Genomic DNA, 57,671 nt, shown 5'->3' with positions numbered 1-57,671 from the left:
AAACCGGCCTCTTTTGACATGATTTCCGCCTTGTGGTTCCAGGCGAACAGCAACGCATAATCTGGATGGTGCGTCTTGAATTCGTCGTAGGGCTTCACCGGAATATGGCTGCCCGGCGTGTATTTGCCCTGCTTGATCGGCGTCGTGTCGGAAATGAACTCGATATGCTGCGGGCCAATGCCGCAATAGTTCATCACCGTGGTGCTCTTGGACGTCGCACCATACCCTACAACCCGCTTTCCTTCCGCCTTCAGCCTGTTGAGCAGGTCAAGAAGCTGATCACGCGAATGCTCGCAACGCGTCCGGAAATCCTGGTAGGTCGCGGCCCTCCCAAGTCCTTGGGCATCTTCGCCGCTGGCTAGCTGGCTCACCGCCGGGCTGACCGGCCGGGCGCCCCGCCGCGCGAGCACATAGCGCATCGAGCCGCCATGCGTCGCCTGCGGCAGAACATCGATCACCTCGAAGCCGTATGGCCCGAAGATGCTCTGTACCGACTTCAGCGAAAAGATGAAGACATGCTCGTCGTATATCTGGTCATACGACGTCTTCTCGATCATTGCGCCAAGGTAAGGGTCTTCAAAAACGAGAATCCCCTTCGGCTTCAGCAGAAGCTCCGCCCCTTTGGCGACGCCGTGTAGGTCGGGTATATGGCACATCACATTCGCGGCCAGAATGGCATCGGCCTCGCCATACTGGTCGCGGATCCGTTCGCCAGCCCCGGCGTCGAAGAAGCTGACCAGACTCTCGACACCATGCCGGCGGGCTTCGGCCGCCACATTGGCCGACGGCTCGACACCGAGATGGCGAATGCCGGCGTTGGCGAAATTCTCCAGCAGCGCCCCGTCATTGCTGCCGATTTCAACCACGAAGGGATCGACATCGGACAGGTAATGCGCCTTCACCCATTCCGCGTATTCGCGGAAATGCGTCACCATATGCGCCGATGTGCGGGTGAAGAAGGCATAATTCTCGTGGAACATCTTCTCGGGATCGGGTTGCTCCACGATCTGGAAGGTTCCGCAGGCTTCACAAAATGCCGTCGCCAGTTCGAAGAAATATTCCTGCTTGAACTGCTCCGGCCGCAAAAAGCCATTCGCAATCGGCATGCGGCCAAAGCTCATGAAGGGCTTTATCGAAGCGGCACATGTGCGGCACGTGGCCATGATCTTCCTTTCCTTGCTACCGCCCGGATCGGCGGCAATTTACTTGCGGATGCGCTGCAGAACGCCAAGGACGCCAGCCGGCAAATTGTCGTGCAGGAACTGCAACACCAGGCTGATCCAGCGTTTCATGATCATCTCGCGAATAAAGGCAGCGCCAATCGGCAATACATAAAACTTATGGCGGAGCGGCACCAGACGTGACCGCAAAATCGCCACCGTCATCGACACGAGATACTCAAGATGCGGATAGCGGACTGTCTGCTTCTTTTTCACCAGCGGATCATGCGGGCGGCGCTCGACCAGGCTTTGCCGCGAGACTTCCTTGGTGAACAGTATCTCATCCACATAGACAAGCGTGCCAGCTAGCGCCATCTGACACACCAGCTGCCGCTCACCGACAAAAATTCCCGGAAAGGAAGTCAGCAGATCCCTAAACATGTCCATTCGAACCAGACCATGAATGAACATGTTGGTCTTGACTGTGCCTAGATTGCGCCCCCGCTTGGTGACGACGGAAATCGCCGTATCGAGCGGCGCCTGTTCTTGCGGCCAGTCCGCCTTCGCAAGCCGCGTTTCTCCGGCAAACTCGCCATCGGGACATATCGCGCTCACCGCGCTCATGGCGACCACGGACCGCGGATATGCCTGCATAGCCTCAAGCATTCTGCGAATGAATGATGACTCCCAGATGTCGTCCTGACTGGCATACAGAAAATAGTCGCCGCGACCGAGCTTCACGACCACGTGCAGATTGCCGATTGAACCGACGTTGCTGGCATTGGCATGCACGGTGATCCGGCTATCCGCCGCAGCATATTCCCTGCATATGGCAACCGTTTCATCACTGGAGCAATCGTCTGCAATGACGATTTCCATATTGCGGTGATCCTGGGCCAGAAGACTGTCCAAGGCGCGCCGCAGCGTGCGTGCGCCGTTGTATACGGGCAGTCCGATTGTTACGAGAGGTTCGAGTTGCATGTGGCGAGGTTCCTGACGGTTCCCGCTATCCTGCGATTGGAAAATATGCAATAAAACAGCGCTAGATAATCCAATTCAAAGCCCATTTCAATGGCCCGGCCGAGTTCCAGGTTTCACTCCATTCGCGCCGGTTTACCTTGCATAACAGCAGCAAAGCCTGAGTAGGACTCAACCATGAAGGTCGAAACCGGTCCGATCGAAGGGATGCGCCTGATTCATCCCCGGGTGTTTGAAGATGCTAGGGGCAGTTTTTTTGAAACCTTCCATCCCAACCGTTACCGTGAAGCCGGACTTTCCCTTCCGTTCGTGCAGGACAACCGCTCCATATCTGGGCGGGCAGTCCTGCGCGGCCTGCACTATCAGGTGCTGCGGCCCCAGGGCCACCTGATCACACTGACCCGCGGCTCGGTTTTCGATGTGGGCGTCGATTTGCGCCCGGATTCACCCACGTTCGGACAATCGGTCTCTGCAATACTCAGTGCCGATCAGCCCTGCCAGCTGTATCTGCCGCCCGGTGTGGCGCATGGCTTCTGCGTGCTGAGCGACCACGCGGAAATCTGGTACAAATGCACCGACCTGTATCAGCCCGGCGACGAAGGAGGGCTGCTGTGGTCGGATCCAGATATCGGCATTTCTTGGCCAATCAGCAATCCCGTCATTAGTCCCCGCGACGCTGCCTATCCCCGCCTCCGGGACATCCCCACTGACCGGCTGCCACAAATCCGTCAGGCGTGCGGCGATACAAGCAGGTAGACATCCTTCAGGCTGGAATAGACATCCAGCGCTTCAGTGCCTGGCTCGCGGCTGCCGTTTCCTGACTGCTTGCTGCCACCGAAGGGCATATGCGGTTCCGAGCCGTAAGTGCCGCCATTCACTGTCACAACACCTGTGTCCATGGCAGCGACAAACCGCATCGCCCGGTCAAAATCCCGCGTGTGGATCGCGGCGGTCAGGCCGTATGGCGAACTGTTAGCAAGCGCGATCGCCTCGGCATAGCCCGGAACCCGATAAAGTGCCGCAATCGGACCGAACAATTCGCAGATCGACATCTCGGCATCTGCGGCCAGGCCCTCGACAATGGTCGGCTGCATGTAGAAACCGGCTGCCCGCTCCTCATCGGTAAACCGGTCGCCGCCACAAAGCACCGTTGCGCCCGCAGCCTTGGCGCGACCGACTGCCGCAAGCATGTTCGAGAGCTGGCGGCCGTTGATAACAGGACCACAGTCGTCGCTATCGGTGGCACCCACATTCAGTTTTGCGGTCCGTGCGATAAGCTTGGCACGGAATTCATCGTATACCGCATCAAACACAATGAGCCTGCTGCCGGCGGCACAGCGCTGGCCAGCATTGGAAAAGGCCGACAGCACCGCCCATTCAACCGCCTTGTCGAGATCGGCATCCTCGCAGACGACAAAGGCATTCTTGCCGCCCAGTTCCAGGGACAGGCGGGCCAGACGATCGCCCGCGACGCCAGCGATTCGCCGGCCGACCGCGGTCGACCCGGTAAAGCTGATCACCGCGACATCGGGATGGGCAACCAACGCCCCGCCGGCCTCGGGGCCGAACCCCTGAACAACATTCAGCACACCGCGCGGCAGCCCGGCCTCAGCAGCAATCTTGCCGAATATCCATGCGGTAGCAGGGGCATCTTCCGGCGCTTTCAGGATCGCCGTGTTGCCGCAGATCAGTGCAGGGAACACCTTCCACGCCACATTCGCGATCGGCGTGTTGGCCGCAATGATCAGTCCGGCGACACCGATCGGACAGCGCACAGTCATCGCGTGCTTGTTGGCGACGGCGCTTGTCGTCGTTCGGCCATACAGACGCATGCCTTCGCCGGCCATGAACAGGCCCTGCTGCACCGCGCCTATCGTCTCACCCAGCGCTTCTTTCGGTGACTTCCCGGTTTCCGCCGCAACGATACACGCCACCAGTTCGGCATTCGCCCGCAGGGCAAGGGCAACATCGAGCAAGATATTTCCGCGTTTGACGGCCGGAATCGCGGCCCAGTCCGCCTGTGCCTCCTTCGCGGCAGCAACTGCAGTTGCCACATCATCAGCCGTCGAGCTGGCGAATTCAGATATCCGTCGGCCATGGTGCGGCGAAAGTTTTGCACCCCATTGCCCGGCTGCGGCAGGAACCTGCCTGCCCGCGATCCAGTTTGGAATCTGCTCGGGGAAATCGCGCGTCATGGTCTCACCAGGCTGTCCAGCCGCCATCGATAACAAGTTCAGCACCCGTCATGTAAGACGATGCACCAGATAACAGAAATATAACGGCGCCTTCATATTCTTCCGCTTTCGCCATACGCCCCATCGGCACATGGGGCGTATATGCCGCCAGGAACTCTTCCGGCTGATTATTAAAAACTCCGGCCAGAGTGAGAGTGTTCACCCGCACACCCTGTCGCGCCCAATAGGTCGCGAGATAGCGGGTCAGATTGTAGATCGCCGACTTCGAGGCCGAGTAGGCGACGGGTTTGAAAAACACTTCGCCCTTCTGGCGGCGAAAGTCATAGATGCTCTGATTAGGCGACACCTTGCCATAGATCGATGCGACATTGACGATCGAGCCCCGTCCGGTCGCCGCCATGGCGCCGCCAAAGACCTGGCAAGCTAGGAAAACGCCTTTGACATTCACATCCATAACCTTATCCCAGGAGGTTTCGGGATAGGTTTCGAACGCACCAACTTCACTCGCCGGCGCATCGGGCGGCGAGTCGATAGCTGCATTGTTTACCAAACCGCTGGGCACTTCCCAGCGCTGCCGGATTGCACCCAGGGCCGCCTCCAAGGTCACCCGCCGCGTCACATCGGCATTCACCAGCATGATCTGTGCAGGATTGGCCTCTGGATATGCAGCGCGCAATTCGGCATCGCCACCGCGATTCTCGATGATCGCCAGTCTGGCGCCGCGCGCCAGCAGCGCATGGCCATACTGCCGTCCGAGCTGTCCCAGACCACCGGTCACAGCAACCACCCGACCATCCAGACCAAAAAGGGCATCATTCGTCATTACGCCAGCACCCCGTCGACGAGATCGCAGAATTCCCGAACCGCGCCGCGGCCGCCCGGCTGGCTGGTGCGTAAACGCGCCAGCGCCAGCACATCTGGATGGGCATCGTCAGGAACCACCGGCAAGCCGGCCCAACGCAGGCATTCGGAATCATTGATGTCGTTTCCCATATAAGCAACCTGTCCGGCAGACAGCCCGCGTGCCTCGGCTAGCCGCTTCAGGGCGGTCAGTTTGTCATCACAGCCTTGCTGGCAGTCGAGCTGCAGCTTTCGGCAACGCACTGCCACAACCGGATTTACTTCGGTGGAGAGCACTCGCATCTCCAGTCCGCGCTGGCGCAATTTTGCCAATCCCAAGCCATCGCTACGCCAGCACACCACTGATTCCCGACCATCCTCGCTGACAATCACTGTGTTATCGGTAAACACGCCATCGAAATCAAACACGATCAGACGGATAGTACGGATTGCCGCGGTCAGTCCGGCATCCAGTCCGTCAGTCCGCAGCATGCCCGTCACTTAGGTGCACTTCCGGCCACACAGTCCCAGCTGAACGTTGCGTCTTCCTCCAGCGCGGTTGCCAGAGTGCGGCCGATCAGCCGGTCCAGATCATAAGGCGGCAGGCCATCGCCTGGAGACTTGAGTGCGATATCATCGACCTGCAGCACATGACCAGCGGCAAGCGGGCGGGCGGCAACCAGCTTCTTACTCATCTTCTTGATCGGAGCCTCCTCCTCGGGCAGGACGCGTTTCACGCCATCGCCGAGGGCCGCCCGCGTCCGTTGCAGATCACGTACCATCTTCCGCATCCCGTCTGGAGCGAGCGAGAAAGCATGGTCCGTTCCGCGCCACGATCGGTTGAGTGTGAAATGCTTCTCCACCACACGTGCGCCCAGCATGTAAGCGACGACGGGCATGGCAATCCCGTTGTCATGCGCCGAAAGCCCGACCACCACACCAGGGAACTCACGCCGCAGGGTTTCGATGACCCGCAAATTCAGCTTCTCGACTTCACAGGGATAGCTTGCCGTGCACTGTAGGATGCTCAGCTGTCTATTGATCGGCATGACGGCATCGTACATGCGCCGGATATCGGTCATTGACCCACCACCCGTGCTGACGATGACCGGCTTGCCAAATGCCGCCACATGTTTCAGCAGCGGAATGTTCGTCAGGTCGGCCGACGCGATCTTATAAAAGGGCATCTCGAGTTCTTCCAGGAAGTCAGCGCTCGAAATGTCGAATGCCGTGGCGAAGAACGTAATGTTCAATTCCTTAGCCAGCTTCCTGAGCTCGACATACTCGTCACGGCCAAATTCGAGAAAATCTCGATGCGCGCCATAAGTGGGGGCGAAAGCATTCTCGCTGTTATACGCCTGGTCATACATGGCCTTTGTAAACAGCGTACGGTTATCGCGCTTCTGTAACTTTACCGCGTTGGCGCCAGCCTCCCTGGCCGCAACGAACAACTGCCGACACTTGTCCAGATCGCCCTGATGGTTGTTACCGATCTCGGCGATCACATAGCAATCGGATGCGTCGTTAACCACGACATTGTCAAATGTAAGTTCGGCGGACATGCTGTCGATTACCTCGTTCTCAGATTAAGCGGCCAAGCCTGATGGCCAGGCCGATTCCCTTGGCATAAATATCCATTTTCATTTTCTGCAGGCGCATCCGGGCATCATACAGGCCCGAAGGTTCCAGTGCGGCATGCATGTGGCGTACAGCCTCATCCATCTCCGACTTTCGGCGGCCAAAAACCGCAGCGACGATATCCTCGCCACATATACGCCTCAGCAAGGGCCGCAACAGCAGCAACAGCCGGAGCATTGCGGGTTCCCTCAGGAGTTCGGCGACATCCGGTTCGGCAAACAGATGCCGGATGGCTGCAGACGGATTGATCGGCTCCCTGCGAGTCATCCGATCATCACTCGAACCAACCCGGGCGACTACGATAACCTGCAGGGCAGCCATTGCCGGCAGCAGCGCAGCGAGACGCATCTCAAACTCTACCCACTTTTCGATATCGCTCAATGCCGCGATCTGCGCCTCAAGGACATTGCGCATCGCAAAGACCATCACCGGACGGATCGGCGTGCCCGGCGCAGCCCATTGCACCAGCAGCATGCTAGGAACCAGCAGCGGCGTAGCCAGTACGGACGTAACCTGCAGTCCCATGCCACGCATCTCATCATCAAGATCGGCAGACCGGAAGAAACCGCTGTCCGGTTCTAGTCCGCCCCAGGCGATGATGCTGTCCAGCGAGCGATTATTGAAAACCGCCACGCCATTCGGCTTCAGCACCGACGCGACGGGACGCAGCAGCGGGCGCCAATCACGGAACCGGTTTAGCACGCCGAAACTGTAGGCCCCATCGAAACTCTGGCTAGCGAATGGCAGACTGTCCATTGACATCCCGACCACGGCTCGAACCGGACAGGTCGCACCACGTCGGTCGATCTGTTCGAGCATCGACGCGGAAGGGTCGAGCGCGATCAGTTCTCCTGCATGACCACGCGCCATGAGCGATGCAATCCGCCCCGTTCCTGCACCCAGGTCCAGCAATCGCCCCGCGCGCGGCAGCGCCTGACGTGCAGCAGTCAGTTCGATTCGGCTGATATAGTCAACATGCCGCGGGTACTGGGCGAGTTGCCGCGTGTAAATCCAGCCCCGCCCCCTAACCGCCCAGGCGGTTTCCGGCGGGGGGCTGTTTTTGCCTACCGACTGCGGCAGGCTTTTCACTGAAGATTTAAATAGCACGCTTCAAACTCGCGGTCGGTCAGTCCGGGTGCAGTTTCAATGGCCTGCTGCAGCTCATCCCAGGCAATCTGGCAGCGGTTGTCGCGATCTAGCCAGCCGCGAACAGTTGCACAACGCCGCGACAACATCGCATCTGCCTGGTTGGTGAGAAATCCCAAGCCAAAATCAATATGCACGATCGGCAGGTCGAACTGGAGTGCCGCCGCCAGCGTCGTTGTCCGCGACCAATCAAAAATTACCGCGTCGGCCTGGCTGGCTAGGTTCTCGAACCGCCCCTGCAGCGGCGGCTGGCCAGTGATGGCCGAGAAAGCATCGGGGAACGGCTGATCGCTTTCTGGATGTCCCTTGAGCAGAACTTCATAGCCGAGCGCTTTCAGCCGGCCGAGCAGCCGGGCATGCCAGTCGACAAGAACCGGGACCGGCAACAGCGGCAGGCCGCGCTCCATCTCCGTCGTGTACTCGCTGGTCACCAGCATCACGCGGCGAATCTTGTCTGGGCGCGCGGTGCGGGCACGCGTGATCACCTGCTCATGGCCGACGATGACGGGGGGGTGCGGTTGCACCAGCAGATCCAGACGCAGTGTCCAGCGGGGATAGGCCTCGGCCTGTCCCGGACTGATCGTGCGGAACTCGTTGCAAGCCTCGAAATCCACAACCGTCTTCTGGATCGACGTGGTGTAGCTCGACCCCGGCGTATGGTCAAACCCGGTGATCCAGCCTCCGGCCCGGCGAACGGCATGTCGCAGCAGCCGTGGCCAGATCGGACTGCCGGCCCCGGTCCACAACTCGCGGGGCAGTCGCTCCGGCCTTTCCAGCAGACTCTTCAGACGGGCGCATATTCCGGCTAGCGCGTCGAGGAAATAGTCGGCGAGATACTCACGCGCCGCACCTTCCAACGCCACACCACCAGCGGCGAAAGCCTCGGCCGCGATACGCACCAACACTTCAGCCAAGCCGGATTCGGAAACTGCCGCGGTTGCCGCCTTGAGATCACTCTCGGCGAGCGGGCCGAACCACACATGCGGCCCGATATAGGTAACCGGACGATTGTTGCGACGCGCATGCGCTGAAATCCGACCTGATGTGGTGATGACGACGGGGCCCGGCTGCGCGCCAGGTTCGCCGAAATAGAGACGACGCAGACCATCCCGGACCAGGAGGGAGCGCGCGATGCGTAGCGGCAGGCGCAGGCCCGATGGTTTTGGCATTCCCTGCCGCAACCGATCAGCCAGAAGCGAACCCTGCGGGCATTGATCGCGTAAGAAGCTGCTCAACAGGCGGTTCTGCGGCACCGTATGACAGGCCTGGCCGCTGTTGCGGCAATGCTGACGCAATGCCCAGGCGGAATAAACTGTCATGACTTCCGCCATTGCATGCGGGCTCAACACGGACAGCCAGTCGCGCCAGTCGGCATTCGTCTGCTGCCGGGCCAAACCGATACAGGCGGTAATAAAGGCGTCACGGGTCGCCAGAAGGCCTGCACGGCTGACGGGCCACGTGAATTCACGCACGCCTTCACTACTGACGTCTAACTTTGCGGCGTCGAGCTGTAGATCAGACATGACCACGCGCTAGACCAATCCCATCCGAGGCTTCGATCACAACGCCATCTTTCAGGTGGTAAACAGTATCCGCCAGTGCGGCGAGCGCCGGCTGATGCGATATAGCAAGAATCGTCACCTTCCCTTTCAGCGCCGCAAGCGTCGCGCAGATTTCCGCTTCGGTACGGCTGTCCAACGCGGAAGTCGCTTCGTCCAGAATCAGCAGCGCCGGCCGGCGGGCAAGCGCGCGGGCAATGGCGATACGCTGTCGCTGCCCGCCAGAGAGCCAGCCACCGCGCTCCCCGATCGGGGTCTCCATGCCATGCGAGAGTTTCTCGACGAAGGCCCATGCATCTGCCGCTCGCAATGCATTCTCTGCTGCCTCGGGTGTGATCATAGGGTCGTCCAGGCTGACATTGGCATAGATGCTGTCGTTGAACAGATACACTTCCTGCGGCACATACCCGATACTGCGGCGCCAGGCCTGTAGATCGATATCCGTCAGATCCACGCCATCCAGCCGCACGGTTCCGCTCTGCGGTACCTGCAGGCCCAGAATGAGATCGATGATCGTGGTTTTACCGGAACCGGAGGGGCCGACAATCGTCGTCAGCTGACCAGCCGGCACCGACAAACTCAGATCATGCAATACCGCGGCTTCTCCATAGGCGAAGGTCACATGATCCAGGACGATCTGGCGTCGAAAGTCGGGAGACTTGCGTCCGGTGTTGATCTCGGGCGCGCGGCTGGCGGCAGTAATCGACTGCTGCTGAGCCAGCCAGGCCGGCAGCATGCGCACCAGCCCCTGATAGGAATTCTGGGTCGCCCCGATGGCAGCCAGAATCCTCTGCAGCACGACGGCCATGAACAGAAGCTGGCTGAACGGGGTATCGGCATGGTTCACCGCGCCATAGACGCCGAAGGCCAGGATCACGGCGATGAGCGGCTCGTTGGCATTGGCCATCAAGGCAATGGCAACCATCTCCTTGCGCTGAGAGCGGTTGACCTCCTGCGTATCCGCCTCCAACAGCGGCGCAAGCCGGTCCTCCCGGCCCATGGCTTTGATCGCCTTGAACGACATCAGACCGTCGGCCAGCCGCTGCGTCAGCGAACGTAGGGCCTGGTTCTGCCGAACGCTGGCATCGCGGGCAACGCGGATCGGGCCACGCATGATGATCAGCATGACTAATCCGGCCGCAACAGCGGCAATGGTGACCGGCCAAGAGACAAACAGCGCGAGGACAACATAGACGGCAGTTCGGACCAGCTCGCTAATCAGCCTGCAGGCGGCAACAAAGATACCCGATGCCCGCATCGCTTCACCACTGACCGCATTGGCGAGAATGCCGACTGGCTGGCGGATAAAATATGACCACTGCGCCTTCATCAGGGTGCGCATCAGTGCAATGCGCAGATCCGTGGCAATCTGGGCTGCGGCAAAACCCGACGCCACAGCAGCACTGAGTGTCAGCACAGCCTTGAGCAGGATGCCTGCCACCATCACCACCAGCAACAGCGGGAGGGTCGGCTCTAGGCCAAGGGCCCGGATGGGCTCCAGCAGCATGTTGGCGGCGCCCTCCCCTGCAGTCGCGCCGCTGACCACCTGCAGCACCGGCAACAGAGTGAACACGCCGATACTTTCAGCCATCGCTGCGGCAAACAGCAGTACCAAGCTGGTTACCATCGCCACCGGATAATGGGTGGCAAGATAAGCCAGCGATTCGCGCAACTCGGAAAACTGTCCGGTCATCAGACCTGGCATTCCCGCATCAACTCGAAGGCTTCAGCAGCCATCATGCCTGCAGAGGCACCGCGCCACCGGGCCAGAGCTTCGATTGCTTCCAGCGATCGTGCATGTGGAAAGGCACGCATTTCGGCAGCGTAAGCCTGCAGAGCGCGCATCTTGGCCGGCAGATAAGCGGCGATATCGACATACACCGTCGGGCGGAATACCCCAGAGGCTGACCATTCGGTGCTTGACTGCGTTTCGTAAGCCAGAATACGGCGTACTGTCGCACCCGGCTGCGGGCGGCAGGCCGTCAGCACTGCCTGCGACACCCTCTGATGATCGATATTCAAATCCACGCCGCAATGCGTATAAACGATCTCAGGCCCGACTTCGGCCACCACTTTTTCCACCAGCTTGACCACATCCAGCAACGGCAGGCTGTCCAGGCGGTTATCGGGCAATCCGCCAAATCGCGGAGCCTGGATGCTCAGTGCATGGGCGGCGGCGGCGGCGGCGGCGCGCAGGGCCCGCATTTCATCACCCCGGCCGGTGGGGTCACGCATATCATCACGCGATGTCGCTCCTTCGGTGACAATCAGGACATGAACATCGTCGCCGGCCGTCGCATGACGGGCCAGAGTGCCGCCGCAGCCCAGCACTTCATCATCAGGATGGGCCGCCACCACAAGTATCCGGCTCATTTTTCTGCCTCGAACAGATCCCACGACAACGGCTGGTCGGTTGCCACCGGCTGCGCCAGCCTGCGACCAATCACGGCTGTCTGCTGTCCTGGCAGCAGGCCGTCCTCGGGCCGGGTCACTTTCAGGTCTGCGGCCGTGATTTCCTCGCCGGCCTGCATCGAACGGGCAAAATGCAGCGAGCGCCGCATCGTATGGATGGATTCCACATCGGGAGCGAAATTCGCGACCAGCGCCGCTTCGGTTTCCCGGATCGCCTGCACCATGCGTGAAAACTCGTCCGGCAGAATCGAAACGTGGTGGTCAGGACTATAGCCCTGCTTGTTGTTGGTTAGATGCTTTTCAACGATCCGCGCACCCAGGGCGACCGCCGCCACAGCAAGATGCATGCCCCAGGAATGATCCGACAACCCTACCTTGCAAGGAAGGATTTCCTTCAGCACGGTAATATTGCGCAACCGCATCTCGGTCGCCGGTACCGGATACCGGCTCACGCAATGCAGGAAGGCATAGTCCCGCATACCAGCATCGCCCAGGCGGCGGGACAGGGCAAGAATTTCTTCCAGCGTCGCCATGCCAGTGGAAATGATGATCGGCTTGTTGATGCGGATCAGATATTCCAGCAGCGGTTCATACGTGATGTTACACGAGGCTACCTTGTAGCCCCAGGCGCCGTATTCCTCCATCCAGGCCAAGGAGGTGAAATTTGTGGCCGTCGAAAGGAAACGGACCCCGCGACTGGCACAACGCTCCATCAGCTTAGGATACCAAGCGCGCGGCATTTCCAGCTTTTTGAGCATCGGATAGTTGGGGTGACTCGGCGCCAGCATTTCCTCCGCAAGAAAACTCTGAAATTTGGCGACATCGGCACCACAATCAGCCGCGACATCGATTAGATCGAGTGCGTGCCCGAGGTCGCCGTCGTGATTCGAGCCGATTTCAGCAATGACAAGAACCTTGTCGGACATCCGTGTTGCCCCCTTACTCAAACTCGGCAATCCAGCGACCAAGACGGCCGGCAACGCGGTGTGCCGCGTCGCCTCGCGCCACCTCACCCCGCACCTCGGGAATGATGGCGGACAGTCCTTCATCGAGATGCGGATGGAAATAGCCGCACTCCGCCTTGAGTTGCTCCTCGCCACCACCGGTCAGGTTCAGTTGCACCGTCTCGGTGCGCCCGATCCGGCCGCTCTCGACAAGCTGCTTAAGTCCCGCGAGTGCCGCCGCCGCCGGAAGCAGCAATTGCAGCCTCTCAGTGCGCCATGCCAAATGCTGCGCCGAATAGATTTCACTGTTGGTAACGGCTGCGCCTCCGATCGACCAGCCGTCGTCCAGGCGCTCTTTCAGCCCGCCTGGATAGGCATAGGCAGGATCGGCACTGGTCAACATGGGAGAACATGCCGAATCGATGTAGTCGAGATAGGGTGTTGCATCGACCTTGACGCGGCGGGCCTCAAGGGCATCCACCAGCAGCGTATAAGGCGCATTCTGGATCAGATGCAGCGACATCGGCCGGGCAGATGCGCCCATCAGCAGTTCGTAGGTTCGCAACGCCGCAACCGCGCCCGAAGCCGAACCGACGGCCTGGACGTAATGATCGGGAACACGCCCAACGGCATCTACAAAACTAGCGGCGCACAAGCCCAGACCGGTGGTCCGCCCGATATTGGTAAAACCGCCCTCATTGATCACTGCGCTTCCGAGCGCAGCCTGTACGGCCGCACAGAGCCGGCTGGCATCAAGATAATTGCCCGGCTCACGCACCGACACGAACCGGACAAAACGTTCAACGCGTTCCGCCAGGCCATCCTCGTCGGGCAGCCACAGCGACGCGCGTGCATTGCCGGGCACCGCGATGACCGTGGGATAGCCGATCTTTGCCCCGAAATAAGCAAAGGCACGTGCCGTATTGCCCGCGCTGGCCAACAAGACTGGACGCCGGCAGTCATGCGTGCGCAACCGGCTGAAGACCGCCACCGCCTCCAGTTCCTTGAAGGAGCAGGTCGGGGACGTCTGACCCAGCTTAGGGAAATGGCCTGTCAGGGTCAGGTAAAGATTGTCGAAACCAAGCGTCTCTGCCAGGCGTGTGGCTCGGAAAGTGGATACCGGGAATGGCGTGTCCAGCACCTCACTGCACGGCAGCAGAGCGGCATAGCGCCTGAAGCCCGTTGCATTGCGGTCGATGGCAACCGGTCCGCGAGGCTGGAAAACCGGAACTGTCTTGCCGCTGCAGCCACTGGAACAGCTGTTCATCACGCCATTGTCGTCGGTCATGGCGCCGCAACCGGGGCAGCGGACTTGATAATGCAACATCACTCTTCCACCTTTAGATCGAAACCATGACAGAACGCACGCAGATCATCGATGTGGATGGCCATGTCATCGACGAACTTGACCGTCATCGTACCCTCCCGAAAGCGGGATGGATCTGGAGCGGAGACTGGCAGGCCCTGCGCCATGTCGATCAGCATCTCTGGGAAATTAACGCCCGAGGCAATGATGTTGAAATCTTGGGCGGCGTGCCGGCCGCCATTGACATCTATCACCATGGGCTCGCCACCACGGCGGCGCAGGAATTCGACATTGTTCATACCTGGGAACAACTTCATCTCCCGCGCTACAGCAACAGCATGGCCTTCCATGACCGCGTCGCGCCGGATGATCCCGCAGAAAGTGTTGGCACGGGTCCGCGGCGGATCGATCTTCTGGCGCGCGACAGAAAACAGCGGATTGCCATTTGCATCCATCATCAGCGAAACGTTGAATTCTTCGCCATCGACCTGTTCCTGGTACAGGAAGTCCAGCCCAGCACTTTCGAGGGCCGCCACCTGGATCTTCAACTCGTCGAGCGAGTGGGCACGATAGTTATGCCTGTTGCCGCGCGTACGGCAGGCCTTGACCACCATCGGCGCGCCCAGCTGCGTCCAGGCATCCTCAAGCGCAACTTCCGAGGACAGCAGGGTGCGCGGCATCGGTACCTTGCCGCTCAGCATACGGGTGGTCACCCCCTTGTCGAAGGAGGCCTCCAGCGCCTCCGGGGGCGGCAACAGCATTCCACAGCCGGCTTCGGCCAGGCGCGCTGCATTGGCGGCGATGATCGGCAGTTCCTCATCGACCGCACTGTACCAGAAGGTCACACCTTCGCGGCGGATTACATCCAAGATGCAGTCGAAATAGTCCGACGCAAGAGTGGGGGGAACTTGATAGGCAGCATCAACCCAGTCGGACCGATAAAGATTTCCAGCCAGCGGATTCAGTTCTGCGCCGATGATACGATAGCTGAACCGCGTCGAGCTGTGCAGGGCCTTGTATATGGCCGGATAGCCCGGCCCGCCCGCGCCCGTGACCAAGACAGTCCTCATCGGCTTAGCGCTCATTACGATCCTCTGCTTTTTCGCCGGCCGCCGGATGCGAAAACTGGCGCAACACCCGTGCCGGCGTGCCGGCAATGATTGCGTGATTCACTTCAAACGGCCCCAGCACGGTACTGTTGGCCCCGACTTCGGTGCGGTCACCGAGGATGCAGTCACCCACCACCACCGCACCGGCCCATACGATCACCCGCCCGCCCAGACGAGGCACTGCGCCGCGCCGGTTAGCTCCTAGGGTGGTTCCTTGGTACAGGGTGCAGAAGCTGCCTAGCGTGACCCGGCGGTGAACGACGATGGCGCCGCAATGGGCAAATACCAGGCCAGGACCAGCGCTGACTTCCGCCGGAATATCGATGCCGAAATAGGCGCAGTTGGAAGCATGCCATAGCCGTGACAATGTCGCCGCAATCCGGCCCGGCAGCGACCGCGATCGCAGCAAGCTATGGCTGACGCGATACGACAGATTGACCAATATCTGCGGTCGCCGGATCAATGTTTCCACCAGACTGCCGTGCCAGTTCGCCAACAGGTCCGCAGCCAGCAGATCCTTCATCGAAGCAGGATCGACTACTTCGACCAGCAGCCCATAGAAATCCATGCGCACGCAGACGACGCCGTTCTCATCCATCCAGCTGCCGATCTCCTTGTCGGCGATCGAGGCGATCATCACCAGGGTATCGGGATGTTCTTCCCGCAGCCGCTCGGGCCGCTCGACCGGCTTGCCATCCAGATCACGCGCGGAACTGAAACTATCGACCGCATATATAATCCGGTCCCGCGGCAGCAGCCCCAAGGCCAGCAGTCCGGCACTACCGGCTCCCCAGATGACAATCCGATTGTACTGCGCCAAGCGCTCCGCGATACGCCGCTTCAGCATGGCCTTCATCATGGCGTAGTCCTAGCATCGCCGCTTCCTGCCGCAATAGGATCGCTGCGATACCAGCCGTTGCCGCCATCCTGCCGGTAACCCGCTTTGGCAAAAATGCTCGCCGAGGCCAGATTTCCCGGACGAATCTCGGCATGAAGCGGTAGTTCCGGCAGCAGCCTGCGCAATGCACGCAACGCTGCGGTCCCCACGCCCCGTCCTGCATGATCAGGATCGATCATGATGGAAACTTCGTGCCGTCCATCCGCCATCCCATCCACCCGGACATAGCCAACCGGCTTGGGAGCCTCGACGATATAAAGGTCCAGATCGATCATCTGCAACCGGCGCTGCCACCAGGCCATGTGCTCGGCATAGCTCGGCGCGGCCGAATTGCGCATCCACTTCCGTGCTCCTGGCGTCGTCTGCCAGCGGAACATAAGCTCGGCATCGTTGAAACTTGCCGGACGCAGTCCGATGCCGTTCCCGGCATTATCGCGTGGCGGGCTGATCGCAAGTGCCGCCCGGCTTGCGCCACGGCCGTTACAGAGACGCATGCCGTTTTCACTCATGCACTGCAGCGTCGACGGATCCCGCAGTAGCCCCAGCGCCATGTCGGCGAGAGCGGGTAGGTCGAGACTATTCCAGTCGCCCGCCAACCGGATCGCACCAGCCTCATGGATCGCTGCCCCCTGCCTTTGCTGGTTGTCGGCCGTCACCACGGCGACCACCGGCAAGCCCAAGCTGGCCGCCTCGAGCAGAGAGGAGCCTGCCGCCATTATTGCAATGTCGGCCGCAGTCATCTGCGCCGCCATGTCATCGACATCATGCAGTACTGATATGGGATAGGGCAGGCGCGGCGCCATCTCGGTGAGCACCGAAGCACTCTCGGCACTGGCCCCGACAATCACGGTTACTGGAGCCCGGTATCCCGCATCGGCCAACGCCGACAGCACGCGCGGGGTCATCCGCCTGCCGTCCGCCGCACCGAAACTGACCAGAATCCTGCCGGCGTCGTGCCTGTCAGAACGCCGGCTGCGGGCGGTCTGCCGCGCGCGGGCGAATTGCGGTCGCAAGAGCGCGTATTCAGCACCGGTAAGATACCGGCACTCGTCCGGCACTCTGCCCCTGTAATCTTCCGGCCGGCACCCTGGAACCGGCGCCAGCAGCATGTCGCAATCATGCTCTCGGTCTGCCAACTCATCGATCACCAGGATTTCTTTCGCCCAGGATCTGCCGGCATGCTCGAACCCGGCCGACAGTCCATAATGGTCTGCCACCAGAAGAGCGATGCCATCTGGATACCACGCCGCGATTTCATCCGCCTGCGCAGCTTGGGATGCCGCGACATTAACAACCCGTATTTCATGACCGGACTGGCTGATAGCCGGCAATACGCCTGTGCTGCTGGCACAGGTGGCGAAAGTCGATTGCCAGCCGGCCTCTGCCAATGCGTTCGCCAGAGCAAGACAGCGCATGACATGCCCGCCGCCGATGGCAGGCGAGGCATCGCAGCGGAATACGGCTTGGTGCGTCACAGGTGCTTTCGGAATACCGGCCGCATTGGCGGGCCGATCAGCAGGCCATCGGTAGTGTTCTGCGCCAAGGCCTGGGCCAGAACCGGACAGGCCGCATCAAAAGCCTGCTCGGTAGCGGCAATCTCGGCCTCGCCATGACTTGGGGTCGGCACGAAGATGCCCTGCAGCAGAACGCCATGCGCGATGACCTCCTGCAGGAACAGCGTCTGGAAGGCCGCATTGGGCCTGCCGTCCGGGCCACGCACTTCAAGGGCCATCAGCGCCGGATAGCCGTAGATTCGCAGATGTGCATCGAGCCCATGGCGACGGATCACCGACTGCAGGCGGTCGCGCAGCAGTTCACCCGTCTGCGCAGTCTGGCGCACGATCATGCCGTCGGCGAACCGTTGTAGAGTGGCGATGGTGGCGGCTAGGCCGACCGACTCCCCGCCATGCGTCGTCGACAGCAGGAACAACTTGGGCGCACCCGCCGGTTCCAGACCGCCAATGCTCATGACGTCGCCCCGACCGGTCAGGGCAGCATTGGCATACCCATTGGCGATGCCCTTGCCGTATGTGTAGAGGTCTGCCTCTGCCTTCAGCGTAGCGGCGGCACCAGGCACGCCGAGTTTCAGGCCGGTCACCATCTCATCGAGGATAAACAGCGCGCCTTCGCGATGGCAAAGCGCCCGGACCTCCTGCAGATAACCGTCCGGCGGCGGCTCGAATTTCACCGGCTCCATGATCACGCAGGCGATCTCGCCAGGATGGGCGCGGAACACGTCATGCAGCGACGCGACGTCACCGTAGGAAAACTGCCAGGTGTGCAGCTTCGCCTCGTCTGGAATGCCGAAATCGCAGGCTGTCGTGCCGATAAACCAGTCGTCGTAGGAAAAGAACGGATGTTCCTTAGGCACTGCCACACCAGCTCGGCGCGTGAAGCCACGCGCCAGCTTGACGGCCGCCGTCGTCACAGCGGACCCGTGCCGGGCGAACTTCACCATGTCCGTACCCGTCAGAGACAGAAAAGCTTCTGCCGCAACCAGTTCAAGCTGCGACGACCGCTGGAAGATCACGCCATCCTTGATGGCGGCACAAACGGCACGATCGACCGCATCATCGGCGTGACCGAGCGAAACGGCCGTCAGCCCCATGGCCCAATCGACAAGGCAATTGCCGTCCGCATCCCAGATGCGCGGACCCTTGCCGCGCACGATGCCGTTAGGCGATTCAGCAGGGAAACGGTCGCGACCACGGGAATAGGTGTGGCTGCCGCCAGGAATCAACTGTTCGATCCGGCGTCCGAAAGCCTTCGACTTCTCGAACTGCAGCCGTGTCATTTCATTGCGTCCCCTGTCTTCGGTCGTCATCACGGATAATTCCCGTCCCACAGGCGTTTTGGTTTGGTGTAAGGCGCGAGCAGCGCGGTCAGATCCGGGCGTGAATCGAGAAAGTGGACAATGTCGCGCAGGGGGATCAGCGGCGCCCTATCCTGCAGCGCCTCATAGATCCTGCGGCACACCACAAGGTCTTCTGGATAATCGACGGTCAGCCGCAGGTCCATGCGTGCGCATTCCGCCTCGGGTAGAATGGCCTGAACCCGGAAGTCCTTGAAATTCTGCCGCGCATAGCGCGAGCAGTTCTCGCTGCGATGTTCGCTGGTCCCGTTCCGATGCGACCGCCGCAATGCCTCAAGGGTGAAAATCTCGAAATGGGTACCTTCCGGCAGTCCGTCGGTCGCCGTGATATCGTTGCCGTAGCGCTGGTGGTCGTGCCAAGCCCGTTCAACCGGTTCGGAATACAGGAAGGGGCATTCCGTCGTCACGCGGAAGACGTCGGTTCCGTTGGCCGCTTCGGCGCAGGCGATCAGTCTGGCCAGCACATCCACCTCGCTGCCGACGATGTAGGGAATGCCACGTCCCCGCGCCACCTCGACAAAGACCTGATTCTCGGTGCCTTCCGATATTCCCAGCACGGGCATCTCGATCTGCGGCAGCCGGGCAATGGTGTCGAGAATCTGGTCGAGGATCGTTTTGCCCGCGAGCAGGTTCTGCATCGGTTTGCCATAGAGGCGACTGCCGGCATTGCGGCAGGCCAGCGCTGCAATCAGCCGTCTCATCGGATATCCGCCTTCAGGATCGCGCTGCCCGCCGCAACGGCTCGGCCCAGATGGCGCCCAATCGCCAGCGCGGGATCGTTCAGACCTTGGCCTGGCGGCACATTTTCGGTCCGCTTCAGTTCGATATCCCCTTCACCGAGGACATGGCCTGCTGCCAGATCGCGCAGCGCAAGGACTTTCTTGATCGCCTTGTGCCGGTATGCCCGCTCGCCATCGGTCAATTGAAGTGCGGTGGAGCCCAGAGCCTGCTGGAGGCGTCGCATCTGCCCGACATAGTCGGTGAATTCGTCCGGCTCCAGCGCCGAGACGTAGTCTTCGATTTCTAGATGGCGACTGATTGTCAGATGCTTCTCTATCCAGTCGGCTCCCAGTGCGACCGCCATGGTGCTGACGGCCATGCGATCTGGGGATGCACCATCGACATGATCCAGGAAACCGACAGGCACACCGAAACGCTGCTTCAGAACCGGCAACCTGGCCAGCCCACTGAGCTCAACCGGCGTCGGCTCCGACTGGAAGCCGTAAAGTAGGGTGATGCGCTCCCCGGCCTGCCATTGCCGGATATCGGCAAGCAGGCCGCCGATCTCATCTTCCTCTATGCCGCCAATCGAAATGAACACATGCGGCACGATGTCGAAGGCCTGCCGCATCAAGCGGCGATTGAAGAAATTCGACGAATGAAATTTCAGGCCGTCCGGCCTGATCGTGCGGGCCATAGCCAATGCACGGTCGCCGGATACATCGGTGAACAGCGGTATCCCGGCCACACTGGCCAACCGGCGCACCTCCTGCCATGCCTCGACCGGCATCTCGAGTTGCCGGTACCAATCATAATACTGGTAGTCGGGCTGCGCGATGTCGTCCGCATACACAATCTGGAACTTCACGGCATTGGCACGAGCCTTCGCCGCGGCCTTGATATATAGGCGGCACAGGTCGAGGCGGCCCTCATACCCCTGGGCAACTTCTGCAATGATGCGACTCACAGGCACGCCTCCTCTTTCAGGCCACACATCCGGCGTGCTGCCAGAACCTGGCGCAGGACGCCCAGTGCCTCCCAGCCATCGCAGGCAGGGCGCTGCTCGCCACGCAGGCAAGCAAGAAAATTCGCCGCTTCCCCGCGATAATCGTCATCGACACTGCCACCAAACATCTGCTTCGCCATCACGCTGCCATCCGCAGCCCAGGCATCGAGACGCCGGTTGCGGATGTCGATCCGCAGCAAGCCTTCGGTAAACCCGACTTCCGTCACACGCAGCCGTGGGCGCGTGATGTAATCGAGGTGCAGGCTGGACTGAATCCGCCTGCCATGGCGAAGAATGACATCGGCGCAGTCTTCGCTTTCGATGCCAAGCAGGCCGCTGTTCTGCGCCGCCGCTGCAACCACCTCGGCAGGACCGAGCAGGTGGTTCAGCAGGTCAAACTCATGGGTCAGGTCGAAGATGACGCCGCCGGTCGATGCATCCGCCGCGTAATTGCTGAGGTAATCACTGCCCGGCCGCCATTCCGGCAGATACGAGGCGCAGATGCCGCGGGCCCATAGTGGCTCACCCAGCCTGTCGAACAGCGCACGGGCAGCGGAGACCGCCGGATGATACCGCATGTTGAGCGCGGCAAAGACAATGGTACCGCTCTGATCGGCCACGGTGAAGACCGCAGCCAGGTCAGTCTCGGTATGGGCCAGAGGTTTCTCGACAAAGACATGCAGGCCGCGCCGGATCGCTTCGATCAGATCAGCATGATGAAAGCGGCTGGGCGATGCCACCACGATGGCATCGGCCCGGTCGAAAACCACAGAGCGCGCATCGACCACCTCACCGCCCAGCGCGGCAAGGGCGAGGCGACTTTCCGGCCGCGGATCCCAGCCCATCACCTGCGCGCCGGCCGACAGGAAGTTCCGCGCATGCCGGATGCCGATCGAGCCAAGCCCGACAATTCCGACCGTGACGTCCATCAGTCCGCCCGACGCCTGAAGCTGACGATCATGTGCTTGCTGTCAGGCGCAAACGCATTGCCAGCCCAGTCGCCATACCACTCCGGCTGGTCGAACCATGGCGCCAGCAGTCCGTCGAGTGTTTCAGGCGAGTAAATCCGTAATGCCTCAACGCGGCCTTCATCGACACTGCCATTGCGGGCGATAAACTTCTTTTCATGGCGCAGGACACCGCGCTGCCGGTCGTAAGCGAAGGCAGACAACGAGAAGCGGAACGGGTCTTCTGCTGCGAGCTCGCTCCAACGCTGCCAGCGGCCGTCAGGTTCCGCCAGGCAATGTGCAATGGTCGCCGGATGCTGGTAGAGTTCGAGCAGCAATCCGCCGCCGGGCCGGACCATCGCGCCCAAACTTGCGACAGCCCTGCGCTCATGCTCGCCGGACAGCGCTCCGAAATAGGCAAAGGCCCCGGTGATACAGATGCCCAGATCGGCCGGAGCCGGACGGCGCGAGGGTTCCAGCATATCGTCACGCCAAACATCGACATTCTTGCAGCCGGCGGCCTCAACCCACTGCCTGGCAAAATCGATGCGGCTGGCTGCCAGATCGAATCCCTGCAGCCGCTGCATGCGATCGGCCAGGGCAATCAGCAACCGGCCATTGCCGCAGCAGGCTTCCGCAACACTGCCTGCCCCGGAAAAGCGGCGGCCGATGAAATCGGCCTGCTGTACCGATCGCTCCAGCGCCATGGCCCGATAGTTCCGCAGCGCTTCCTCGGTCGGGAAATTCGCCACGCCTTCCACACCCTCGTAAGCGGCCGACAGGTCAACCATCAGGAGACAAGCCTGCTCAATGCGGAGACCACGCGATCCTGGTCGGCCTCGGTCATGTCTGGATACAGCGGCAGGCTCAGGGCCTGGTCGTAATAGGCATCGGCACCCGGCAGGGAAATCCGGCCATAGCGTTTGCGATAATAGGGCTGGCGATGCACCGGCAGATAGTGAACCTGGGTGCCGATCCCCTCGGCGCGCAGCTGCTTCATGACCGTCGCCCGATCACGGCCCAGCTGGTCGAAGCGGATATGCACGACATACAGATGCCAGCCCGCCTCCGCGCCAGCGACGCGGCCGACGGGGCGCAGCAGCGGCGCCATATCCGCCAGCAGTACATCATAGCGCGCCACAAGCGCCCGGCGGCGGGCTAGGAAGCCATCGAGCTTTGCCATCTGCCGCAGACCAAGGGCGCATTGTAGATCGGTGGCGCGGTAGTTGAAGCCGATCTCGGGCATTTCATAATACCAGGGATGGGCCTGCCCGCTGGCATCCAAAGCCTGCTCCAGTTCGGTGAAGGCTTCCGGCTCGCGGATCATTCCATGATTGCGGAATCGTGCGAGCCGCTCTTTCAGCACCGGGGCGGAAACGGTCACCGCGCCGCCTTCTGCCATGGTCGCCGTCTTCACCGGATGGAATGAAAACACCGTGGCATCGGCATGGCTGCAGGCGCCGACTGAATGGGCCCCGTTGCCATAACGCGTGCCCAAAGCGTGGCTGGCATCTTCGACAATGCTCAGGCCATGCCGCCGGGCAAGGTCGTGAATGCCGGCCGGGTCTGCCGGCTGACCGTTCAGGTGCACCGGGAAAACAGCCTTCACTCGCCGGCCGCCGGAAGCCGCCTGCACCAGGGCATCATCGAGATCCTGCACCCGCATTAGGCCCGTTTCGGGATCGACATCCGAGAACACGACCTCTGCCCCCACGTATCGGGCCGCATTGGCGGTCGCGAGGAAGGTTAGGCTGGGAACAATGACAACATCGCCCTCGCCAAGACCGAGCGCCAGCGCCGCCAGATGCAGGCCAGCCGTACCGCTAGAGCAGACGACGGCATGCCGGGCTCCGGTGGCGGCGCACAAGGCCTGCTCGAATGACACCACCGTGGGGCCACCGGTAAGGAATTCGCCCCGCAAAGCCGCAACCACCGCAGCGACGTCATCATCGTCGATACTCTGGTGGCCATAGGGAAGAAAGCTTCCGGGCGCCGTCATGCCGTCACCGCAACAGCCGCAACGATCCGATTAGTCCGCGTCCAGCCACCGACTGAGGTCGGCAGGATCCAGCCATTGCGTATTGTTGTCGCTTGCATAGCGGAAACCATCCGCCACCCTTTCCGCTCCGGTCTCAGTGTAATCCCGCCAGGTGCCCCAGTTCGGAAAAGCCGGCTGAAGCACATAACGATCCTTCAACTCCACCGTATTGCGCGAATCATCCTCAGTGATCATGACTTCATGCAGCTTCTCGCCCGGACGGATGCCAACAATCTTCTGCGGGCGGCCCGGCGCCATTACCTCGGCCAGATCAACGATCTTCATGCTGGGGATTTTGGGGACGAAAATTTCACCCCCGCGCATATGGGCAAGGCTTGAAGCCACAAAATCGACGCCCTGACCCAACGTGATCCAGAAACGCGTCATGCGCGCATCTGTAATCGGCAGCGCTTCGACACCCTGTTCCAGCAGCCTCCTGAAGAGCGGAACAACGCTGCCGCGGGAGCCTATGACATTGCCGTAGCGGACCACGCTGAACCGTGTCCGTGCCGAGCCACTCATGCTGTTGCCGGCAACGAAGATCTTGTCAGAGGCAAGCTTCGATGCGCCGTACAGGTTGATCGGGTTAGCGGCTTTGTCGGTGGACAGCGCAACGACGGTCTTCACTTCGTTACGGATCGCCGCCCGCACGATATTTTCGGCGCCCAGTACATTGGTGTGAACGCATTCGAACGGATTGTATTCGGCAATCGGCACATGCTTGAGTGCCGCCGCGTGGATGACATGATCGACATCGCGAAACGCCATCTCCAACCGGTCGGCGTCGCGTACATCCCCGATCAGGAAGCGCAGGATGTCGAACTTCTGGTGCGTCGAAAAATCCTGGGCCATTTCATATTGCTTAAGCTCATCCCGCGACAGGATGGCGACACGGCGCGGAGAGGCCTTTTCCAGCAATTTGCGCACGAAGCGGCGGCCGAACGACCCCGTCCCGCCGGTAATGACAATGGAGCTCCCATCAAGCTGGTGCCAATCCGCATCTGCGGCGAAGCTAAGATTCTTTGTCACTTTTAAGTCTTCTTTTCCAGGATGGATTGTTTTCGATGCTCGGGCGAAAAGATCGGCTATCAGCTCGCCTGCGCTGCAACTTCTTCTAGGCGTCCCGCCGCTTCCCTGTAGCACCGGCCGCTGCGGGGGCAGGTCATGTCTGGACCGAGCTTCTCACCATCATGGGACATCCAGCCGATCTGCCGCGCCGGCACGCCGGCCATCAGCGCATGAGGCGGAACATCGGAAGTGACGACGGCACCGGCAGCGATGAAGCAGTATTCGCCGAGCGTGTGCCCACAAACGACTGTGGCGTTGGCGCCTATGGTAGCCCCACGCTTCACTAGGGTCTGTCGGAATTCATCCTTGCGCTCGATCTCGGCACGGGGATTGTTCACGTTAGTGAATACGCAGGAAGGCCCGCAGAACACGCCATCCTCCAGCCGGACGCCCTTGTAAATCGAGACATTGTTCTGGATCTTGCAGTTGTTGCCGACCACCACGTGCGGGCCGATCGTCACATTCTGGCCGATCACGCAGTTGCGGCCGATATCCGTGTGGCCAAGAATGTGGCTGAAATGCCAGATCTTCGTGCCATCGCCGATGGTAGTCGGCTGGTCGACATAGGCGCTCTCGTGGACGGTGGCGCCGGGGAAAACGGGCTGGTTGGTCGTCCTGACTGGTTTGTCCATGGCCATTTGTGCGCGTTGCAACACCTTCAGCACCCGCACCCCTTCCCAGCCATCGGTGCGCGGTGGCGAAGATGTGCAAATGCAATCGATGAAATGCTGGCATTCCAGCTTCAGGGGTTCACTCTCATCCAGCGGAATCGGCTGCCCCGTGGCCTTGTTCGGCACCGGAACACCGTCTTTCCACTGTATCTCGTGCGGATAGAGCAACAGCTTGCGATCCCAGGGCTCGCCATCGTCGAACACAGCCATGCCACGCTCGCCGACTACGACCAGCTTCTGCTCCTTGAACGGATGCAGCCAAGACACGAAGACATGCGCACGCTCGCCGCCGGGGAAGCTGAGATGACTGGTCGTCACATCGGCAACCTGCCGGTTCAGATACGCGCCGCCAACTGCTGTCACGTCATCCGGCTCGCTACCGACTAACGCCAGAATCATCGAAATATCATGCGGCGCAAAACTCCAAAGCGCATTCTCCTCCCGGCGCACTTTCCCGAGATTGAGGCGATTGGAGTAGAGATACTGCAGTCGCCCGATGCCACCATCGGCAACAAGCTGCTTCAGACGCAGGAACGCCGGATGATAGTGCAGCAGGTGCCCGACCATCAGGATGAGTCGGTGGTTTTCGGCCAGGCGGCAAAGTTCCATCGCTTCATCGACATTCAGCGCGAGCGGCTTCTCGACAAAAACATGCTTGCCGGCCGTCAGTGCCTGGCGCGCCAGCCGATAATGCATCGCCGCCGGCGCGGCAATGACGACCGCCTGGATTTCCGCATTGCCGAGCAGCGTGTCGAAATCCATTGTCATGGCGTTGAACTGGGCGGCCATGGCCGCCGCCTGTTCGGCATTGGCATCGCACACGCCAGCAAGCACGCCCAGAGCAGCGAAATTGCGGACCAGATTCTTGCCCCAGTAGCCGCAGCCAACTACGGCCAATCGCATTGCGTTTTGTGACATCTTTTCCGCTGGATGATTCATCATGCTACCGCACTCCGGGTGGGACCGTCCCCAACCAGAGGCCACACCGCAGCCGGGAGAGCAGACCGGCCGCACCCGGGAGGGTCGGCCGGCATGAAAAGACACTGCCGCGCCTGAAAGGATTGACCGCCGCGCCAAGGAGGGCAGACAGCATCCGCTAGTGAGGAACTCTCGCCGACCACTGCACGTTCACGGCCTGAACAGTAGCGATAATGGGCGCTTAAGGTCAAGCTGAACGGCAATGTGAAGACCTGAGACTGGACTGGATCAGGGCCGGCGGGCAAACAACAGGCCCATTCTGAAATTACCACTGATCCAAGCACTTACGTCCCGGAAGGGCAGCCGCCTCGCTAAGCGGGCGAGGCCGCCATCCGCCCAGTCGACCAGATACCTATCTGGAAACGAGCAGTTCCCAAAAATATGCTCAACCGTACGGCGAAGACTGCGGCGCGTCCAGTAGCTGAGTCGCTGGTCCATGTAGCGGCGATTCCGATTCGCCGTCTCGCGCCAGTCCAGCCCGGCCTGGAACGAGTTCCGCACCCCCAAGATTGCCCACATGGACAACCACCATTGCGGGACGTAGGGCCAGAGCCAGCTCACCAGCGGCACGAAGATATGCGGCTCGGTCGGCAGGTACCATTTGCCCGGCAGCAGATGGAGCATGCTGCCACCCGGCCGCAGCACGCGGAAAATCTCGCGGAAGACTTCTTCCTTATTGAGTGCATGCTCCAGCACTGAGGTGCTGATGACGATATCGAAATGCTGATCCGGGAATGGCAGGCGATATGGCGTCGGCTGAATGACGGCGCAGCGACCGGCAGCCAGTTCCTTGCTCTCCAGCCAGTACTCCCCCATATCGCAGCCGAAAACGTCCCAGCCCATGGCACACAACCGTTCGACAAGTTCTCCGCCGCCGCAGCCGAAATCCAGAACCCGGCTATCTCCCGGAGCGATGCCGCCCAGATCGCCGAGGGCCTTATGCATGAAGCCCGCAGCGTGTCGCCCGTCATTTTCAGCCGGCTCTACCTGCCATGCCATGGTTGCCTCTTTGTTCGAATATTGCTCCGCCTCGACAACAAGCCGATAGCATCCGAGGGCCGTGGCGGGCAAGGCCGCCAGTGATGGTCGTCGCAGCGCACGCAGGATCCGATCCAGCGCCGAGCAATGCTGTGAAAACACCGGTCCGCCAAGCTTCACATGACCACGATATCAAACCTGGAAACATTGTGCGAAACCGCAAGCTCCGGTAGGTAACTAGATGTTTTGAGCGTGGCGCCGCCTGCATTCGACGCATGGTTTGCCGGCATCCAGAAGCAGCAGAGGGTTCTCCGACGTGAGTCGCATCGATTTCATCGATCTCAAGGCGCAACGCCGGCGGCTTGGCACCCGCATCGAGCAGGCCATGGCCCGCGTGGTCGATCACAGCGGTTTCATTCTCGGCCCCGAAGTCACTGAGCTCGAAAAACGGCTGTCTGCCTTCTGCGGCGCGCGCCATACCGTTACCTGCGCCAATGGTACCGATGCGCTGGAACTGGTTTTGATGGCGGAAAAGATCGGTCCCGGTGACGCAGTCTTCGTGCCCGCATTCACCTTCGTCGCGACCGCCGAAGTGATTCCCGGGACCGGCGCCACACCCTATTTCGTCGATGTGAACGAAGATGATTTCTGCATCAGCCCCAGCAGCCTTGAGCAGGCGATCGCCGGCGCGAAGGCCAAGGGCCTGAAGCCGCGCATGGTGATCCCGGTCGATCTGTTCGGCCAGCCGGCCGATTATGACGCCCTGCTGGACATCGCCTCGAAACATGATCTGGTCGTCCTGTCAGATGCCGCGCAGTCATTCGGCGCGGAGTTGCATGGCAGGAAAACAGGCACCTTCGGAAAATATACAACGACCAGCTTTTTCCCGGCCAAGCCGCTGGGCTGCTACGGCGACGGCGGCGCGGTATTTACCGATGACGACGCACAGGCGGACCTGCTGCGCTCGCTACGGTTCCACGGCAAGGGCCAGGACAAATACGACAACGTTCGGCTGGGTATGAATTCACGCTTGGATACGCTGCAAGCGGCGATTCTGCTGGAGAAACTCGATATCTTCGCCGATGAGATCGTGGCCCGCATGCGCATCGCGCAACGCTACAACGATCTGCTGCGGCAGACCTTCAGTGTGCCACAACTGCGTCAGGGCGCCACATCGGTCTGGGCGCAATATACCCTGCTACTCGAGAATCGCGACGCGATCGCAAAGGCTTGCGCGACCGAAAAAATCCCGACCGCGATCTATTACCCCATCCCCCTGCACCTGCAGCAGGGTTATAAGCAGTATCCTGTGGTTGGAAACGGGCTGCCGGTTTCCGAGAAGCTGGCGCAGAAGGTGATCAGCCTGCCAATGCATCCTTACCTCGACGAGGCGACCCAGGACCGGATCGTGGCGACCATCCTCGCCGTCGCGAAATGAAAGCTGGCTGCTTGGTTCGTCGTGGGGAAACACGCTGGCGTGGAGGCAGGCTTTGGTCTCGCTTCGCAATCTTGCACAGCGTATAGATCGCCACTTCCAGACGCGGCAGGCCTACAAGTTCTTCATCAAGGACTGGACTGGCCTCGACGATCTTCACGCCGCCGCCCCACTACTGGGAACTATGCGTTTCAGCCGGAATCTGCAGCCGGTCATCATGGATCATCCGCAGGCTAAGCGGATCGCCGTGCTTGCGCCGCACCCCGACGACGAAGTCCTCGGTGCCGGCGGCACGCTGGTAAAAAGCATTGCCGCGCGTATCCCGGTTTCCACCATCTACGTGACGACTGGAAAGCCGGCCGACCAGATGGAAAGCGAAGCGCGGCAGGTGGCGGAGCGGATCGGCTTCGACACGGATTTTCTGAAATTCGAGCTGAACAGGATCGCGCTAGACAGGCCATCGTTGGAGACTTGCGCTGCAGCCCTGAAGCGAATCGGCCCGGACTGTATCTTCCTGCCCTTCCTGCTCGACGACCATGACGACCATCGGCGCGTCTCCGAACTGCTCCTCAGGATGTGGCAGGAGGGTCTGTTTGATCCCGAAGGCGTGGAAATCTGGGGTTATCAGGTTTATACGACGCTGCCGCCGAACGTGGTGATCGACATCACCGAGACGATCAAGCATAAAGCTTCGGCTATGCGGTGCTATACCAGCCAGATGCAGCGGCGCGACTGGGCGCATTATATTCTAGGCCTTAACGCCTTCATGTCCCGCTTTCTTCCTGGATCGAAGTCGCCCTGCTACGCGGAGGCGTTCTTCGTGGTTCCGGCAAAAAGCTATCTCGAACTTTGCGAGATCTATTTCCGCAATCCCGGCAAAACTTACTACACCCCTTTCTATCTAGATGGTGCATTATGAGCGGCAAGCAGACCGTAACTGAACACTTCGATTCCTACGCCCCGACCTGGCATCTGCGAATCAAACAGCATCCCTACGCGATCCGGTATCGCGTCGTCGAACGCATGGTCGCGGGCCTTTCGCCGAAGACGGTGGTGGATGTCGGCTCAGGCACGGGCGAGTATTGCCAGCTCTTCGATCCGCAGACCTATATCGGCTACGACATCTCCCCGGAGATGGTGAAGCATAGCAGCCGCCTTTATCCGACCCATAAATTCGAAGTCGGCGACGCGGAGCAGATCCCGCAGCCGGATGCCTCGGCCGATCTCACCCTCGATATCGCCGTCATCGAATACTATGACGACCCGCTGCCCCATATGCGCGAACTGGTCCGCATCACCAAGCCGGAGGGCACGGTAATCGTCGCGGTCCCCAATGGCGACAATCGCAGCAAGAAGCCGCTCAATGGTCTGGCGCGCCTGATCGATCGCTTACTGGTCCGGCCATACAAACCCTACAAGAAAGACATTCTGCACAACGCCCATACGCTGAAGGACATGAGAGCCCTCGGCGAATCGGTTGGCCTCAAGATGGTCGATTACGGTTACTGCAGCCTGCGCGTCCTAATGCATGACCGCCCCAACACGGCACTCTCCGAAGTTTGGAGCGATCGGCATTCGCTGGACTGGTTGTCCAGCAAGACGGCCACGATCCTAGTCTGCCAATACGTAAAGACGGTTTAGCGCGGGCAGCATTCCCCGCGGCGGCGGCCCAATAGGGCACAATCAACAAAAAAAGCCCCGCACAGGCGAACCTGGCGGGGCTTTTGATTTGGTTGCGGGAGCCAAGGTGATTCTCGGTCTTCTCTAAGCGGGAAGATTGATTAACACCCTCCGCTGCCATTTAGGTAGATCACGATTCGTGCTTTCCGGTCAATCGTTTATTCGGGTGACCGGTTATGGGCAGTCTGTCTTGGGGGAAGGCGAAGCGCGAGATTTTTGCGCTTAAGCCAGAGATTGCAACCCTCATTAAGAATGGGGCCACGCTTGTCGAGGCCTACAAAATTCTCTGTGCTGCGGGCCGCCTCACTGTAGGCGAGAGCACCTTCTTCCGTCACGCGGCGGTTATTCGGGATGAGTGCCTGGCCGAGCCTCAACAGGCCAGGACACCGATAGAACTCACTCCCGAAGTCCTGGCTTGGCTTGCGGCTGCCCCCAAGCCAACCCAGTCAACCACCACCCCACAATCGAATCCTGCTCAACCCGCTGCTGCCATCCCGGCTGCGGTTCGCATCGATTCGCCCTCAATGCCGGTTCGACCGGCTGAACCTGCCCAGGCCAGTCCCACGAGGCGGCCGGTAGGGGCAGGACAGGAACCCGAGGTTCTGAAGTTCAAGGGCCTCAAGTCAGGTGGGGACCACTGGTGACGACAAACAGCAAACGCCAACCAAGGAGACGACAGGTTATGAAGCAAGTTCATCTGATCCTGCAGGGGAAGGGCGGCGTCGGCAAAAGCCTTGTCGCCTCCCTGATCACTCAGCACTTCCTGGCTAAGGGCCTGGCTCCGATCTGCTACGACACGGATCCGGTAAATCAGACCTATGCCGGCTACAAAGACTTCGGAGCCATACGCCTTGAGCTGATGCGAGACGGCAACATCGATCAGCGCCTATTTGACCAGCTGATCGAAGCGATCATCAACGCCAAGGACGATGCCACTTTCATCGTTGACAACGGCGCTGCGACCTTCGTTCCGCTCTGCGCCTATATGTTCGAGAACGACGTTGCTGGCTTCTTTAAAGAGCATGGCCTGCAGCTGGTCATCCATTCGGTTCTCACTGGCGGTCAGGCCCAGACCGACACCATGGATGGCCTTGCCTCCCTCCTGGATCACTTCAAAACCGTCCCTGTCGTTGTTTGGCTGAACGAATTCTTCGGCCGCGTCGAGCGCGACGGAAAGAAGTTCGAGGACAGCAAACTGTTCCGCGACAACCAGGAACAGATCCAAGCCCTGATCCGCATTCCCGAGGTCCGCAAGGAAACCTTCGGCGCTGATATGGACCAGATGCTGCGCCAAAAACTGACGTTCAAGGAAGTCAAAGAGGCGGCTGGCTTCACAGTGATGGCCAAGCAGCGGCTCGCGATGACATGGCGGACCATCGACGGCCAGATCGCCGCCGCGAACCTCTCGTGACAGGAAAGCCAGCAATGAGCGATCCATCCAAGTTCAAGGATCTCTCCCTGGCGGCTTTGAGCCCGGCCAGCAGGAGGGCCATCGATCAACAGCTCTCGATGTATAGCCTATCGACGACAATGGAAGCCGTCGGCCTCCTCCGCAAAGTCCAAGTCGCCTACGGCAAGGGCTCATGGCCGAACATCGATGACTTCCTGTCGCGCCTGGACGCGCAAGGCACAACCGTGGGGGCGGAGCCATGACGGACCAAGCTGCCTTTGAACCGATATCCAAGCAGGAAGTTCGCACCATGCTTCTCGCAGAGCATGGCGTGGCAGTCGGTGAGGACGATCCCATTCTCATGTCTGTGACGCTACACACCGCATTCATGGGTGACCTGGCGCGGTCTCTGGAAGCACATCGCAAGGCTCAGAATGAAAGCTTCGAGCGGGCCGTGGTTGGTGTGGTGGAGTCCGTAACGCAGTCCGCCAACAAACTGCGCGATGCCTTGCTCGATGGTGCAGTCCGCAGCGTGCTGAATGGTGTGGCTCAACAGTCGGAAGCACTTGGCACGCTGCAAAGCAAAACCAAGTCCCAACTGATCGCTCAAGCAGTCCTCACCAGTCTGAATTGGGCCGCCGTCATCACCTTCTTCTTCATCCTGAAATAACAACCACAACCGGGGGAACCCATAATGCGTAAACCCACAGAATACCTGCCGTCGTTGATCCTTTTGATCGCGGTGGCTTTCGTCACGTTCGCAGCTCCTCAGCTCGCTATTGCTGCTGATGACTCCTGGGTCGAACCAGGTGTGGAGGCGGCTAGTAATATCGAAGCGGGCCTTGTCACGCTGGGCGCGGTCCTGGTTGGCATCGGCGTAATCGTTGCCGGCATCATCGCGACATTGAAGGGGCAGATGGATTGGCAGCGTCTCGCCATGTGTATCGTCGGCGGGATTTGCATCATGGCCGGTCCGGCGATCATTCGCGGCCTGATCAACCTCAGCAAGAGCATGGGCACATGAAGGCCAGTAGCTTCGTGTTCACGGGCGTTCAGAAGCCGCTGACGCTCTTTGGGCTGCCGCCCAAGGTGATGATCCTGGTGATCGCCGGCATGGGCTGCACCTTCGGCCTAATGGTGGGTGTCGGCTTCGCTCCGCTGGCCATACCCACCTCCCTTGCGGTCGTGATCTGTCTTTGGACGTGGTTGTGGCGCAAGAACAACCAAGATTGCCACTTCGGCAATTACCTGTTCTCGACCCCGCGTTTTTGGGCTTCTCGGGGCAAGACGGCGTTCTTCCTTGCCGGCCGTGCCACTCAGCTCGACAGGTTGCCGTAATGTGGGGTGAAGTCATCATGACCAGCCTTGCGGCTCTGTCGGTTGGTGCGCTTGTAGAGCCGTCGACGCGCAAGCTGTTTCTGGGCGATGTGTCCCAGGACTGGATCGCGAACGAGCTGGAGATCGATGGTATCGATCCAGATCTGCAGTCAGTCCGAGTCAAAAGCGGCGGACTGTTTAGAGTTTTCCAGATTCGCGGCACTAGTTATGACGCCAAAGTAATGCCGCAGCAGGAGCAAATGCTGCTCGGTCGGGCAGCACTGCATCATGCTTTAGGTAAACTTGGTATCCACCACTGGATATTCGGCATCAAGCGCCAGCGCGACATCGGCTTTCAAGCCGAGTGGCCTAGCAGCACCCTCAAAGAAATAGGCAACGCTGAGCGCGCCGTATTTCAGTCGGCCTATTACGTCAACTGGTATGTAGTAATCGGAGGGAGGACTAAAACCGCGATATTAGAGGGCTGCGACAAAGTCACGTCGATGATGGAGCAGTATAAGCCAGCGCTCCTATCCTCTCCTGAGTCGTCTGAAGCACCATGCCCCCTGACTTGCTTCGTCAATTACCTTGTCTCGGGTGAATTCCGCGATGATCTGACACGACGTTCAGGCAGTATGTCGGGAAGCATTCCGGCAGCTGATCTGATTGTTACGACAGATGGGACGATTTCTACACGCGTTCCATATCTGAAGATCCACCGGACGATTGCGATCCGCGACTGGCCCGAAAGTCTCACGGGTCAAATATTGGCCGATATTCTGGCGATCCAAGGCGATCTTGAGATTGCACAGATCTGCGAGCCCTGGGATCGCGACGAAGCGATTGCACTCTACAGCCGCCGCAAAAAGGAGCTGGAATCATCATTCATCAAGAGCGATGAGCTGCTGGCCCAGGTCGTCGCCACCCTAGCGCTGCTCGCTGCCGGCAACACCACCGTTTTCTCCACCCAACTCCAGATAACGGCGCGAGGCTCAACTGAACCGGAGCTGGATCGCCTAATCGGTGATATCTGCAAAACACTTGGTAGCCGCCGAATAGAATATTCTGTTGAGACCAAAGGTGCTGGACTTTGCTGGTTTGCTCGAATTCCGTCGTTAAAACAGCGGCGCGTTTCCAGCTCAACTAGTCTGCTCAGGCCGCTGATACTGCGCGAGCAGAATATCGCAGCCATCTGGCCTTACCATCACTCATATACAGGCCAGCCGACTAGCCCGCTCGGTGATAGGCCCGTCCGGTATTTCAGGACGCCATCTGGCCAAGCCTATGCGCTTCAATTCCATGTTTCTCAGAAGCGCCAGTCTAAGGGCCATTTTCTCTGCTTTGGCCCGACAGGTGGAGGCAAGACCACGCTGATTATCCACTTGCTGGGCGGCTTAGCCAAATTCAATGGCGTCCGCTCTTACGTCTTCGATTCTAAAGAGGGCGCGCGCTTCATGATCGAGGCCATGGGCGGCCTTTATCAGGGTTACGATGAACTTCAGCTCAACCCGCTCGATGTTGGCGACGACACAGCTAAAAACCGGCAGCGGATCTACACAATCCTAAAGGCCCTCGCTGGTCATTATGAACGCGGTGAGAAGGATGACGAGATCCTCGCCCATGCAGTGGAGCTGGTATTTAAAACAGAAGTACCTAACCGCACCCTCAATACGATTTTTGAATTTGCGTTCCCACGTGGAACTCACTTGCGGCGGGCTATTGCGCCGTGGGTGGTAGACGGAAAGGGCAGCAAGGGCATTCGCTCCCACCTGATGAATGCCCCCCACGATAGCCTGGGAAGCTTCCTGGCAGCCTCGCACCTGGTCGGCATCAATATGAACGAGGCCCTGGATGACCCTGCAACAGGACCGGGCGTCGTCACCCACATTTCGTCAGCTATTGGAATTTCGGCATCCAGCAACACCAAGGGTTTCGGGATCTACATCGATGAGGCGGCGAAGCTTCTACAGAATGACGGCTTCAAGTCCCTGGCTATCGAGATGTTCCGCGAATACCGCAAGCTCGATGGATTTGTCGGCCTTGGCTTCCAGGATCCGAAGGCACTTTTCGATTCTGGTGTCAGTGATGCAATTCTCGACAACACCGCGACCCTGATCTTCCTGCCGAACAGCCAGGCACGTCGCGACAGCCTGGAACGCTTCAATCTGAACGAAGAGCAGATTGGCTTCATCCTCGGCGCAGGCAACACAAAGGAGGGCCAGCGCCAGGCTCTAGTAGTCCAGCGCGATGCGACTACCGGCCTGGATGAAAGCGCGATCATCGATGTGAACCTGGCCATCCTAGGTGATGCCCTTCGGTTCTATCGCTCAGGCCCGGAAGCCAACCGCGTCATCGCCGATCTAAAAACTCAATGGGGGGCCGAATGGCTAAACCATCTTTGAAGTCCTACGCGGCTGCGCTGCTGCTTTCGGCTTTGGTGTCGACAGCAACGCCGTCATATGCCCTAGACCAGGTAATCGACCAGGCGGCGATTGCGAAGTTGGCCGAACAGCTCACCAAAATGCAGCAGCAAATCGATGCGCTGACCGCCATCATGAATGCGACACGCCAACAGGCAAATGCCATCGGCAAGATGGGGCAAATCTCGATACCGATGCTGAACCTGCAGCGAGTGGCCAGCAGGCTCCGTCAGGATTCCGAATGCCTTATGCCCAATTTCGACCGATTGATGCCCGGCGTCGATATGGACGATGTGTCATGGGGCTCGATCTGCCACGCATCTAGTGGCTACCGGACCGCAATGTGGCTCGATCCCAAGAAGATGAAGGGCCAGCCCTTCGCAAAGCAAGATGAAATGCGCCGCGCCGTAGAGTCGCGTCGCATCAACATCGCAGTCGACGCGGCTGCGAAAGGAAATGGCCAAGCAGACATGGCCATTCGCGGAGCTGAAGATATGAACAAAGCTGCGTCAGATTTGGAAACGGCGGTTCTCGCCGCAAAAGAAAGCAACGAGTGGCTTGCTAGTATCGCCCAAGGACAGGTCGTTATCGCTAGGGCGCATATCCAACAGACACAGATCCTCGCGCAACTGCTCAAGGTGCAGTCCACTTATATGGCGCTTACGTCCTTGCCTCCGCAAAGCGTCCTTGCGGCAGAAGAGGAAGGTTCACCGTGAGAGCGTCAATCAATAATTTGATTACGCAGCGTTCGCGCGATCTTTATCGCTGCGCGATCCTCATGGGGATCAAGGTCGAGCAGTATGCCTTCGGCGACCTTGCTACCGCCGATAGGACGGTTTTTGTCTTTCATTCCCTTACGCTTCTTGGGGACTATGCGCGCCGGCTTCTCGCCGTGACTGTTACGTTCGAACAAGACCGGCTCGGCGTTACTTTCACGGAACAGGTAAATTGTCAGGGGAAAAAGCGGGAAGAACAGAATGATAGGCAGCACTGTCATGGGTATGTGGAGGATGCCCAACAGCAAATCCTTCTTCTGGGGACTTCCGGCCATAGCACTTTCGATCCTCGCCAACGCCCGCTTCCTCAGCTGTGCATATGGCAGCAAGACCGCCAGGGAAAGGGCAAGGTAAGCCAGCACAGCCCAGGCCGGGTCCGCGAGAACCAGGTCGAGCTTATCGAGCATCACCTTGACCCAGTGTGGCATTCAATTTCCAACTCGCCACTCTTGCCAGTCCGGCAAGTCATTGCATTGTCCTGTGAAGATATTGCCCCGTCGTATTGCAGCGCAGGCATTGCTTGCCTGATCCAGGTCATTCCACTTCCTGATACGGCTGGGGGCAGCTCTCCAATATCCCCACAATTCGTCCCACTTGTACGCCATCAAGTACAGGTCGTGGCATCGCTTAATCAGCTCTGCATTTCTTTCATTCTCGAGATCGCTCATAGCGGCCTTGCGGTCCGTATCCAGCTTTTTTGCCCAACGCTCGTACTCATTCCCTGCTGGGCAGTTTGCCTTTCTGTACTTTTGGAGCTGTTCGGCACCTTTCAAGGCCGTCCAATTCGCTTTCGCCGCAGCGAAATCAAAAAAGCTATCCCGATGCACGTTGTTGCCGAAGCGCCAGTCCTGAGCGCTTACCGGGGCAATTCCCAAAAAAGTCAGGGTGACGCCAATGAATAACGAATGCTTCACGGACGACATTGTCGCTGAGTATGTCGACCTGGCCAATGGATATACCCAAGAACTGAGTATGGCTCTGGTTAGCGCCATGCAAACTGCCTTTCTTGCATACATTGGAATCTGGGTAATCGTGCACGGTTACCGGATGATTCTGCTCAAAGCAACAGTATCGGACCTCGGCAAAGAAAGCATCTACGTCTTCATTTCCGCGTTGCTTCTCTTTGGTTCGGGACCAGGCTTAGTCAACGTCATTTTCATCGCTGCACTGAAGATGATGGGCGCAGCGGCAGCAACGGCGCTTCTAGTCGCCAACAAAGATGTACAAGGCGCGCCCGCGCCTTCAACCGAGTCTCTAGGTGCCGGTATGACCGAGTTGGTATGCGTTGCAGAAGAAGGAGTTGTTTCCGTCTTTCAGATGGCCTTTTCCATCGCAAAGACTGTCGGGTGGACGAACTGGCTGCCCGTACTTTTCGCGATTGTTTTGATCGTACCGTACTTTCTAGTACTGATCGTCTACTTCTCTCAGGTCGTAGTATCGATCTTCCGCATCACGATGTTGGCTACACTCAGCCCATTTATGATGTTGGGTTTTGGTTTCGGCTGGGGCCGCGAGATCGCCACCAAGGGCATTCGCACAGTAATTTCATCATTCATGGTGCTTTTCGGCAGCACCCTTGCCTTAGGCATCATGCTTTACGGGGTCACACGTCTTGGCCTCGACGACATGCCGCTCGATCAAGCCGCTGATTTCGCTCGCATCAACAACGCAAAATTCGTCCTCGCTGTCGCATTGGGCTGGCTCGGCACAGCATTCATGACTGAGGCGACGAGCATCGCCAATTCGATCACTGGCTCCCAGCTCACAAATCAGGCGGCCGCGATTATCACGGCCGGCACAGCGGCTACGGGCGCGGCCTTGTTCAAGTACGGCCGCCAAGGACTGTCGATGATTCCGAACATCGGAATGAACTCGCAAACCGGCGAACTCAAGTTCAATGGCCAGAGCATCGGCGATCACGTCCAGGCGCTGCTGCAGAAGGCCACCAAGCAGCCCCCCAAGCCCTAAGCCAGGAGAACCGCGTTGAACACAACATCCCTTATTCAGGTCACACCTCGGAAGCCGGGCTTGGTCAGGAAGTCGCTCTCTGCTTTAGCGGGCGGTTTCGCAGTCGGCCTATTCCTGCTTCTCCTGGTCGGCTGCACCGTTTCCGGCAAGAGCGTTGAAATGCCAGCCAATGACGGCAATGGCAGTGACCTCATGCGGAAAAGCCCCTGCGCTTGTTCCGAGATCGACTTTAACAGCAGGGGCTTCGTATGGGCCTCTTGAAGCTAAAGCTGCCTCCATTCCCCAAGCGGGCGCGAGGCACTGTCGCCGGAGCCGGCACCGTCGTTCCCACCGATCAGCACCAGTCAGTGAATGAAGCAGATCCCTATAGCTTCCAGGTTGCTCATCGTCGGTTAGCCTGGCTGCTTAGGATTTCGGCCGGCACAAATATCGCGCTGCTGTTTACGATCGTCGTTCTGGCCAATGCCATCGCGACCATGATTCCGCTGAAAACAACGGAAGTAGCGTTGGTTCGTTCCTACGATGCCAACGATAAAATCTATCGTATCGAGCCTATCGCGAAAAACGTCTACGGCTTCGATGTGGCCATGGAAGGCATTGCGAAGCGGTATGTCCGCGAATGCCTGGAAATTGACTCCGTTACTCAAGTCGAGCGCATGCGCTTCTGCTCGCGCGTGGCGGATGGCAAGTATTTTGAGCGATTTACCAAGGACCGGAAGGCCGAGGTCGAGAAAGAGATCAAGGGCGGCCTGACGCGCTCAATCATGATCGAAACCGCCGAACGCATCGAAGCGGTCGGCAACACCTACAAATACTCGGTCGAGCTTCTGCAGATCGATAAGCGCAACGGCGTCCTGGTCGAGCAAAGGAAGCTGCGCGCATACCTCAACATCACCACCCGACCACATCGGGTCCATCCCGTCGACAAGTACGAAAACCCGCATGGCTTCACCGTGCTGGAAATGTCTCTCAAGGAGAGGGCTAACGCATGATTTATCTAGTTTTGATTGCTGCTCTGGTGTGCCTGGCGGCCAGCATGTTCGGGCTGCTCGTAGGCGACAAGTATCTCATGCGCTGGTGCCTACTGGTCGGCTTCATTCCATTCTCTCTCATGGCGTACCAGCTGCACCGTTCGGAGAAGCGGGCTGCCGAAGGCAGCCGCCCCGGGCCGCTGTTCGCATTGGACTTTGCGGTTTTCTGGGTCGTGGTCGCCGTTGGCGTGTTGGTGGCTGCTGCGTCTGCCACGGCTCAGACGGCGGTTGGCGGTCCGCGTGTGCTCGGCGGATCCTCGTCAGGAATCCCGACGCCGGCACCGCTAGGGCCGGTCACGGCCGTTCCGGTCCCGGATTCCATGGTGCGCCAGGCGGCAGACCAGGCTGAGGGCAAGTTTACGGCAATGAAGCGGGGCGCGGTTGGCGGTCAGGTCCAGGAAGCCTGGGACAGCGACAAAGCCAAGGGCACCTTCAAAGCGCAGATGTGCAACGACTGCGAATATAAGGTCCGCCTGCGTGAATACATGGTCTCCCTGATCGAGCTGCCGACAGGTGAGCAGATCGAGAATTGGGACAACGGCGATACTGAGAACTTCGAAGTCGTAAAGCGTGGTGATCGTCGGATTGCCGTTCGGCCGCAAGGTTTCGGCATCGATACAAATCTCATTGTTTACGGCAAGTCTGGCCAGACATATCCGATCTATCTCCGCACTGAGAGCATCAACAGTCGGAACGTCCCGGATCTGCGGTTCGTGATCGAGGGGCATGTTCGCATCGTTAAACCTGCACCGCTGGCGAGCGAAACCGAACCCTCGAAGGACAATGTAGACCAGGATGCGACTGAACCTGCAGGTAACGGCATCACCAAACCGCGTAATCAAAGCAGTTCTAAATCACCAACACCGGCAGCACTGGCGGAAGCGGCCAAGGCCGTCAGCAGCTCTCAAAAGCAGCCGGACTTTGTTCAAACGGCTGCCTTCAGCCCCGACAGGCTGCGGGGTTGGGGCAATTACAGCCTTCGCGGCAGCAATGAGCTGAAGCCGGAGACTGTCTTTAGGGACGACTATTTCACCTACATCCGGTTCGGCGATAAGTGGAAGGATATCGAACTTCCGACCGCCTATATCGTGGTGGACGGCATCGATGAGACGGTCAACACCCGCGTCAACGGTACAACTCTCGTCGTCGAGAGCACGCAGCGCCTCATCACGCTGAAATCCGGCCTAAGCTTCATCTGCATTGAGTACAGGGGCGTTTGATGGCCCTCTGTGACGTCTTAGTGGCCCTTGGCTTGACGTTCGGTGGCATGTGTGGACCGCAAGCGCCGGACCGGCAGCCGGCACTGCCGGCCGACGACCAGGCAGCGTGGAATTTTAAGCCCGCGCCGCCCGCGCCGCCGCCGCCTCCTCCGTCGCCGGCAATGCCGCCTGTGGTGATCGAGCGCACTGTGTCGGCACCGCAGCCACCCGCACCGGCCCCGGTCGTGACACCTCCGCCAAATCCATATCGCCTGGCCTTGGCGTCAACACTGGCCAGGCGTGCCTCTGGCGGCTTCCAGCTGGCTCCGCACACTGCCGCTGAATCGATCATCACGTCCGGCATGCCCAACGCCGGCATTCAGAATGTCAACTTGTCGCCGCCACCACCCCAGATCCAGGAGAAATACCATCACGACGGCAGGATCTCAGGCCTCCCGGTCGACAGCTCGCGGATCCTCACAACCGACCGCTATATCAGCGTCATTTTCGAGACTGGCGTTAACAGCCAGATCGAAAGCAAGAACGGCGGCCAGGTCATCCTTCAGGTGAGCCGGGACGTGTTTGGCTATCACGGCCGCAATCTCCTGGTTCCGAAAGGCTCCCGCATGGTCTGCGACTACAGCAGCCCTCGCCGGCAGGGTGACTCCAGGCTGTCATTCAATTGCGCCCGGATCCTCATGGCCGAATACCGCTCGGAGATCCTGCAGCTCGCAGCGCCCGTGGCTGACGTACAGGGCCGTGGTGGGGTGACTGGCGATGTAGATAACCGATTTTGGGAGCGTTATGGCACGGCGTTCATTCTCGCCGGCCTCTCTGCCAGCGTGCGCCTGGCCACTGCAGTCGGAACGCAAACCACCACCACCACGACTGCCACCACGACATCTGGAAGCACCACCTCGGCCATTGCCGATAAGGGCTCCCAAGAGCTGAGCCAAAAGCTGGGCGAGATCGCCGCCTCCGATCTGGAGCGCAACATCAACCTCATGCCGATCATCACAATTTCGCAGGGTACACGGGCGCAGATCCGACCTGCCCAGGACTGGTACATCCGCCGAATCGAGGATGGCCCTGCTCCGCCACCAGCCGACCTGGCTAGCTCGGCCGCCAAACCTTCAAGCAAGTAAGCAAGGGGAAGACCATGACTAGAATTGTCATCAACTGCATTGCCGCCATCGTTCTGACGATCATTGGAACAATGGCGATCGGGGCGCATGCCCAAACCAAGCCTGTTTCCGCTCTGCCGGAGGCACCCTCTCTGGCTGAAAAGGTGGAGATCCTGACCAAGGCCAGGACCGCCATCGATGTTCCGCTTAACGAACCGCGCGCCATCGATCTGTCCCTGCTGAACGTGCCAGGGATCGAGCGGACATTGACTGATGGTGTTACTGCCAAGGGCTACACCCGATATGTCGACGTGAACAGCAAGAAAATTGGCCAGGTCGTCCTGGTCGGTGTGGAGAAAAACGGCCGCCAGGAAGCTCTGAACTCGACAGATTTCACCGCCCAATTCGATATGACAAAGCCGCAGCTGGATCCTGCGGCCGATGTGCTGGTGAAAGGTGATCGCGCTCAGCTCCGGGCTGCCCTGGAGAAACTTGCTGCCGCCAAGCAAGAGGAGAAAAAGGAAGAGCCGGCCAAGGCAACTCAGCAGGCCGCCGCTCCGCAGTCGAATAGCGGCCAGCGCCAGAACGACCTTGCCGGCAACTATCAGACGCCTTCTGCAGTGTCAGTGGCACCAGCGCCGGAGGAATCCGTGCGCGTTTCATCGGATGGCTGCCCGATCCGCGTCGACCTGGCGCAGCTGAGGGCTGTCCAACAGAACAAGTCGATTACCTCAAAGGGCGGCACGGTCCAGTCTGAGACCGAATGCAGTGATTCAAGCAAGGGGTTCCCGCTGCTGCGCAGCTACAGCGTCTGCAGCGATCAAATCGATCTGGACGCCCGGAAATCCCAGGCACAATTCAAGCTCTATTATGTTGATGAGGGTGGCGCGACCAAAGAAGTCACCGACTGCACTCCGGATGCCGACAAGATTTTTCCCATTGTCGAGAAGTACGACTCCTGCACTGTCTCGCTTGACTATGTAGGCAAGCTGGCGACGCCTAGAGCGACGCTGGTTTACATGGATGCCAGCAACCGCGAGGTTCAGGTTCGTGGTTGTGAAGCTTCTGAGGCAAAACCAGCCGTTCAGCTGGTGGCGACAACGAACGGCTGCTCGATCCGCCACGATTTCGCCAACTCGAAAAGCTTTCAGCAAGGAACGCATCATTACACACTGGAAGGCGTCACCTATCAGGCCGGCGCTTGCGCGGACAATGGCACTGAGTATCCGCAAACCAAAGTCTACACGGATGCCGGTGGGGCCTATATCTGCCAACCCGTCATCGATCAGAACGCCAGCACCGTTGCCTTACAGAGCAGGCTGCGAATCACCGTCGGCTCTCTCAGCCAGTTCATCACTGATTGCACGCCAGACACATCGACTCTGGCTGTCCAGTCTACGACAGACGGCTGCACAGACCCGTCACTGTGGCAGCACGACATGGCGGCAGCGCGGTCCTATGGGCAAGAGCGGTTCTTCTTCCTCGACAATGGCAGCCGGAAGTATCTCGGCCAGTGCCAGAACTCGCAGTCCGTTTACGTCCATAAGGTTCAGATCACCGGTTATCAGAACCATGATGGCCAGCTCTATAGTTATGCACAAACGACCGTTTACATCGAACCTGCTTCTGGCCGGTTTGATATCAAGGTGAGCGAGGTTCTGCCCGGGGCTGTGCAGCTTCCCTATGAGCTGCAGGGCACCAGTACCGTTCCGACCGGAACCTCGACATACCAAGGATGCGATGCACTTCGCGAGACCAATAAGGTTGAGCAATGGAAGCGCTCGGACAACACGATTTACAACAAGGTTATCGGCGCTGGCACGCCGGCCGGCCCAGTCGATGTTTGCGTTACCACGCTCATAGATAACCGGCGGCTCACGACCGGATATTACTACCAACTGTTTCACACCGTTGGGGACAGCAACCAACAAGACTACTGGTACCAGCGAATGTGGGTGACTGGATTAATTCAGAAACACCAACTCAAAAACACTGAGACTGGCCAGATTGTAGGTAACACCTGCTCGTTCGATTCTGGCGGCTGGTACTCTGGCAACGGCGGGATAATGGATAGCCAGGTGCTCAACTGGCATTGGACAAACATTGGCCCTCCCGGACCTCCGGTGCAGCAGATGTTCCTGCCGCCCTGCCCGTATTGAGCCTGGTCAGCACCATGAATGCTCCCGTTCATGGATCTGACCTGATGCTGCGCCGGCTGCTTGAGCCGCTGGCGCAGCATTACTCAGATCCCAGCACTATTGAGATTCGGATGGTCCGGCAGGAAGTCGTCACGACCGACCGGCGCGGCGATGGTAAGCGTCAGATTGAATGCCCTGAGCTATCGCTGTCGGTGATCGAAACGATCTGCAAGGCTCTCGGCAACTGGCATGGCCTGGTATTCGATCCAGATACCAAGCCGAAGCTGTCAACTGTCCTGCCTGGCGGTCACCGCTTCGAGTGTTTGGTTGGTCCTTCTGTCCAAACCGGCCTTTCCCTGGCTATCCGCTGTAAGCATCCGTTTAGCCCCAGCTGGCAACAGCTGGGGGTGAATGATGCTGTGAGGAATTATCTCATCGGCGCTGTCAGCGCCGAAAAGAACATCATCGTTTCGGGTGCCACAAATACTGGCAAAACGACCCTTCTGAATAAGCTACTGGAATGCATCCCGGAGGATCGGCGCGTTATCGGCGTCGAAGATACGCCTGAGCTGCATCTGGGCAGGTTCTGGGATGGGGTTGGTTTGATCGCCGCCCGTGAGGAAGGCACTGGTGCCGGGATGATTACCTGGCGGCAGATATACGACCATCTGATGCGCGCCACACCCGATCACCCCATCCTGGGCGAGATCTCCACCCAGAATGCATTTGTCGCGCTAGCGATCCTCAACAGCGGCATGACGGGCTTCATGTGCTCGATCCATGCCGAAAGCACGCACCAGGCGATCAATCGCAAGTTCGAGCAGAACATCGCCTGGTCAGGCAATCACATGCCGAAAGTACCTGAGTTTTTGCGCGAGCTGGTCGACGTAGTTGTGCAGATCAAGCGCAGCAGCGACGGCTGGCGTCGCATTACTGACATTTACGAGCCTCGGAACGACAGGTTCATCCTGCAAGACGGTAATTTCCTGCTGGCGGCGGCATAACTTTCGAGAAAAACAATGATTGCGGTTCGAATTTCATTCGTCGTCGTGTTCCTCCTGACTCTGGTCGCCATCGGGATTCAGTGGCATTGGGCGGTAGGCTTTAATTCGCTGGATCCGAGGTGGTGGGTCTGGCTTCTCAAGACCATCATGGTGACCGGCGGCCTGCCGTCGAATCTCCTATACCCCGTGTGGTGGACAGGCGCTGCCGGCGTCGTCGTCATGGGCGCGGCGGCGATGCTGATCGCACGAGCCGACACGACCACCCTCCATGGCGGCCGTGATGCCCGGAATACCCATGGCTCCGCAAGGTGGGCGAACATGGGCGATGCCAGGCGAGCCGCCCTGCTTGGCTCAGTTGGAGCCGTGGTAGGTGGCTGGAAGGGCAATCTGCGGGTCCGCCCCCTGCATCATAACGGTCCTGAGCATATTCTGGCTTATGCGCCGACCAGGTCGGGCAAAGGCGTCGGCCTGGTCGTGCCCACCCTGCTCTCATGGCTCGAAAGCGCCCTGGTGCTGGATATCAAGGGCGAGAACTACGCCCTGACGGCCGGTTGGCGAAACGCTATCGGCCACCGCGTCCTGCGCTTTGACCCCGCCGCCCTGTGCGGCTCAGCCAGGTACAACCCGCTTGCAGAGGTCCGCATCGGATCGCCGTACCAGGTGGCTGACGCCCAGAACATCGCCAGCATGATCGTGGATCCCGAGGGCAAAGGCCTAAAAGACTTCTGGATGAAGGAGGGTTGGGGCTGGCTCACGGCCGCCATCCTCCATGTGCTGTATGTCGTTTATCGCGATAGCGGCGGTGAGAAAATCGCCACGCTCGCAGATGTTCATGAATTTATGTCGGTTGGCGGTGACGAAATTGAAGTCGCCGGCAGCGATGGCGATGCCAGCTTTAAAGCGCTGCTTGACGACATGACGCAGTATGAGCACGGCGACGCCGTCGCAAACAGGGTCGTGAGAGCTGCGGCAAGCGGCATGAAAAAGCGCGCACCGAATGAACGCAGCGGCGTGCATTCGTCAGCAAAGGTAGACCTGTCGCTATACGCCGATCCGATTGTTGCCCGGAATACCTCGATCTGTGACTTCCGCATCGCGGATCTGATGAACAGCGACAAGCCTGTTTCGCTCTACCTCGTGATCCCGCCGAAAGACATTAAGCGCCTGCGGCCGCTTTACCGGCTTATGCTGAACCAGATCCTCAACCGGCTCATGCCGGAATTGACGTTTAGTGCTGGCCAGCCAACTAAACATTATCGGTACCGCCTGCTCCTCATGCTCGATGAGTTCACGTCGCTTGGGAAACTAGACATTTTCCAGGAAGCGCTGGCGTACATGGCCGGCTATGGCCTCAAGGCATTCATCATCGTCCAGGATATTGCCCAGCTGCAGAGCCAGGACGCATACGGAAAAGATGAAGCGATCACCAGCAACTGCCATATCCGTGTGGCCTATGCGCCCAACAAGTACGACACAGCCAAGGCCCTGTCGGAATTGACGGGTAAAACCACGCTGGTACAGCGAAAGCGGTCCAGATCCTCAAAGGCTGGCGAGCTGACCGGCAATATCTCGGAAAGTATCTCTGAGGTCGGACGCAATCTGATGACGCCCGATGAGTGCATGAGTCTGCCCGGCCTTCGCAAAGGCCGGTTTGGCCGTGTTGTGCCCGGCGACATGCTGATTTTCGTAGCTGGCCAACCAGCCATCTACGGCCGGCAGTTTCTATTTTTCAAGAACCGCACGCTAAGGCAGCGGTCATCGATTCCCGCACCGTCCAATGCAACCAACGAAGGAGAAAATGCATGTCAGGTGGCAGCGTGAGCAACCCTCTACCTCCCAAAGAGCTACGGAATGTAGAGGCAGCTATGGTCGCCCAGGCAGCTTCCCAGGGCTTCGTCGTGGCCGTCGATCCCGAACTGGCCATGGTCATGGGCGCTTTCCGTGATGAAGCGCTCGATGACCAAGCGGCGGATGACAGCCGCCTGGCAGCCGTCGCCGGCGACGACCAGGGAGGCGGCGAATGAGCAAGGATAAATCCACTCAGCGGCCGTCCTGGCGCGACGAAGTCGCAGACGAAATCTACAAGCAGATTGAGGCAGGCACCGCACCCTGGCAGAAGCCCTGGAAACCGGGGATCGTCGCGGACCGAGCATTCAATCCGGCGACCAATAAGCCATACCAGGGCATCAACCGACTCTGGCTGGAAATGAAGGGTTATTCAGATCCTCGCTGGTTGACCTACAATCAAGCCGAGGCTCTTGGTGCCCAGGTTCGCAAAGGCGAGCGCGCCACCACCATCGAATACTGGAAATGGTCGGAGCGTGAGGCCGTTCGTGACGACGCCGGCAATCCGGTTCTGGATGCCCGAGGCGAACAGTTCTACCGCGACGTACAGCTCACCAGGCCATCGGTATTTTACGCCAAGGTGTTCAACGCCGAACAGGTCGAGGAAATGCCGCCTTACGTGGCAAACCAGCTATTCTTCGACCCGATTGTTTCAGCTGACGGCATCCTGCAGGAATCTGGCGTCAAGCTTCTCAATGATCAAAGCGATAGGGCGTTCTACAGCCCCATGTCAGATCAGATGCATTTGCCGCCCATGTCGGCTTTCGATACTGCCTATGACTACTACGCCACGGCCCTCCACGAGCTGGGCCACGCTACTGGTCACCGCTCCCGGATGGATCGCGAATTTGGACCGTTCGGATCGGAAGTCTATGCGCGCGAGGAATTAAGGGCGGAAATCTCCAGCCACATGGTGGCTCGTCAGCTCGCAATCGGCCATTTCCCCGAGCGGCATGCCTCCTATGCCGCCTCCTGGCTAAAAGTGCTCAAAGACGACCGGAATGCTCTGTTTCAGGCGGCCCGTGACGCGGATCGTATTGCGACATGGATCCTCGATCCCAGCAAGCGCCAGGAAATCGAACAAGAGATGCAGGCTCAGAGAAAGGCGACGAAGATGGAAGAACAGCAGCTCGAAGCGCCAGAGCAGGCGCAAAACCTGCAGCGACTGCCGAAGATCTGGCTGCAGGTGCCTTTCAAGGAAAAGGAAGCAGCGAAAGCTGCAGGTGCTAGGTGGGATGGTACGCATAAGAGCTGGTATGTCCATGAGGGCCCGGACATAGAAGCCGTTAGACAATGGCGCACTGGCAATGTTCCTGCCCGCGTCACAGCTGCTTCCCCTGCAGAGGAATTTGGAGCATTCCTGCGCGAGCATGGGGTTGTGCTCAAAAGTGTTCCCGTCATGGATGGCTCCTGGCATCGAGCGCCGCTTGATGACGATAAGCCGGGAGTCCTTACGGCTTCCTATCGTGGCTTCCCCGATGGTCGTGCCAATGGCCAGCTCAAGAACTTCAAGACCAATGAACTTCACAAGTGGGTGTCGGATATCGACATACCTGGTCCAGCTGAACGCCAGGCGCTGCAGGTTGAAGCCAGGTCACGCGGCGAACAGCGGAAGCAAGAGCTGCTGACCAGACAAGAGGCCGCAGCAATCCTCGCCTCGGATATTTGGTTCCGTGCGAGGGCCGCAGAGCTAGCCCGTGATAGACCTGACATGGTCGGAAAGGATCATCCCTATCTCACTGACAAGGGGGTCTTTCCTCATGGACTCCGGATCGATGCCGATGGGAAGCTGCTTGTTCCCTGCCGTGATATCGATGGCAAAATTCATTCCCTGCAGTCTATCGACCGCGATGGGTCGAAGCTGTTTCTTGCCGGCGGCCGACAAAAGGGCCTGATGTACGTTATCGACCCGGGCAACAAGCTCGGTCGAGATACCGCTATCGTCTGTGAAGGCTTTGCGACAGGCGCGACTCTACATCAATTAACCGGCAAACCCGTTGTCGTGGCTTTCAACGCCGGCAATCTGCTGCCTGTCAGTCAGGCGCTTCGTGATCGATACCCTGATGGAAAGTTTGCCATCGCGGCCGACAATGACCACAAACTCGAAGGTCGGCCCATGGGCAATGTCGGGTGGCTCAAGGCACAGGAAGCAGCACAGGCCATCGGTTCGCAAGTTCTCCTCCCGCCTCTTACAGCTGAGGAGAAGCAAATGGGACTCACAGATTGGAACGATCTGCATGATGTCAGGGGTGAGAAGGCTGTCGGCGCAGAACTGAAAAAGCAGCTTGAAGCGGCAGTGGAGAAGCAAAGGCAGCCAGGCCTGTTCCATAAGGCCGCGCAGCTCGTTCGGGGAATGGGGCTGTGAATGCGCTGATCGGGCGGCCGAATGTATCGGCCGCCCCTTCCCTTACGGAAAAGCAAACCTGCGTGCTGCAGATCATCGCCTATGCCTCGCGCATATTCGAGGTGTCGCACTCCCAGCTCGTCGGCCGCGACAGGAGCACACCGGCTTTCCACGCTCGGGCCGCAGCGATTCATGTTGCCCGAAAGGTTACTGGCCTGAGCTTTCCTGCTCTTGGCGAGCTGTTCGGTGACCGCGACCATACGACCATCATGTATGCCGAAAGCCAGATCGAGGTTCTCAAACTGCGGTCACCACGATTTCAGCGTCGGCTCGGCCGCCTTCTCGACATTTCAGAGGCCGTTGCCGGCAACGCCGGTATTCTCAGTTTGGCTGACGACACCACAGAGCAGGTTTTCTCCGACCTAGCTGTAGCTTTTGCCAAAGCAAGACGGATGGATTCAAATCGAGCGGCCGATCTGATTGCTGCCCTCGTGGTTGCCATTCCGAGCAAAGACGTTTGACCGGAGGTTGGCAGCCATGACTAATATTGCGCCCTATGCCTTCGAGCTGGTCAGTCTGGAAGATACAGACACCAGCGATGTCGGTGGTCAGGATACGCCATGGGAGGTGACAGTCCGCCCCGTCGGCATCAGCCTTTCTGAAGCATGTTTTCGCCTCCGCCGCATCAAAGAACTGCTTGCGTATAATTTTCGGATCGATGCCGGCAAGATTATCTTTCACTCGTTTGAGACCAACGAGATATATCGCGCCCTTGGTATGGCGCTACCTAGCCGTCTAAAAGAGCAGCAGCAAAACCTGTCAGAATTCTGCGAATCTGAAGCGCGCCGATTGTACTGGCTAAGCGATCAGGAGCGGCGGTTCGAACTCTCCCACTATGAGAGCGATCTGGCGCGCGCGATTGAATCGCGGCTATCCGGAACGGCCGCGTTCGCCCACACCGCTCCAGAGGAAGCCTCAAAATGATGTACCTTGTCGGAACTTCGAAGATCCGTTCGGATGACTCTGGCTTCGATCAGGCCTTGGCTGCAGTTCGTGGTTCTAAGACTCGGCCCCGTTGCTTATGCATCGCTGCCGGCGTCGAAATGTACGTTGCCAGGATCCAGGGAAAGCACATCATCAAGCGGATGCCGGACTCTGGCGGGTCTCACCACCCTTCATGTGATTCCTACGATCCGCCTGCAGAGCTGTCCGGACTGGGCCAGGTGATGGGCACGGCCATCCAGGAAAGCCCGGATACGGGGATAACAGCACTAAAATTCGATTTTTCACTTTCCAAGACTGGCGGCCGTGCCGCGCCGGTTCCCGGCGACGGCGAGGCCGACAGTGTCAAGACCGACGGCAGCAAACTCACGCTGCGCGGTGTACTTCACTATTTGTGGGAGCAAGCCGGCTTCAATCGTTGGTCGCCCTCGATGGCGGGCAAGCGGAGCTGGTTCGTGATCCGCAAATATCTCATGCAGGCTGCCGCTGAGAAATCGGCGAAGGGCGTCAACCTGGTCGACATCTTGTATATGCCGGAAGCCTTCAACGCTGAACGTCACGCCGAAGCTACCGCACGCCGTGTTGCCCATTTTGGCAAGGTGGCCAGCCCGACAAAGGGAACCAGGCGGCTGATGATGGTGATCGGGGAGGTCAAGGAGCTGTCCCCCAGCCGATACGGCCACAAGATCGTCCTCAAACACCTTCCTGACTGCCATTTCATGCTCAACGACGACATACACAAGCGGCTGGTGAAGCGGTTCGCGGTCGAACTGGGACTCTGGGATGGCATCGAGGGCACGAAGCTGCTGGTAATCGCCACTTTCAGCGTTGGGCAAACCGGCATTGCTTCTGTCGAGGAAGCTGCCCTGATGACCGTTACGGATAGCTGGCTCCCGTTTGACAGCGTTTATGAGAAAATGGTGCTGGACGGCCTGGCTGCCAGCGGTAGGCGCTTTATGAAGGGCCTGCGGTACAATCTGCCTTCTTCCAAGCCTCTGGCTTGCGCGGTGGCGATAGACACGCAACCGGCACCAACTGCGCTGTACGTCGTGCCGCCAGGCTCCAGCGACGAGTATTCGGCCGAGGTGTCCACCCTCGCCCAGGATAGCAAGCTGGCGTCCTGGATCTGGTCAGCCAGCTCCGGCGAAATGCCGGCGTTGCCGTCCAACCAGGTCAGCGCTTAAAGCGGCGGCAGCAGGGTCAGAGAATGCCGCTCAAAAATCGCGTGCTGGCGAAATTCTACCCCACTCCGCATGACAAGGCCGATCTGGAAGCCCTGGCCAAGCGCACAGGGCAGTCATTCTCTGAGTTGGTCTGTAGGCTTACGTCAGGCCGGCAGCCCATGGCAGCGAACGACAAGCATCTGATCGTCCGCGATCTGTTGAGGATCAATGCCGATTTGGCCCGTCTTGGGAATCTTATGAAGCTAATTCTCGATGATGAGAGCCTAGTCCTACCCGACGGTATGGATTTTCGCGGCCTCTTTGATAGCATCCGCGAAACACAGATTTTGCTTAAATCGAAAGTCAGGGAGCTGAACTAATGGCTGAGTATTCCGAAACTGATCTGAATCGTTTTGCTCAGAATGATGAGCTTCTACCGCTGGTGCTCGACGCTGCGCGTCGTGGCGATGAAGCTGAGGAAGATCGACTGATGCGCCAGATGATCTACCCCGCAGAGTCGCTGCTCTGGCTGAAGGACTTTCTGGGAGCCGACCAGGTGCGAGCCATGGGCCTCCGTACCGATGAAGCCGACCGCCAGTTCGGCAAGGGCTGGCTGGATCGCCATGTCGACGCCTGATACCAACCAGGGGCTTCTGGTCCGCCTGGCTAAGAGCATGGTGAATGAACGCGCCGCCTATATCGGCCGCGAGCGCAGCAAGGAAGCAAAGCAGTACCGTCTAAGCCAGGACATGCTTCTGCAGGCCACAAAGGCTATCGGCAAGTCGGGCGATGTCGATCTGATCCTTTCTGCAGAGGCCGGCTTCCTTAAAAACGATGCGCGTTTTTACAGCAACAGCCCCTCGATGCGTTCTAGCCTGGCTGCTGCTCTGACCGAGCTGGGCCAGGCGCAGAAAATGCTGCCTTTAGTGAAAGACCCGGAATTGTACCTGGCCATCGATGCCAGCCACGGAAATGCCAAGAGCCGGATTGGCGGCGTGCCGCGCGATGCAGCCCGGCAGTTCTTCCAATCGCACAACGCGCGCCTACTGAACGCTGATAAGTCACGGTTGACGGACACAGAAAAGCAGATCCTCGATGCGCGGCGGCACAACATTCGTGTTGCCGCCCTCGCCTACACCGCCCAACAAGAGCAAGCCTTGGGTGTCGGCCTTGTCGCCCAGGTCCGCGAACGTGTCCTTTCGATGTGATCTGCAGCCGCAGCCGTGATTCCCAAGCGTATCGATATCGAGCCTGAGAACGACGATTTCGCCGGCCTGGCGAATTACATCGCAGCTGCCAAGGATGATGGCGAAAAGCTGGAATCCTTCTGGATTGAGAACTGCAATGCCGGCGACGGCCTCGATGACCTAGATCTGGCCATTGCTGAGGTCAAGGCTACGCAAGCACTCAATCAGCGCACAAAGATCGGCAAGACCTACCATCTGATGATCTCGTTCCGGGACGAGCATCCGCCGCTCGATGTCCTGAAGGATATTGAGAGCGAGTTTGCCAAATCGCTCGGCTATGCCGAGCACCAGCGCGTTATCGGAACGCATGTGAATACTTATAACTTCCACATGCACATTGCGATCAACAAGATCCATCCTGACACCTTGAAAGCTCATACGCCGCTGCGTGATTTCCAGACATTGGAAGCTGTCAGCCGCGAGATGGAAAAGAAACATGGCCTGAAGGTCGATCTTGGCCGCTCTGACAAGCTGCAATCTGAACGGCGGCCGCAGCGCGCCCTGGATAAAGAGGCGCACACCTGGGAGCAGAGTTTCGACGGCTATGTGCGCGAGAATAAAGCCGAGCTGGTGACCGCGCTCGATCAGTCGTCGACCTGGCAGGATCTGCATGACGGCATGGCGCGTTTCAGCCTTCAGCTGCAGCCTTACGGCAATGGCATGGTGATTGCTGATGCGAATGGGAAGCATCGTGTAAAGGCCAGCTCGATTGACCGGCTTCTGTCGATGAAATCTCTTGAAACTCGGCTTGGCCAGTTTCAGCCGCCAGTTGCCGATCGCACGGCGGAGCAAGCCGCCGATCATCAGCTCAAGCGCTCTGGCGATCGGGCGAACGATCGTCAGCCAGGTCAGGCCGGATCCGCGCCGCAAAATGACGACCTGTCTAAAGTCTTTCGTCAGTCCGAATCATGGCAGGATCTGCATGTCGGTCTGGCACGACATGGGCTGGAACTGCGGCTGCAGGGCAACGGCCTGGTGCTGGATCCTGGCAAACGTGGCGCATCGATCAAAGCGAGCACCATCGGCCGCGCATATTCCAAGGCCGCCCTGCAGAAGCGCCTGGGAGCGTTCCAGGCCCCTTCCCGCCAGGCGCAGCAGATCCTGGCTGCCAGACGCGCGGCGCAGCAGCGGGCGGCGGGCCTAGGATCTGCTGCCAGGCCGATGCCGGCGGCACGCCAAAGGACGGTGAGCGGCCCGCGTAAGCAATACCGGAAGCGGCCTGTCACTAGCCATCCAGGCCAGGCCAGGCTCTGGCGTCGATACCTGACACTGCAGCGGCAGCGGAAATCGCTGCTGGTGCTGGCGTTCAAGACGTGGCGGGATTTTCTGATCTATGAGGCATCGACGGACCCGCTGGCCATGGCCATTGTTGTGTCGCAACGTCAGATCATACGCGCTTTAAACCCGATCAAGCTGTCTTCGAAGCATCGCGAGCCTACTTTTGATAGGCAACGTTAGTGGGCATGTCCGGCGCACTTCTCAATGAGCAATAACCCAGCGGTCCAGATGTAGCGCTCGTTCATTTGGTCATGGATTTTCCAAATTCGAGGGGCTTACTCGCGCTGTTATGGCGGCCACGATGAGTGTGCTCGTTATCCCGGCGCAATGAAGGAATGAGGATGCAGTTGCATTTAATTTGGGGAGCATCTGCATCGAGCCCTCATGTCTAACCGCAAGCCCTCTGGTGTAGTCCCCCTCAATCTGGGGGTCATCTAGAACCCCCTATAACACTGGAGGCCAAGGATGAGTGGTGTAGTCCCCCTCAATCTGGGGGTTTCTGGATTTGACCTCAAGATTAAGCCGACCAACCCGGCGAGATATTTCCCTTCTATCTGGGTGCGTCCCGATCAGCAACGCACCACACTAACTCCGGGAAAGCGGTGTAGTCCCCCTCAATCTGGGGGTCATCTGGACTCCCTCTAGCCCGAACAGGAGACAGGGTGTAGTCCCCCTCAATCTGGGGGTCATCTGGACTCCATGACCGACACGACACGACACGCAGCGAGGCGGGATGTAGTCCCCCTCAATCTGGGGGTCATCTGGACTCAGACGCTGGCACCTAACTAGCAATCGTTATCGATATCTTGATTCTCGACGCATCTTTCGCTACGGCGCTGCCGGCTCTCGGAAACAGTCGCCCTCAATACGGCGTGAATTCAGTCTAGCGCCCCTCCATGCGATAGGGGAAAGACCGGGTGCAGTCCCCCTCAATACGGGGGTGATCTAAGCACGGCGCTCTCATCAACCACGGAAGGCACCAGGTATAGTCCCCCACGATTTGGGGGTGATCTCATCCAAGTATTAGATACTTATAAGCAATCATAGTTGAGAATTTTATTCTCGGCGCACTTTTTCTTCCCTGCGCGGGCGCAGAGTGCCCATAGCACCACGTCCCCCGGTATTTTGAGCCTTCCGTTCCGTACTTTGCCAATCAATGTTCGACAAATCGCGGCCTGTGATATCGTCAAACTGCTGCGTTTTGCCACCAAATAGTGCGGCAACCATCTGTACGTAAGGTGTTCCGTGTAGGGCTTCCGTGATCGCTTGGGTCTTGTTCGAATTCGACGCTGAGCCGGAAAACTCAACAAGTCGGATTCCGCCCAAATGCACGACGCTGGCAGAAGACACTACCGCGCTCGTAAGTTCGTGATTCTTACCGCCAGTATCCATTTGCCATGAAAGTTCGATACCATTGCGTTTCATCATTTCTCGAATCGACTGGCTGACGGCGTTCTTCAGCTTTCGATCATAGCTCATCAAACGGCGCGTGCTATTCACCCACTCCGTCATATCTAGCCTCGGAGCGTGTGAACGAAGCATATTGAAGTGCGCGAGGCGATTACGAGTTCCCCGCCGCCCATCCCACGAGTCCCATTCCGGTCCAAAGTAATGCTTTAATTCGACCTTAATCTTCCCTTTATGCTCACTTATCAAATTCTCCAATGCTTTGAATATCCGGCCTTCCTTGAGATAGCCAAGACCTTTGTCCTCAAAAGCTCGTTGGGGACTGAGGCCGTACTGATACAAGATTGCCAGTGTTACAAAGTACAGGTCTCGTTCGAAGAGGCCGGAAAAATCGGCAAGGCGGCCGAGTAAGGTCATCACTTGGTGGTGAAAGTGAACTATGGCGGTGAGATTAATACGCGCGGCTGCCTGACGGTGCTTCACGATTTTTGTCAGCACTTCGCAATAGGCCCGATATTCATCACCGGAAAGTAGCTGCGGTCGGGCCCTTGACCACTTCTCATGCAGCTCCTCTCTTTGTGCCTGATGAATTGCGATCTCCGACTGCCCATTGGGCCCGCTTGCCCGCATCGTTTCTAGGTACTCCGCTACTTCTCCATCGCTGATTTTTTGTTTCGGAAGGAATCCCATCACCATCTGGAGATGGCCATAACGCATGATTTCCCGCAGGCCCCTTCGCGGCAAGTGACGATCATCATCGGGACTGGACGATTTGGGGAAGACTTGTTCGAATCCAGAATTAGTCTCGAATAAATCTCGAAAGCCTTCGCATCCCTCTAGTCTTGCGTCGCCTTCGAATTTTTCATCGTGCATGTCCATGTATAGTTTTAGTGTGGTCTGCAATCGCAGGATTCGGTTCATGTCCTCCAATTCTATGCCCTCATCCCGCCCGGCGGTTATTTCCCACTTGGCGACTTGATGATGAAGCTGCGCTACGTCACCAACTGGGATCAGGTGAAGGAGGAAATACAATGACACCTGCCATTCTTTCGCCTCGAAGGACGGAATAGGAAGTTCAAAAGCATCGAGTTGGCATTTTCGTTTGCCTACTAGGTATGGATCCACCGGGGCGATCAGAATCCATAAAAACGCCTCGCTCGATATAAATTGACACAGAGCAAGACTCATTACGTCGCAGAGCAAATTATCTATGAAGTCTGCCTGATTACGTGCCTTTTCGCCGTCGCTTTCGTATCCCCGCTGCACTCGCATTTCGGAGGCCGTTGCAGACGAAAGGGCGAAGAAAAAGTCTCGAATCTTCTGCCCTTTAGTCGGCCTTGGTAATGATGATGCTCGGGCTGAGATGACTTTTTGAGCAAGCTTGTACTTCCGATAATTCTGGCTATGTGCGGCGTCAGTTGCCCGCTGCACCGCCCTTCCTATCCAGGCGTTCAACTCGTCGGCCGAGCGCGCCTCCAGCCATGTGCGAAATGGTCGCTCATATAGGAGCTTTAAAGCAGTGTACTGACACAGCCGCCATGGCTGCTCAAGATCACTACGATTGGCCGGCGGCGGGAGTTTTATAGCCGCTCTGTCCGGGCAACTTTTCGCGCGCCGCAAGAGTCGTGAAAACCGTGGGAGTGGTAGGTCACTGTCGACTTGCGTAGTCACCCGTCTTAACAAGGCCTCACATTGAGTTGCGGAGAAATATACTTCCGCATGAGCTGCACGGAGCGTTTCCTTTAATCTGTGACTCCGACGCGATGAATCAGCCTCCCAAATCTGGCGGGCGCTCTTTTGGACAAGATCACTAAATGATAAGCGATCAATGCTCACTAGGAATTCGCGAAGCCCCTTAAAATGGAAGGCTTGGTTTCTGAGCTCACTCATTTCCTCGATCACGCACTTCAATACTTCTTTCTTCGAGGCGTCGTCGGCTGCAAATATCTTCGATTGTACGCCAAATAGGAGCGCAGCCTTTCGGTCAAAAAGTTCCGAACTGAAATTGTCTTGATGAATGACTAGGTTGGCAGCAGCGCGGTCACCGAGGATGTCTCGACTCAACGGCTTCCGCATGGATGCCCAGTCCGTCAAAGTCAGCCTGGCCAACGCGATTTGATGTCGCCACACCCGGACAAATGCTTCAGCGCGCTTAATCTTGGCTTGCCCATCGCTAGCCCAAAATGGACTTTCCAATATGTCTGTTGGCCACTTGGCATCAACTGCTGTCGTGCTATCGCTCCATTCTCCTGATGCCGTATAGTGTAGTATTCGGCCAAGCCGGATCTGACGATTAATGTTTTGATTGTCTTTCTGAGCAGTGATCAACCGAATAAGTCCAGGCATATCCTTTGGAAGGATGACTGAGAGCCTAGCGGTTGCCTGAGAGCCTTTCCGCGCACCGGCGCCGGCGCCTTTTTTGTGCCGCTTGAGAACCCGT

54 protein-coding genes (2 of these 54 cut by a window edge) are annotated in these 57,671 nt (G+C 58.8%); 27 read left to right on the top strand and 27 right to left on the bottom strand.

Translation table 11 applies throughout. The annotated features are described in order from the left end of the window. Together CTR53_RS05545 and CTR53_RS05540 are read right to left on the bottom strand one after the other, a co-directional pair. Nucleotides 1-1,163 carry the 5' portion of a class I SAM-dependent methyltransferase gene (locus CTR53_RS05545; RefSeq protein WP_290809817.1) on the bottom strand. 61 nt of this gene lie to the left of the window's left edge, so only the first 1,163 of its 1,224 coding nucleotides appear in the window; the start codon lies at nt 1,161-1,163; its stop codon lies off the left edge, out of view. A 39-nt stretch (nt 1,164-1,202) separates the two neighbouring features. Beyond that, nucleotides 1,203-2,141 carry a glycosyltransferase family 2 protein gene (locus CTR53_RS05540; RefSeq protein ID WP_290809815.1) on the bottom strand — a complete coding sequence of 313 codons (939 nt, stop codon included), beginning with the start codon at nt 2,139-2,141 and terminating at the stop codon, nt 1,203-1,205. 174 nt (nt 2,142-2,315) lie between these two features. Here CTR53_RS05540 and rfbC point away from each other — a divergent pair, with 174 nt between their 5' ends. After that, nucleotides 2,316-2,894, top strand: coding sequence for a dTDP-4-dehydrorhamnose 3,5-epimerase (gene rfbC / locus CTR53_RS05535; RefSeq protein WP_290809813.1), 579 nt, complete (start codon nt 2,316-2,318; stop codon nt 2,892-2,894). Here the strand turns inward: rfbC and CTR53_RS05530 are convergent. The 22 genes from CTR53_RS05530 to CTR53_RS05425 form a co-directional block, all read right to left on the bottom strand. Continuing rightward, nucleotides 2,867-4,333: an aldehyde dehydrogenase family protein gene (locus CTR53_RS05530; RefSeq protein ID WP_290809811.1), complete on the bottom strand. Its 1,467-nt coding sequence runs from the start codon at nt 4,331-4,333 to the stop codon at nt 2,867-2,869. The genes rfbC and CTR53_RS05530 overlap by 28 nt on opposite strands. A 4-nt stretch (nt 4,334-4,337) precedes the next feature. Further along, complete coding sequence (locus tag CTR53_RS05525; RefSeq protein WP_290809810.1) at nt 4,338-5,156, bottom strand: SDR family oxidoreductase; 819 nt, start codon at nt 5,154-5,156, stop codon at nt 4,338-4,340. Next, nucleotides 5,156-5,665, bottom strand: a complete 510-nt coding sequence (locus tag CTR53_RS05520; RefSeq protein ID WP_290809809.1) for an HAD family hydrolase — start codon at nt 5,663-5,665, stop codon at nt 5,156-5,158. The genes CTR53_RS05525 and CTR53_RS05520 overlap by 1 nt, the downstream gene beginning before the upstream one ends. A 5-nt stretch (nt 5,666-5,670) precedes the next feature. Continuing rightward, entirely contained in the window at nt 5,671-6,735 is a 1,065-nt protein-coding gene (locus tag CTR53_RS05515; protein ID WP_290809807.1) for an N-acetylneuraminate synthase family protein, read from the bottom strand. A 19-nt stretch (nt 6,736-6,754) separates the two neighbouring features. Further along, nucleotides 6,755-7,918, bottom strand: coding sequence for a class I SAM-dependent methyltransferase (locus tag CTR53_RS05510; RefSeq protein ID WP_290809805.1), 1,164 nt, complete (start codon nt 7,916-7,918; stop codon nt 6,755-6,757). Continuing rightward, nucleotides 7,897-9,480: a hypothetical protein gene (locus CTR53_RS05505; RefSeq protein ID WP_290809803.1), complete on the bottom strand. Its 1,584-nt coding sequence runs from the start codon at nt 9,478-9,480 to the stop codon at nt 7,897-7,899. Before CTR53_RS05505 ends, CTR53_RS05510 begins: the two co-directional genes overlap by 22 nt. After that, entirely contained in the window at nt 9,473-11,209 is a 1,737-nt protein-coding gene (locus CTR53_RS05500) for an ABC transporter ATP-binding protein (protein WP_290809801.1), read from the bottom strand. The genes CTR53_RS05505 and CTR53_RS05500 overlap by 8 nt, the downstream gene beginning before the upstream one ends. Continuing rightward, entirely contained in the window at nt 11,209-11,871 is a 663-nt protein-coding gene (locus CTR53_RS05495) for a PIG-L family deacetylase (RefSeq protein ID WP_290809799.1), read from the bottom strand. The genes CTR53_RS05500 and CTR53_RS05495 overlap by 1 nt, the downstream gene beginning before the upstream one ends. Nucleotides 11,872-11,885: 14 nt before the next feature. After that, complete coding sequence (locus CTR53_RS05490) at nt 11,886-12,854, bottom strand: N-acetylneuraminate synthase family protein (RefSeq protein ID WP_290809797.1); 969 nt, start codon at nt 12,852-12,854, stop codon at nt 11,886-11,888. 13 nt (nt 12,855-12,867) lie between these two features. Next, on the bottom strand, nt 12,868-14,160 hold the full coding sequence (locus tag CTR53_RS05485) for a pyridoxal-phosphate dependent enzyme (protein ID WP_290809795.1): 1,293 nt from the start codon (nt 14,158-14,160) through the stop codon (nt 12,868-12,870). Between the two features lie 38 nt (nt 14,161-14,198). Next, nucleotides 14,199-15,263 (bottom strand): ATP-grasp domain-containing protein, encoded by a 1,065-nt coding sequence (locus CTR53_RS05480; RefSeq protein ID WP_290809793.1) that lies wholly within the window; start codon nt 15,261-15,263, stop codon nt 14,199-14,201. After that, nucleotides 15,253-16,146: a hypothetical protein gene (locus CTR53_RS05475; protein ID WP_290809791.1), complete on the bottom strand. Its 894-nt coding sequence runs from the start codon at nt 16,144-16,146 to the stop codon at nt 15,253-15,255. Before CTR53_RS05475 ends, CTR53_RS05480 begins: the two co-directional genes overlap by 11 nt. Further along, entirely contained in the window at nt 16,143-17,660 is a 1,518-nt protein-coding gene (pseG, locus tag CTR53_RS05470) for a UDP-2,4-diacetamido-2,4,6-trideoxy-beta-L-altropyranose hydrolase (protein ID WP_290809789.1), read from the bottom strand. The genes CTR53_RS05475 and pseG overlap by 4 nt, the downstream gene beginning before the upstream one ends. Then, nucleotides 17,657-19,009 carry a glutamate-1-semialdehyde 2,1-aminomutase gene (locus CTR53_RS05465; RefSeq protein ID WP_290809787.1) on the bottom strand — a complete coding sequence of 451 codons (1,353 nt, stop codon included), beginning with the start codon at nt 19,007-19,009 and terminating at the stop codon, nt 17,657-17,659. The genes pseG and CTR53_RS05465 overlap by 4 nt, the downstream gene beginning before the upstream one ends. After that, a complete protein-coding gene (locus CTR53_RS05460) occupies nt 19,009-19,758 on the bottom strand; it encodes a hypothetical protein (protein ID WP_290809785.1) in 750 nt (249 codons plus the stop codon). The genes CTR53_RS05465 and CTR53_RS05460 overlap by 1 nt, the downstream gene beginning before the upstream one ends. After that, nucleotides 19,755-20,744 carry an N-acetylneuraminate synthase family protein gene (locus CTR53_RS05455; RefSeq protein ID WP_290809783.1) on the bottom strand — a complete coding sequence of 330 codons (990 nt, stop codon included), beginning with the start codon at nt 20,742-20,744 and terminating at the stop codon, nt 19,755-19,757. Before CTR53_RS05455 ends, CTR53_RS05460 begins: the two co-directional genes overlap by 4 nt. Next, nucleotides 20,741-21,712 carry a Gfo/Idh/MocA family oxidoreductase gene (locus tag CTR53_RS05450; RefSeq protein ID WP_290809781.1) on the bottom strand — a complete coding sequence of 324 codons (972 nt, stop codon included), beginning with the start codon at nt 21,710-21,712 and terminating at the stop codon, nt 20,741-20,743. The genes CTR53_RS05455 and CTR53_RS05450 overlap by 4 nt, the downstream gene beginning before the upstream one ends. Then, nucleotides 21,712-22,521, bottom strand: coding sequence for a class I SAM-dependent methyltransferase (locus CTR53_RS05445; protein ID WP_290809780.1), 810 nt, complete (start codon nt 22,519-22,521; stop codon nt 21,712-21,714). The genes CTR53_RS05450 and CTR53_RS05445 overlap by 1 nt, the downstream gene beginning before the upstream one ends. Continuing rightward, the gene (gene pseC, locus CTR53_RS05440) at nt 22,521-23,729 is read right to left on the bottom strand and encodes a UDP-4-amino-4,6-dideoxy-N-acetyl-beta-L-altrosamine transaminase (RefSeq protein ID WP_290809779.1); all 1,209 of its coding nucleotides are present in this window, start codon (nt 23,727-23,729) and stop codon (nt 22,521-22,523) included. The genes CTR53_RS05445 and pseC overlap by 1 nt, the downstream gene beginning before the upstream one ends. A gap of 30 nt (nt 23,730-23,759) precedes the next feature. Continuing rightward, nucleotides 23,760-24,797: a UDP-N-acetylglucosamine 4,6-dehydratase (inverting) gene (gene pseB / locus CTR53_RS05435; protein ID WP_290809778.1), complete on the bottom strand. Its 1,038-nt coding sequence runs from the start codon at nt 24,795-24,797 to the stop codon at nt 23,760-23,762. Nucleotides 24,798-24,856: 59 nt separating this feature from the next. After that, entirely contained in the window at nt 24,857-26,449 is a 1,593-nt protein-coding gene (locus CTR53_RS05430; protein ID WP_290809777.1) for a Gfo/Idh/MocA family oxidoreductase, read from the bottom strand. Between the two features lie 264 nt (nt 26,450-26,713). Further along, nucleotides 26,714-27,643, bottom strand: a complete 930-nt coding sequence (locus CTR53_RS05425; protein ID WP_290809776.1) for a class I SAM-dependent methyltransferase — start codon at nt 27,641-27,643, stop codon at nt 26,714-26,716. 136 nt (nt 27,644-27,779) lie between these two features. Between CTR53_RS05425 and CTR53_RS05420 the strand changes: the two genes are divergently transcribed. The 10 genes from CTR53_RS05420 to CTR53_RS05375 all read left to right on the top strand — a co-directional run bounded on the left by CTR53_RS05420 (nt 27,780) and on the right by CTR53_RS05375 (nt 36,421). Then, on the top strand, nt 27,780-28,901 hold the full coding sequence (locus CTR53_RS05420; protein ID WP_290809775.1) for a DegT/DnrJ/EryC1/StrS aminotransferase family protein: 1,122 nt from the start codon (nt 27,780-27,782) through the stop codon (nt 28,899-28,901). 52 nt (nt 28,902-28,953) lie between these two features. After that, complete coding sequence (locus tag CTR53_RS05415; protein WP_290809774.1) at nt 28,954-29,817, top strand: PIG-L family deacetylase; 864 nt, start codon at nt 28,954-28,956, stop codon at nt 29,815-29,817. Further along, nucleotides 29,814-30,539: a class I SAM-dependent methyltransferase gene (locus CTR53_RS05410; protein WP_290809773.1), complete on the top strand. Its 726-nt coding sequence runs from the start codon at nt 29,814-29,816 to the stop codon at nt 30,537-30,539. The genes CTR53_RS05415 and CTR53_RS05410 overlap by 4 nt, the downstream gene beginning before the upstream one ends. Nucleotides 30,540-31,260: 721 nt before the next feature. Then, entirely contained in the window at nt 31,261-31,989 is a 729-nt protein-coding gene (locus CTR53_RS05405; RefSeq protein ID WP_290809772.1) for a conjugal transfer protein TraL, read from the top strand. Between the two features lie 14 nt (nt 31,990-32,003). Beyond that, nucleotides 32,004-32,231: a hypothetical protein gene (locus CTR53_RS05400; protein ID WP_290809771.1), complete on the top strand. Its 228-nt coding sequence runs from the start codon at nt 32,004-32,006 to the stop codon at nt 32,229-32,231. Further along, on the top strand, nt 32,228-32,638 hold the full coding sequence (locus tag CTR53_RS05395; RefSeq protein WP_290809770.1) for a hypothetical protein: 411 nt from the start codon (nt 32,228-32,230) through the stop codon (nt 32,636-32,638). Before CTR53_RS05400 ends, CTR53_RS05395 begins: the two co-directional genes overlap by 4 nt. Nucleotides 32,639-32,662: 24 nt before the next feature. Then, nucleotides 32,663-32,992, top strand: coding sequence for a TrbC/VirB2 family protein (locus CTR53_RS05390; protein WP_290809769.1), 330 nt, complete (start codon nt 32,663-32,665; stop codon nt 32,990-32,992). Continuing rightward, nucleotides 32,989-33,306, top strand: a complete 318-nt coding sequence (locus CTR53_RS05385) for a hypothetical protein (RefSeq protein WP_290809768.1) — start codon at nt 32,989-32,991, stop codon at nt 33,304-33,306. The genes CTR53_RS05390 and CTR53_RS05385 overlap by 4 nt, the downstream gene beginning before the upstream one ends. A 17-nt stretch (nt 33,307-33,323) precedes the next feature. Beyond that, entirely contained in the window at nt 33,324-35,687 is a 2,364-nt protein-coding gene (locus CTR53_RS05380) for a type IV secretion system protein VirB4 (protein ID WP_290809767.1), read from the top strand. Continuing rightward, nucleotides 35,669-36,421: a hypothetical protein gene (locus CTR53_RS05375; protein WP_290809766.1), complete on the top strand. Its 753-nt coding sequence runs from the start codon at nt 35,669-35,671 to the stop codon at nt 36,419-36,421. Before CTR53_RS05380 ends, CTR53_RS05375 begins: the two co-directional genes overlap by 19 nt. Before the next feature lie 5 nt (nt 36,422-36,426). On the opposite strand, the gene CTR53_RS05370 is transcribed toward CTR53_RS05375, so the two are convergent. Together CTR53_RS05370 and CTR53_RS05365 are read right to left on the bottom strand one after the other, a co-directional pair. After that, complete coding sequence (locus CTR53_RS05370; RefSeq protein WP_290809765.1) at nt 36,427-36,909, bottom strand: hypothetical protein; 483 nt, start codon at nt 36,907-36,909, stop codon at nt 36,427-36,429. Beyond that, complete coding sequence (locus tag CTR53_RS05365) at nt 36,910-37,404, bottom strand: hypothetical protein (RefSeq protein WP_290809764.1); 495 nt, start codon at nt 37,402-37,404, stop codon at nt 36,910-36,912. It abuts the gene before it with no gap. Here CTR53_RS05365 and CTR53_RS05360 point away from each other — a divergent pair. From CTR53_RS05360 to traI, 16 genes are all read left to right on the top strand, one after another. After that, nucleotides 37,376-38,449, top strand: coding sequence for a hypothetical protein (locus CTR53_RS05360; protein ID WP_290809763.1), 1,074 nt, complete (start codon nt 37,376-37,378; stop codon nt 38,447-38,449). The genes CTR53_RS05365 and CTR53_RS05360 overlap by 29 nt on opposite strands. A gap of 248 nt (nt 38,450-38,697) precedes the next feature. Continuing rightward, nucleotides 38,698-39,441 (top strand): VirB8/TrbF family protein, encoded by a 744-nt coding sequence (locus CTR53_RS05355; protein ID WP_290809762.1) that lies wholly within the window; start codon nt 38,698-38,700, stop codon nt 39,439-39,441. Then, on the top strand, nt 39,438-40,700 hold the full coding sequence (locus tag CTR53_RS05350; protein WP_290809761.1) for a TrbG/VirB9 family P-type conjugative transfer protein: 1,263 nt from the start codon (nt 39,438-39,440) through the stop codon (nt 40,698-40,700). The genes CTR53_RS05355 and CTR53_RS05350 overlap by 4 nt, the downstream gene beginning before the upstream one ends. Beyond that, the gene (locus CTR53_RS05345) at nt 40,700-41,824 is read left to right on the top strand and encodes a TrbI/VirB10 family protein (RefSeq protein WP_290809760.1); all 1,125 of its coding nucleotides are present in this window, start codon (nt 40,700-40,702) and stop codon (nt 41,822-41,824) included. The genes CTR53_RS05350 and CTR53_RS05345 overlap by 1 nt, the downstream gene beginning before the upstream one ends. A gap of 14 nt (nt 41,825-41,838) precedes the next feature. Further along, nucleotides 41,839-43,962, top strand: coding sequence for a hypothetical protein (locus CTR53_RS05340; RefSeq protein ID WP_290809759.1), 2,124 nt, complete (start codon nt 41,839-41,841; stop codon nt 43,960-43,962). A gap of 44 nt (nt 43,963-44,006) precedes the next feature. Further along, nucleotides 44,007-44,945: a CpaF/VirB11 family protein gene (locus CTR53_RS05335; protein WP_290809758.1), complete on the top strand. Its 939-nt coding sequence runs from the start codon at nt 44,007-44,009 to the stop codon at nt 44,943-44,945. Between the two features lie 15 nt (nt 44,946-44,960). Next, entirely contained in the window at nt 44,961-46,766 is a 1,806-nt protein-coding gene (locus CTR53_RS05330) for a type IV secretory system conjugative DNA transfer family protein (protein ID WP_290809757.1), read from the top strand. A gap of 44 nt (nt 46,767-46,810) precedes the next feature. Continuing rightward, a complete protein-coding gene (locus CTR53_RS05325) occupies nt 46,811-46,969 on the top strand; it encodes a hypothetical protein (protein ID WP_290809756.1) in 159 nt (52 codons plus the stop codon). Then, nucleotides 46,966-49,155, top strand: coding sequence for a zincin-like metallopeptidase domain-containing protein (locus tag CTR53_RS05320; protein ID WP_290809755.1), 2,190 nt, complete (start codon nt 46,966-46,968; stop codon nt 49,153-49,155). Before CTR53_RS05325 ends, CTR53_RS05320 begins: the two co-directional genes overlap by 4 nt. Beyond that, nucleotides 49,152-49,655 (top strand): helix-turn-helix domain-containing protein, encoded by a 504-nt coding sequence (locus CTR53_RS05315; RefSeq protein ID WP_290809754.1) that lies wholly within the window; start codon nt 49,152-49,154, stop codon nt 49,653-49,655. The genes CTR53_RS05320 and CTR53_RS05315 overlap by 4 nt, the downstream gene beginning before the upstream one ends. A gap of 16 nt (nt 49,656-49,671) precedes the next feature. Next, nucleotides 49,672-50,118: a hypothetical protein gene (locus CTR53_RS05310; RefSeq protein WP_290809753.1), complete on the top strand. Its 447-nt coding sequence runs from the start codon at nt 49,672-49,674 to the stop codon at nt 50,116-50,118. Next, nucleotides 50,115-51,320: a DUF1173 domain-containing protein gene (locus CTR53_RS05305; protein ID WP_290809752.1), complete on the top strand. Its 1,206-nt coding sequence runs from the start codon at nt 50,115-50,117 to the stop codon at nt 51,318-51,320. The genes CTR53_RS05310 and CTR53_RS05305 overlap by 4 nt, the downstream gene beginning before the upstream one ends. A gap of 23 nt (nt 51,321-51,343) precedes the next feature. Then, nucleotides 51,344-51,679, top strand: a complete 336-nt coding sequence (locus tag CTR53_RS05300; protein ID WP_290809751.1) for a hypothetical protein — start codon at nt 51,344-51,346, stop codon at nt 51,677-51,679. Beyond that, nucleotides 51,679-51,936 carry a hypothetical protein gene (locus tag CTR53_RS05295; protein WP_290809750.1) on the top strand — a complete coding sequence of 86 codons (258 nt, stop codon included), beginning with the start codon at nt 51,679-51,681 and terminating at the stop codon, nt 51,934-51,936. Before CTR53_RS05300 ends, CTR53_RS05295 begins: the two co-directional genes overlap by 1 nt. After that, on the top strand, nt 51,923-52,507 hold the full coding sequence (locus CTR53_RS05290) for a hypothetical protein (RefSeq protein ID WP_290809749.1): 585 nt from the start codon (nt 51,923-51,925) through the stop codon (nt 52,505-52,507). The genes CTR53_RS05295 and CTR53_RS05290 overlap by 14 nt, the downstream gene beginning before the upstream one ends. Before the next feature lie 15 nt (nt 52,508-52,522). Beyond that, a complete protein-coding gene (gene traI, locus CTR53_RS05285) occupies nt 52,523-54,004 on the top strand; it encodes a TraI/MobA(P) family conjugative relaxase (protein ID WP_290809748.1) in 1,482 nt (493 codons plus the stop codon). 876 nt (nt 54,005-54,880) lie between these two features. Here traI and cas13a read toward each other — a convergent pair. Then, nucleotides 54,881-57,671 carry the 3' portion of a type VI-A CRISPR-associated RNA-guided ribonuclease Cas13a gene (gene cas13a, locus CTR53_RS05280; RefSeq protein WP_290809747.1) on the bottom strand. Its footprint extends 860 nt past the window's final position, so 2,791 of the gene's 3,651 nt are visible here — the last part of the coding sequence; the start codon falls outside the window, past its right edge — the gene reads right to left on this strand; its stop codon occupies nt 54,881-54,883.

This window comes from Ferrovibrio sp., assembly GCF_002796975.1.
Taxonomy (GTDB): domain Bacteria; phylum Pseudomonadota; class Alphaproteobacteria; order Ferrovibrionales; family Ferrovibrionaceae; genus Ferrovibrio.
The sequence above is the reverse complement of the archived record's forward strand: the minus strand, read 5'-3'. Positions and strand labels throughout refer to the sequence as shown.

Excerpts from the sequence above, each read along its gene's own strand:
- CTR53_RS05405 (WP_290809772.1), top strand. The coding sequence starts at position 31,261 with ATGAAGCAAGTTCATCTGATCCTGCAGGGGAAGGGCGGCGTCGGCAAA.
- CTR53_RS05525 (WP_290809810.1), bottom strand. The coding sequence starts at position 5,156 with ATGACGAATGATGCCCTTTTTGGTCTGGATGGTCGGGTGGTTGCTGTG.
- CTR53_RS05300 (WP_290809751.1), top strand. The coding sequence starts at position 51,344 with ATGCCGCTCAAAAATCGCGTGCTGGCGAAATTCTACCCCACTCCGCAT.
- CTR53_RS05340 (WP_290809759.1), top strand. The coding sequence starts at position 41,839 with ATGACTAGAATTGTCATCAACTGCATTGCCGCCATCGTTCTGACGATC.
- CTR53_RS05465 (WP_290809787.1), bottom strand. The coding sequence starts at position 19,009 with ATGACGACCGAAGACAGGGGACGCAATGAAATGACACGGCTGCAGTTC.
- CTR53_RS05480 (WP_290809793.1), bottom strand. The coding sequence starts at position 15,263 with ATGAGCGCTAAGCCGATGAGGACTGTCTTGGTCACGGGCGCGGGCGGG.
- CTR53_RS05350 (WP_290809761.1), top strand. The coding sequence starts at position 39,438 with ATGATTTATCTAGTTTTGATTGCTGCTCTGGTGTGCCTGGCGGCCAGC.
- CTR53_RS05370 (WP_290809765.1), bottom strand. The coding sequence starts at position 36,909 with ATGCCACACTGGGTCAAGGTGATGCTCGATAAGCTCGACCTGGTTCTC.
- CTR53_RS05475 (WP_290809791.1), bottom strand. The coding sequence starts at position 16,146 with ATGATGAAGGCCATGCTGAAGCGGCGTATCGCGGAGCGCTTGGCGCAG.
- CTR53_RS05450 (WP_290809781.1), bottom strand. The coding sequence starts at position 21,712 with ATGGACGTCACGGTCGGAATTGTCGGGCTTGGCTCGATCGGCATCCGG.
- CTR53_RS05540 (WP_290809815.1), bottom strand. The coding sequence starts at position 2,141 with ATGCAACTCGAACCTCTCGTAACAATCGGACTGCCCGTATACAACGGC.
- CTR53_RS05380 (WP_290809767.1), top strand. The coding sequence starts at position 33,324 with ATGACCAGCCTTGCGGCTCTGTCGGTTGGTGCGCTTGTAGAGCCGTCG.
- CTR53_RS05520 (WP_290809809.1), bottom strand. The coding sequence starts at position 5,665 with ATGCTGCGGACTGACGGACTGGATGCCGGACTGACCGCGGCAATCCGT.
- CTR53_RS05345 (WP_290809760.1), top strand. The coding sequence starts at position 40,700 with ATGGCCCTCTGTGACGTCTTAGTGGCCCTTGGCTTGACGTTCGGTGGC.
- CTR53_RS05360 (WP_290809763.1), top strand. The coding sequence starts at position 37,376 with ATGAATAACGAATGCTTCACGGACGACATTGTCGCTGAGTATGTCGAC.
- CTR53_RS05390 (WP_290809769.1), top strand. The coding sequence starts at position 32,663 with ATGCGTAAACCCACAGAATACCTGCCGTCGTTGATCCTTTTGATCGCG.
- CTR53_RS05490 (WP_290809797.1), bottom strand. The coding sequence starts at position 12,854 with ATGTCCGACAAGGTTCTTGTCATTGCTGAAATCGGCTCGAATCACGAC.
- CTR53_RS05335 (WP_290809758.1), top strand. The coding sequence starts at position 44,007 with ATGCTGCGCCGGCTGCTTGAGCCGCTGGCGCAGCATTACTCAGATCCC.
- CTR53_RS05330 (WP_290809757.1), top strand. The coding sequence starts at position 44,961 with ATGATTGCGGTTCGAATTTCATTCGTCGTCGTGTTCCTCCTGACTCTG.
- CTR53_RS05400 (WP_290809771.1), top strand. The coding sequence starts at position 32,004 with ATGAGCGATCCATCCAAGTTCAAGGATCTCTCCCTGGCGGCTTTGAGC.
- CTR53_RS05320 (WP_290809755.1), top strand. The coding sequence starts at position 46,966 with ATGAGCAAGGATAAATCCACTCAGCGGCCGTCCTGGCGCGACGAAGTC.
- CTR53_RS05430 (WP_290809777.1), bottom strand. The coding sequence starts at position 26,449 with ATGATGAATCATCCAGCGGAAAAGATGTCACAAAACGCAATGCGATTG.
- rfbC (WP_290809813.1), top strand. The coding sequence starts at position 2,316 with ATGAAGGTCGAAACCGGTCCGATCGAAGGGATGCGCCTGATTCATCCC.
- CTR53_RS05500 (WP_290809801.1), bottom strand. The coding sequence starts at position 11,209 with ATGACCGGACAGTTTTCCGAGTTGCGCGAATCGCTGGCTTATCTTGCC.
- CTR53_RS05460 (WP_290809785.1), bottom strand. The coding sequence starts at position 19,758 with ATGAGACGGCTGATTGCAGCGCTGGCCTGCCGCAATGCCGGCAGTCGC.
- CTR53_RS05295 (WP_290809750.1), top strand. The coding sequence starts at position 51,679 with ATGGCTGAGTATTCCGAAACTGATCTGAATCGTTTTGCTCAGAATGAT.
- CTR53_RS05305 (WP_290809752.1), top strand. The coding sequence starts at position 50,115 with ATGATGTACCTTGTCGGAACTTCGAAGATCCGTTCGGATGACTCTGGC.
- CTR53_RS05515 (WP_290809807.1), bottom strand. The coding sequence starts at position 6,735 with ATGTCCGCCGAACTTACATTTGACAATGTCGTGGTTAACGACGCATCC.
- CTR53_RS05385 (WP_290809768.1), top strand. The coding sequence starts at position 32,989 with ATGAAGGCCAGTAGCTTCGTGTTCACGGGCGTTCAGAAGCCGCTGACG.
- CTR53_RS05505 (WP_290809803.1), bottom strand. The coding sequence starts at position 9,480 with ATGTCTGATCTACAGCTCGACGCCGCAAAGTTAGACGTCAGTAGTGAA.
- CTR53_RS05355 (WP_290809762.1), top strand. The coding sequence starts at position 38,698 with ATGGGCCTCTTGAAGCTAAAGCTGCCTCCATTCCCCAAGCGGGCGCGA.
- CTR53_RS05395 (WP_290809770.1), top strand. The coding sequence starts at position 32,228 with ATGACGGACCAAGCTGCCTTTGAACCGATATCCAAGCAGGAAGTTCGC.
- CTR53_RS05530 (WP_290809811.1), bottom strand. The coding sequence starts at position 4,333 with ATGACGCGCGATTTCCCCGAGCAGATTCCAAACTGGATCGCGGGCAGG.
- CTR53_RS05485 (WP_290809795.1), bottom strand. The coding sequence starts at position 14,160 with ATGACCGACGACAATGGCGTGATGAACAGCTGTTCCAGTGGCTGCAGC.
- pseC (WP_290809779.1), bottom strand. The coding sequence starts at position 23,729 with ATGACGGCGCCCGGAAGCTTTCTTCCCTATGGCCACCAGAGTATCGAC.
- CTR53_RS05290 (WP_290809749.1), top strand. The coding sequence starts at position 51,923 with ATGTCGACGCCTGATACCAACCAGGGGCTTCTGGTCCGCCTGGCTAAG.
- CTR53_RS05410 (WP_290809773.1), top strand. The coding sequence starts at position 29,814 with ATGAGCGGCAAGCAGACCGTAACTGAACACTTCGATTCCTACGCCCCG.
- CTR53_RS05310 (WP_290809753.1), top strand. The coding sequence starts at position 49,672 with ATGACTAATATTGCGCCCTATGCCTTCGAGCTGGTCAGTCTGGAAGAT.
- CTR53_RS05325 (WP_290809756.1), top strand. The coding sequence starts at position 46,811 with ATGGTCGCCCAGGCAGCTTCCCAGGGCTTCGTCGTGGCCGTCGATCCC.
- CTR53_RS05445 (WP_290809780.1), bottom strand. The coding sequence starts at position 22,521 with ATGGTTGACCTGTCGGCCGCTTACGAGGGTGTGGAAGGCGTGGCGAAT.
- CTR53_RS05365 (WP_290809764.1), bottom strand. The coding sequence starts at position 37,404 with ATGTCGTCCGTGAAGCATTCGTTATTCATTGGCGTCACCCTGACTTTT.
- CTR53_RS05375 (WP_290809766.1), top strand. The coding sequence starts at position 35,669 with ATGGCTAAACCATCTTTGAAGTCCTACGCGGCTGCGCTGCTGCTTTCG.